The sequence below is a fragment of the Streptomyces sp. NPDC060194 genome, from assembly GCF_042728285.1.
In the GTDB taxonomy this organism is placed as follows: Bacteria; Actinomycetota; Actinomycetes; order Streptomycetales; family Streptomycetaceae; genus Streptomyces.
The window spans coordinates 1-40,451 of record NZ_JBHWZH010000023.1; the positions used below are offsets into that span (position 1 = coordinate 1).

A 40,451-nucleotide genomic window follows, 5' to 3' on the forward strand; every position below is an offset into this window, starting at 1 on the left:
ATCCCACAGCACCTCAGACACTAGGCAATGCTGACCTCAGCCCGAACACAAACGCACCCGGATTTCCTTGACCAAACCCATAGGGGCACCCCCCCCGGACGCGCGTCCGCCCGCAGGCGTGACCCACGTCACGTCCGCCTGCTGTCACGTCCCGGCTGCCGCCCCTGTCAGGTGGGTGTCAGCAGGCGGACGAGGAGGGCGGGACGATGGGCGCACACCGGGTGGTGGTTCTGGGGGCCGGGTACGCGGGGTTGGCCGCGGCGACGCAGCTCGCGGGGCGGGTGAAGGGGCGCGGCGGCGTCGAGGTGACGATGGTGGACGCGGCGGAGCGGTTCACCGAGCGGCTGCGGCTGCACATGTCGGGGACCGGGCAGGAGCTGGCCGAACTGAGCGTCCCCGCACTGCTCGACGGCACGGGCGCGCACTTCCGGCGTGGCTGGGTGACGGCGCTCGACACGGACGCCAAGGCCGTGCGGATCGAGGGCGACGACCCGATCCCGTACGACACCCTGGTGTACGCGCTGGGCAGTGTGACGGACACGGCGTCGGTGCCGGGGGCCGCGGACCACGCGCACACCCTGGACGGCGCGCGGGGTGCGGCGGAGCTGGCCGGGCGGCTGGGGCGGCTCGGGGCGGGCGCGACGGTGGTCGTCGCCGGGAGCGGTCTGACCGGGGTCGAGGCCGCGGCGGAGATCGCCGAGCGGTACCCGGCGACGGAGGTGGTCCTGCTCGGGCGCGCGGAGCCGTGCGCGGAGATGAACCGCAGGGCCGCGGCGCACGTCCGCGCCGCGCTCGACCGGCTCGGGGTGCGGGTGCGGGCCGGGGTCGAGGTGACGAAGGTGCTGCCCGGCGCGGTGGAGCTCGCGGGCGGGGAGACGGTTCCCGCGGACGCGGTGCTGTGGGCGAGCGGGACGCGGGTCGCCCCGCTGCCGGCCGCGGCCGGGCTCGACGTGGACGAGCGGGGCCGCATCGTCACCGACCCCGCGCTGCGGTCCGTCTCGCACCCCGACGTGTACGCGGTCGGCGACGCGGCGGCCGTCCGCCAAGGCGACCGCGTCCTGCACGGCACCTGCCAGAGCGGGATGCCGACCGGGGTGCACGCGGCCCTCTCCATCGACCGCGCGCTGCGCGGGCTGGAGCCCCGGCCGTTCCGCTTCGGCTACTACCACTGCCCCGTCAGCCTCGGCCGCGCCGACGCCGTCGTCCAGTTCACCCGCCCCGACGGCCGCCCCCGCCGCCTCGCCCTCACCGGCCGGCTCGCCGCCCGCTACAAGGAGACCGTCACCGCCTCCCCCTGGCCGACGTACGCCCGCATGACCCGCATGCCGGCCTCCGGCGCGTGGTGGCCGCGCGGCGGCCGCTCCACCCGGCCGCGCGGCTGAATCGGGGCGCGGCCGGGGCTACGCGGCCGCGCGCTCGTCCCACCAGGTGGCGGCCGAGTCCCTGACGTCGCGCTCCAGGCCGCCGCCCTTGGTCGCGAAGACCCGGCCGACGGGCTGCGGCCGGCCGCCGCGAAGGACCGCTGCGGGGTCCGCCAGATCGTCCGGTCGCCTCAGGCCGGGGGCGCTTCGTCGGGCGGGAGGACGACGACCCCCTCCAGCGCGTCCGCAAGGGCGAAGTGCGCGGCGGCAGCGTGCAGCGCCTGGAACTCGTCCGTCCGAATCGGGGTGTCGAAGTACCGCAGCACATGGCCCACGTCGTCGATCGCGAGCTCGGGATCGCCGTGCCGCGCCGCCTCGACGTCCGAGGCCAGCGCCCTGCGAGCGGGGTGGGACGCCGCGAGGCGGTCACGGAGGGCCGCGATCGCCAGGGCGGTCAGCTCTGCGGGATCGGCGGCCGGGAGCTCTCCGGCATCCGCGGATCGGTTCGTCGCCCGCTTCACGCCCAGAAGATCTCGAGAACGACGATCTGCGGGTCGGCGTGCCGGCGGATGAACGTGAAGACGATCCAGCCGCGCCCGCCGGCGAGGTCGGCGATGTGAGGCCCGGAGGGGCTGGTCGAGGCGAGGGGGCGCACCGTGATCCAGTGCGGCAGGGCGACGTCCGCGTCGATGCCGCGGAAGTAGGGGTCCGCGGCGGTGACCAGTTCCGCCCGGGCGGCCACAGCCAGGTCGCGGCCGTCCGCGGGCATCTCCTGGAAGGTCTCCCACGCCTGCTTGGTGAAGTCCATCTGCCAGGGCGGGCGGGGGAGCTCCTCGCTCACCGACCGGGCTCCACGGCTGCGGCCTCGTGCCGGAGCCTGCTGTACTCCTCCAGCAGACGAGCGGATTCGGCGGGGTCCTCGGCCATCGCCGCCCGGGCTTCGAGATCCCGCAGCCGCTTCTCGAGCGCCGGGTCGCGGGCGATGGCGTACTGCGTCCACCAGAGCCGCATGAACGCCGGAACCGGGGCGATGCTGAACGCGTCGGCGATCACCCGGCGCCAGTGCGCCTCGAAGTCCGGCAGGAGATGCGGGGCGTGCTCCTGGATCGCCAGCCGCAGGGCCTGCGGGGTGCGCTCCGGCATCGGGGGGACCCGCGCGGGATCGCCCCCGGAGTACGGAGCGGGCTCTGCGGTCATGACGGGCCGCTCCCGGTGATGTGCTGCGTGCCGGACGCGGGCCCACCGGCGACGGACGTCTGCTCGAACCACTCCACCGGGACCAGGTAGGCGACGGTCCTGCCCTTGCGGGTGATCGCCGCGGCCTCCCCCGCGATCCGCGTGCGGTCGAGGATCTCGCCCATGCCCCTGCGGAGATCGATGGTCGTGTACGTCCTGGTCTCCATGACATCAACGTATAACAACTCTCATAGTCGCCACCTGCGCACCGGAGAACTCGAAGCCACCGACCGCGGACGGGACCGAGCCACGGAAACGCCGTTCCTCCTGCCGCTCGGGCATGCCTTCGGGCCGACGGCACGTCCCGTCGCGGCGGCCGCCGCACTACGGCCGGCCTTCGGCGCGGTTCGACGCCTGCCTCGCGGCCCGTTCGTGGTCGCACCGACGACGGGGACGCACGCGCGTCTCGTACGGCGTCGCGGTGGCGCAAGCCCCTCCTCGCCCCTGCGCCGGCCGCGGGCGATCAGGAAGAGTCCGCTACCGAAACCGAGCACGAGCCATCCGGTCGTCGTGGGCCAGTCGTCGGCCGAGGTCGGGTCCCCCGTCCGGTGGGAGGTGTCGGGCCCGGGCGGCGCAAGATGCCCTGCGGCAACGGGGCGTGGCACCGAGGGCAGGTGGCCGTGCTCCTGTGGCCGATCCTTTTCCCGCCCCCGTTTCTGAACGCGTTCAAAACTGGCGTACGCTGCCGCCATGAGCGACCCGAACGGGCCGAGAGCCCTTCTCACGCGCATACGCGCCTGGTTGATCCTCTTCATCGTCTGCCTCGTGCTGAGCGGGGTCACCGCCTTTCCGCTCGTCACCGAACTCCGCTTGATGGACGCCTCGTTGGACGGATGGGCGTCCCCGCTCGCCGACGCCCTGCCCGGGCTCGCCGAGTGGATCGACCGCGTGCGGGGCGGGCTGGAGACGGCCGACGCGCAGGCCCCGTACCTGCTGTACGGCACGGACTGGCTGGCCTTCGCGCACCTCGTCATCGCGGTCGCGTTCTACGGCCCCCACCGCGATCCCGTCCGCAACATCTGGGTCGTCGAGTTCGGCATGATCGCCTGCGTCGGCATCATCCCCCTCGCCCTCGTCTGCGGGCCCCTGCGCGGCATCCCCTTCTGGTGGTCCGTCATCGACATGTCGTTCGGGGTCGTCGGGATCCTCCCGCTCCTCCACGTCCGCCGCCTGATCAAACGGCTCGAATCCGTGACCGACGACAGCGCCCCGACCACCGGCTCCCGGCGCCTGGCGCGCACCGCGGCGTAGCGGCGGGTTCCCGGACTCCGGGCGCGGCCACGTGCGCCTCGGCACCGCCGCGGCTGCGGCTGTCACCGTGCCGCCGCGCTCACGACCGGCCACTCGCGCCCGGGTCGAGGGCGGAAGCACGGCCGACTGCGGCGAACAGGACGAGCGGCAGCTCCTTGTCGGCCTGGCCGAGTGCCGGCGCAAGCCAACGGCCGCTGTCCCCGAGCGGCCACACCTGCATGCTCCCGACCTGTTGGCTGAGGTGATCGAGCGGCTCCGGCACCGGCTCTCCGTTGCAACCGGCACTCAGATACGGTCCCAGGTCGACGACGCGGGCAGTACCCCACCGCGTCGTCAGGTGTGCTGCCAGGTCGTCGAGGCAGGACCGCAGGCCGGCTTCCGCTTCAACCCAGGCCACCGCCCTCCCCGGAGGCGTCGGCATACGTCACCTCCGCGAACGGCCGGGCGACCAGCGCGTCGAGCATCGAAAGGTACGTCTCGGCGGTCATGGGCGCATGCCAGGGGGCCGCGCGGCAACCATCGGCGGTGGCCGTGGCACGACGCGGGGCGTCGCAGGCGAACATGCACCCACCCGGCGAGGCGGCAGCCCGACCGGCGGGATCGGGAGGTCAGTTCGAACCGGACAGCAGGTGGTCCGCCTTGCCGGCCTTGATGCCGCGGATCAGCTCGCGCAGGGCGTCGCGGGTGTCGGTGAGGGGGTGGGCCTCGTCGCCGGCGACGGCGATGTAGGCGTTGCCGGCGGGGTCGGTGCCGAGGCGGAAGCAGGCGGAGCCTTCCGCGCAGAAGGGGTCTTCCCACTGGATGTCGCTCATGGACCTCTCCTCAGAGTTGGCGCGCGATGGATTGGATGAAGTCCCGCGACGCGGCGGGTGACAGTGCGCGGTGCTCCAGCCAGTCGAGTTGGAGACGGTACTTCGACAACTGGGCCTCCTGGTACAGGAATTCCGGCCCGTGAGCGCTGTCGATCTGCACGGTGTCGAGTTGCGGGACAGGCCCCTCCAGGTACACGACGGTCTGACCCGCGCCCGGAATGGGACCGGCCTCGAAGGGCATGACGGTCAGCGTCACGTTGTCCTGCTCGGACAGTTCGACGAGATGAGCCAGTTGGGCGCGAGTGACGTCAACGCCGCCGAACCGCATGCGCAGAGCGGCCTCGTGCAGTATGCCGACGTACGCGGTGGGGTTGTCTCCGGACAGGATCCGGCCCCGCTCCAGCCGATGAGCCATGCGCAACGCGACCTCGTGCTCGGGCAGTGGGGGAAGGCCGGCGCGGAAGACGGCCTGCGCGTAGTCGCTGGTCTGGAACAGACCCGGAACGTGCAGGACGTGCATGGTGCGGATGCGCCGGGCCTCCGCCTCCAACTCGGCGATGTCGAGCAGCGCAGCGGGGAGGCTCCCCCGGTACCGCTCCCACCAACCGGGCGCGACCGGTTGGGCCATGGCGACCAGGGCATCCACATACGCGGCGTCCGAGCAGTCGCAGTTGCACGCCAGAATGCGCAGTCGCTCGGAGCTGATCGCACGAGCGCCGGACTCGATGCCGGAGATCTTGCCCCGGTCCACACCGAGGAGTCCGGCCGCGAACTCACCGGTCATGCCCGCCGCGGTGCGCATCTTCCGCACCTCCGCGCCCAGCCTGCGCTGACGCTCGGTCGAGGCGCTCCTCGCACCCATACGGCTCCTTCGCTCGGGACAGCGTCAGTCTACGGCGCGCAGCATTCACCCCGTTTGCGGGGCAACATTGGCACTCGTTGCTCTACAGTGGGTAACGCGTCCGCCACACACGGCAGTTGAAGCGCATCGCGCGTGCCCGCCCGTACGCTCTCTCCCTGGGAGGGGTCGGGCCCGCGCTCAGGGAGACAGGCCACTGCTGCCGTGACGGCGACGCGTACCCTCACCCCCCTCTCGAAAGGGAGCCCGCGATGTTCGTCGTGCACGCTCCGCCCACCGGGCGAGTCGCCGTACCGTCCCCCGACGCCCTGATGTGCAGCCTCACACTGCCGGGCGACCCGCACGTAGGGTCGATCGCCCGCGCCGCCGTGCGCTCCGCGCTGCACGCGCACGGCCTGGACGACCTCGCGCCGGCGGGTGTCCAGGCGGTAGGCGAACTCGTCGCCTGCGCATGCCTGTTGGCCCCGGGCGAGGCCCTCTACCTCTCCCTCCGCTACCGCGACGCGACCCTCCGCCTCACCACGTACGACCACGCGCCCCGCCCCGCCCACCCCCGCCTCGCCGCCGCCTGCGACACCCACCGCGACCGTGCGCTCGGCCTGCTCGCCGAGCTCGTCGCCGCGTGCGAGGGGCACTGGGGCCACTCCCCCGCCCCGCACCCCGCCACGCCCGGCACCCGCACCTGGGCGCACCTGCCGCGTGCGGGCGCGGCCCGCTGGTAGTCGCGCGGCCTTCCGCGAGCGCGAGCGCCGTGATGCGATGGGGATATGAGCGGATGGACGCGGGAGGGGTACGGCGGTACGGGGGCGGGGGCGTTCACGCCGGACGGGTGTGCGGTGGAGGTGTACACGCGGCTGCCGGTGGGCGACGAGCCGGACGTCGTCGCGGGGGCCGTGCGCGCCGGGGCACGCATCCTGGAGCTGGGCTCGGGGGTCGGCCGGGTGACGCACCCGCTGCTGGAGCGGGGCTTCACCGTCACCGCGGTGGACGCGTCGCCGCAGATGCTGGAGCGGGTCCGCGGCGCGCGCACCGTGTGCGCGCCGATCGAGTCGCTGGAGCTCGACGAGCGGTTCGACGTGGTGCTGCTGGGATCGTTCCTGGTGCACGCGGGGGACGAGGACGTGCGCCGCGGGCTGCTGCGGACCTGCCGCCGGCACGTGGCGGACGACGGGTGCGTGCTGATCCAGCGGGAGCCCGAGGACGCGCACGAGAACGTGCCGCGCGAGCGGAAGGTGCCGGCGGGCGTCGTGCGCGTGGTGTCGTCGGCACCGATCGGGCCCGGCGTGCGGTCGGTGCACGCCGAGTACGTCTTCGGTGACGGGACGTGGACCCAGACGTTCCTCTCCCGGCCCCTGACGCCGGAGCGGTTCGAAATCGCGCTCGCGGAAGCGGGGTTGGCGATCGACACCTACCTCACCGAGGACCGCACGTGGGTGCGTGCGCATCCGGTCCGCACGTAGAGGCGTACCAGCGCGTGGAAAGGCCGACGCTCGCCCGCGGTTCGGCCGGTACGTTGCGCGCCATGGACTACCTGGTGGAACTGCGGCGTGAACTGGACGCTTTCGGCGCGCTGTTGGACGGCGATCTCGCGGCCCCGGTCGAGCACTGCGGCGACTGGACCCTGGCGGATCTGGCCGTGCACATGGGCGCGGGCAACCTGTGGGTGGTCACGGCGGTGCGCGAGGGGCACGGGCGCGGCTACGACGAGGACGCCGCGCCCCGCGACCCGGCCGGCCTCGCGGACTGGTACGCGCGGAGTGCGGACGCGCTCGTCGAGGCGCTGTCGGCGGACCCCGCGACGGATGCGTGGACGTTCCACCCGCCGCACACTGTCGGGTTCTGGCGCCGGCGCCGCGCCCAGGAGACGCTGGTGCACCGCTGGGACGCGGAACGCGCGCTCGGCTCGACGACGCCGATGGACCCCGCGCTCGCCGCGGACGGGGTCGCCGAGGTCTTCGACACCATGGCGCTGCGCATGATCGCGAAGGGCGCCGCCGTGCCGCCGGCGCAGGCCGTACGTGTCACCGCGACCGACACCGGCGACAGCTGGGTGTTCGGCCCCGGCGAGCCGGTCGCCCAACTCGACGGCACGGCAAAGGACTTGTTGTTGATGCTGTGGCAGCGCGCACCAGCCGACACCGCGGCGGTGACGTGGACGGGCGACCGTACGGCGGGCTTGGCCGTCCTGGCGGGCCCGCTGGTGCCCTGACGCGCGAGCGGGCGCGGCGGCGCGCGGGCCGGACGGCGGTCACCGCTCGTGGGCGCGCGCCCGACCACCGGACCGCTCGGCGTCGTCCGTCTCCCCCAGCCCCGCGAGGAATGGCGGGTGCGCCGTCGACCAGGTCGAGGACCCGCAGCAGTTCCGGCCGCAGCCGCCCGGCCGTCGCCTTCGCCTTCGCCGAGGCGCTCGTCCGCCGCACCCAACTCTTTCCCGCGAGCCGGTCGAGGTGGCAGCGCTCGATCTCACTACGAGGTCCGCTCGCTGCAGCTCAGGGAGGGCGTGGAGCCCGCGGGGCGTACGGGGTTCGGGCTGCACGTCCGCGGATGAGGCGGCGGCCGACCCGGGACGGCGAAGCCCTGCCGCTGCGCGGCCGGCCGAGCGAGCGTCCGCCGCTGCGCGGCGGGCTCTCCCACCCGCAGCCGCCCATGACTGTCACCTGTGCAGGTGCCGCACCGGCAGAAGGCGCTTCGCCCCTTCCAGAGGCGGAGTGAGATGGCGTCGCGCCGCGCCCCCGGCCCGGCGCCGCAGGACGCTCGCGCCGGCCAGGGCCGCCACCGCGCCCAGCGCCACCAGGGCGATCGCCGGCCCGCCGTACGCGACGGCTCGCCGCGCCGCGTCCGCCGCGACGTATCCCGCCGCCGCCTCCGCGCCCGCCCACAGCACGGCGGCGGCCAGGCTGTACGGGGCGATGCGGCGGTAGGGCAGGCGGGTCGCGCCCGCAAGGTGCGGGGCGAGGGTCCGCACGACCGGCACGAACCGGCAGAGGAGGACGGCGCGGCCGCCGTGGCGGTCCATGAGGTGCTCGGCGCGCCACCAGGCCGCCGCGGGTACCCGGCGTCCGATCCGGCCGGTCCGCAGCCGGCCGCCGAGCGCCCGCCCGGTGCGATGGCCCAGCGCGTCCCCCGCGACGACCGCGCCCGCCGCGACGGCGACGACCACCGCCAGGTGCAGCCCGCCGCCGCGGGCCAGTGCGCCGGCGGCGAGCAGCAGGGTCAGGGTGGGGACGAACGCGCCGAGCAGCAGCACGGACTCGGCGAGGACCGCGTACGCGGCCGGGGCGGGGAGGCCACCCAGCAGACCGGTCAGGGAGGTCACCGTGACGCTCCGACCGGGACGGCCGGGGTCGGGCGGGGGGTGTCGAGGGGGCGGCGGAGTTGCCAGACGGTGGCCGGGGGGAGGTTGCTCCAGACCGTCCAGCGGCCGGTGGCGTAGCGCCGCTGGTAGCCGGTGAGCACGTCCTCGACGGCGCGGTGGCGGCGCGCCTCGGCGCGCGAGGAGGTGAGGGCGCGGGCGAGTCGGGTGCCGCGGTAGGCGAAGTAGGTGAGGGTGCCGCCGGGCCGGAGCAGCTCCAGGTAGCGGTCCATGACCGCCTCGACCTGCGCGGGGGCGAAGTTGGTGAACGGCAGTCCGGAGACGATGACGTCGTAGGACCGGCGGGTGTCGAGCTGCTCGACCAGGGCGTGGTGCACGCGGACGCTCTGCGCCGCGCCCGCCAGGAGCGGATGCGCGCGCACCAGGCCACGCAGCCGCGCGGCGAACCGCCCGTTGGCCTCGACGACGTCGAGCCGGCTGCCCGGCGCGAGGGCCGGGATCAGCGCGCGGGTGACCGCACCGGTGCCCGCGCCCGCCTCCAGGACGTCCAGCGTGGCCGCGCCGGACGCGCGCACGGGGTCGGTGAGCAGCCGGGCGAGCGCCCGGCCGCTGGGGGCGACGGCCCCGGTGGTGCGCAGGTCGCGGGCGGCCTCGATGAGGAACGTCCAGCCCTCGGCGTTGCGCTGCGCGAGGGCCCGGTCGGGGGATGTGGTCCAGTCGTCCATGCCTTCGACGCTAGGGACGGCTCCACACCTGCGGATCCGCCCTTGTGAGCCGACCGCCCCCTACGAAAGTAGGGGGTCGGGATGCCCGGTCGTCGGAGGTGCGGTCCTCGCGCGCCTGCCTACGCTGAGGGCGTGAGACGGGAACAGCACCCCAGGTGGAGCCGGTACGGGCGGTACGGCCTCGTCGTGCTGCTCACCCTCGCCGCCGTCCAGAACGCGGCGTCGACCGACCGCGGCCGTTACCTCGCCGTCCCCACCGCCGTCGCCCTGGCCTGCGGTCTCACGCTGCTGCCGCGCCGGGCGCCCTGGTGGCTCGCCCCGGCAGCGACGACGACGGCGGCCGGGCTCTGGGGCTGGCCGATGCTGCCGCTGCTGCTGATCGCGCTGTTCGACCTCGCCGCCCGCCGGCGCACCCGCGCGGCCGTGGTCTGCGCGCTCGCCGCCCTCACCGCCAACGCCGTCCTGCAGCCGACGGTGTCGCTGTGGCGGCCGCAGCAGTACGGGGCGGCGCTGTTCCTGCTGCTCGCCGTCGTCGGCGGGCTGTGGATGGGCAACCGGCGGCGGCTGGTGGAGGCGCTGAACGCGCGGGTGGAGCAGCTGCGGACCGAGCGGGAGCTGCGGGAGCAGGCCGCGCGGATGGCGGAGCGCTCGGCGATCGCCGCCGAGATGCACGACGTGCTCGCCCACCGGCTCAGCCTGATCGCCCTGCACACCGGGGTCCTCACCACCCGGAAGGACGCGCTGCCCGCCCCCGTCGTCGAACGGCTCGCGCTGCTGCGGACGGCGTCGACCGACGCGCTCACCGACCTGCGGGACGTCCTCGGCGCCCTGCGCGCGCCGGACGCCCCCGCCGAGCAGGGCCCGCCCGCGCCCGTCCTGCGCGACGTCGAGGAGCTGGCGGCGCAGGCGCGGGACGCCGGGCAGGACGTCGGGCTGTCGGTCGAGGGCCGCGCGGAGCAGGCGCCCGCCGCGCACCGGCTCGCCGTCTACCGGCTGGTGCGGGAGGCGCTGACCAACGCCCGCAAGCACGCGCCCGACGCGCCGGTCCGGGTCCGCGTCGACTTCCGGCCGCCCGCCACCCTGATCGAGGTGGTCAACCCGCCCGGCGGCGCCGTCCGCGACGCCCCGGCCGTGGGGTCCGGCTTCGGGCTCGTCGGGTTGCGCGAGCGGGTCGAGGCGCTCGGCGGACACCTGAGCGCGGGGCCCGGCGGCGCGGGGGCGTGGCGGCTGGCCGCGCGCATCCCCCACCCCCAGCCGGAACGCGACGCCGAGCCCGGCCCGGCCACCGGCCGCACCCCCGCACCCGCACCCGCACCCGCACCCTCACCCGAAGAGGACGGTCCCCACCCGTGATCCGCGCCATGGTCGTCGACGACGACGCCCTCGTCCGCCTCGGTCTCACCGACCTGCTCGACGGAGACGACGCCATCGAGGTCGTCGCCCAGGCCGTCGACGGCCTGCACGCCGTCGAGCAGGCCTCCGCCCACCGCGTCGACGTCGCCCTGGTCGACGTCCGCATGCCCCGCATGGACGGCATCGCCGCCACCCGGCGGCTGCGCGCCCTCCCCAACCCGCCGCGGGTGATCACCCTGACCACGTTCGACCTCGACGAGTACGTCTACGACGCGCTCGCCGCCGGTGCGGACGGGTTCCTGCTCAAGGACACCGACCCCGCCGAGATCCTGCGCGCCGTCCACCTCGTCGCCGGCGGGTCCGCGATGCTGCACCCGGCCGCCGCGCGCCGGGTCATCGACCGCTACCACCACGCCGACCGGCTGCGCTCCACCGACGCGGCGCGCCGCATCGAGCCGCTCACCCCGCGCGAGAAGGACGTCCTCGCCCGGCTCGCCGAGGGCGACACCAACGCGGACATCGCCGAGCGGCTCGCCATGCGGGAATCCACGGTGAAGTCCCACGTCAGCCGCATCCTCACCACCCTCGACGTGACCAACCGCGTCCAGGCCGCCCTCCTCGCCCGCGACGCGGGGCTCACCGGCTGACGGACGCGGCGTCGCATTCCCGCCGGTGCGGGGCGGGTGGGCCGTTGGAGTCTTGGGGTGCGTCCTCGTCCGGGGGCGCGGGACGGAAGGAGCCCGGACATGGGTGTCGGCATCGAGGCGCGGGCCATCGACCCGGTCGTGTTGCAGGAGTTGCGGGAGCGGGACGACGCGGGGGTCGCGCGGGTGCCGTTCGTCGACGAGGAGGGCGGCGCGCCGCTGCGGTGCTGCTGGCGGCGGAGCGGGGTCGGGGAGCGGATCGTGCTCGTGTCGTACGCGCCGCTGCGGAGGTGGGCGGCGGAGGTCGGCGCGGCGCCGGGGGCGTACGACGAGGTGGGTCCCGTGTTCGTGCACGCGCAGGAGTGCGCGGGGCCCTCCGGCCCGGCGTATCCGGCCGAACTGCACGGTCCGCGGCGGGTGTTGCGCGCGTACGGCGCGGACGGGCACATCCTGGGCGGCACGCTCGTCGAGCTGCCCGCCTCCCGTGCGGACGAGGTCGAGGCCCTCGCCGCGGAGGTGTTCGCCGACCCGGCGGTGGCGGTGGTCCACGTGCGGGCGGTGGAGTACGGGTGCTTCTTCCTGGAGCTGCGGAGGCCTTGAGCGGCCGGCGACGCGAGAGTGCGCGGCGCTCCGCCGCGGATAGCGGGCTCCGCCCGGTGGCCTCAGATGCCGGCCGGGCTGTTTCTTGTTGCCCCCGTACGCGGCACGCCGATCGCCAGGACCGCGCGGTCGTCCGACTCCGCGCGGCCCGACCAGGTGTCGACGCGTTCGAGGAGGGTGTGCAGGACGGTGTCGGGGTCGGTCGCGGGAAGGTCGCGCAGGCCGAGGAGGGGGTCGAAGAAGGTGCCGGCGGAGTCGCGGGCCTCGGTGATGCCGTCGGTGAGGAGGACGAGGGTGGTGCCGGGGTCCAGGAGGAAGTCGCCGGGCGGGGTGCGGCGGCCGCCGAGGCCGGTGCCGAGGGGGAGGTCGCACTCGGCGGGGTCGAGGCGGCGGACCCCCGAGGGGGAGATCGCGTACGGCGAGGGGTGCCCGCAGTTCAGGAGCCGAACGCGGCTTCCGTCGCATGGGAGTTCGGCGAGGACGGCGGTGGTGAACGCCTCCAGGGTCTCCGCCCCGCCGTCGCGGTCGGTGTTGCGGGCGAGGGCGTCCTCGAGGCGGTCGACGAGTTCGGGGAGGGTGGCCGCCTCGTGGGCGCGTTCGCGGAACGCTCCGAGCAGCAGGGAGACGGTCGAGACCGCGCCCATCCCCTTGCCGCGCACGTCGCCGAGCAGCACCCGCAGGCCGTAGGGGGTGTCGGCGACGGCGTAGAGGTCGCCGCCGATGCGGGCGTCGCGCTGCGCGGCCTTGTAGGACGCGGCGATGCCGAACCCGGCGACGGAGGACGGCGGGTTCGGCAGCAGCGCGTACTGCGCGGCCTCCGCGACGCTGGTGACGGACTTCAGGTGGACGCCGTAGCGGTCGAGGAGCCGGTTCAGGTCGAGCCCGATGAGGCCGGCGACGGCGATGTAGACGGCGTTGGTGACGCCGGTGGAGTCGACGTAGCCCTCCTCGGAGTACCGGATGAGCAGGGTCGCGACGAGCGCGAGCACGGAGATCCAGGCCGTGGTGCGCAAGGTGGTGATGACGCCGGCGGTCACGCAGGTCAGGGCGAGGAGCGGGCCGGTGTTCAGCCAGGGCGGCGTGGCGAACCCCAGGAGCACCCCGAAGAAGAGCAGCACCCAGGGGATGAACAGGGCGTAGGACGGCCAGCGCCGGCCGATGCGATCCATCCGTTGCGTCTCCAAGCCGTGGGGAGGCCGTCAGGCCCCGGGACCGCCGAGGGGCCCGGCGGACGCGGGTCCGCCTCCGGACGCGGGTCCGCCCCCGGACGCCGGAGCGTGCGGGGGCGGACCGTCCGACCGTGCGGCACCCGTGAGCGCAGCAGGGTCAGGAGCGCGAACCCACGACGGTGCCGGTGGCACCCGCGGGGGTGGCGACGGCGTTCTTCGTCAGGAAGTACGCCGTGTCGCCCCAGAAGCCGCTCTTGACCGCGGAGGTGGCGCCACCGGCGGCCGTGGCCGAGTTGGTCTTCTGCTTGTAGGCGGGACCCGAGTCCGGACCCTCACCCGCGGCGGCGACGCCGGCACCGGCGAACAGGACAGGAACCAGAACCGCGGTGGTGACGACGGCCTTGAAAGCGCTGCGCATCGAATGCGTTCCCTTCACGTGAAGACGAGTCAGGAGATGCGGACGGATCCGCCTCTCCCAGCCGGTCGGAACCGGCGCGGGGCCACTCGCTGTAAGCCCCGCATGACTCAGCGTGCATACGCGGTCACCGGTCCGCACGTCGAGAACGCCCGATCACGCGCTCCGGGCCGTCCGGGACGGCCGTCGGTCGTATCAAATGACCTTCGCGCCAACGGAGTTGACGGCCCCTCGCGTCCGATCGGGTGATGTCGCTACGGACGGCCTACCCGTCACCCGAGGGGCCGTGCGCTCACGCCTGGCCGAGGGGCAGCGCGAGGTCGGTGACGGGGGTCGAGCCGGGGAACGCGCCGCGGTCGCCCGCCCGGCCGCCGAGGAGGTCGACGGCGTACAGGCGGGGGCCCTGCGCGGTGCGCAGGACCGCGAAGCCGCTGTTGGCGCCGTTCTCGCCGGTGTAGACGTCGAAGCCGGCGTCCGGGCCCGCGGCGACGCCCAGGTTGCCGGTGGGGGCGAGCGTGCCGGCGTTGGCGGGCGACTGCAGGGAGACGCGGTCGTTCGCGGTGTCGATGTCGAACAGCGAGGTCGCCGTCGCCGGGTTCAGGTCGTTGTTCGTGTACGCCGCACCGGTGACGCCGAGCGCGGTGGTCGGGGCGGGCATCGTCGGGTTGGTGAGGACGGTGTCCGCGATCGTGCCGACGGGCGCGGCCGGGTCGTCGATGTTGTGGCGCAGGTTCTGGCCGGTGTCGCTGACGACGCGCAGCCGGTTGGCGGCGGGGTTGAAGTCGACGCCGAAGTTCGTGCCGTTGAGCGCGGCGGTCAGCTGCGAGACCTTCTTCGCGCGCGCCTTCTCGGTCAGCGTGTAGATCCCGCCGCGGTCGCCGACGCCGTACAGCGCGCCGTTCTGCACCCGGAAGTCGATGCCGACCAGCTTCCGGTCGCCGGACAGCCCCTTCAGCTTGCCGTACGACCACGGCTTGCCCGGGGTGCGGACGTTGAACCCGACCAGCCGCTGGTCGGCGGTCAGGCCGACCGCCATCAGGTCGGGGCGGGCCGAGGCGGAGTGCTGCCGGTCGGCGAACGGGCGCGCGCTGTCGCGGCCCGAAGGGCCGTCGTCCGCGACGGCGGAGACGGACGCGGTCATGCAGGCGAGCGCGGCGACGGTCGAGAGCGCGGCGGCGGCGGTGCGGGTACGCACAGGTGATCTCCCACGACGGGTTCCCGCCCCCTGGTTGGGCGCGGGTTCGTAGGAGCTTCGGCGCGAAGCCCCCCACGGACGGGTCGTCGGGCCGCACAGGCCCGCACGACCACCCGATCGGACCAGCAACGGCGGGCACGGGGCCGCGGCCTGCCCCGAAACCCGGTCCGGGCGGCGCGGGGGGGGCGAGATCACCGAGCCCGGCCGGCGCGAAGACCCGACAGCACCCAGCCCGGCCGGCGCGAACGCGCGACAGCACCCAGCCCGGCCGGCGCGAACGCGCGACAGCACCCAGCCCGGCCGGCGCAGGGGCCGAGATCACCCAGCCCGGGCGGCGCGGAGGCCCGAGAACACTAGCCCGGCCGGCGTTTGAGGCCACCGGGCGGAGCCCGGTACCCGGGGCGGAGCCCCGAAATCGCCGGGCCCGCGGCCCATCAGCCGCCGCGCGCCACACCCCCCGCACCGGTGATCCGCGCAACCGCCTCCGCGGTGAGCTCCCGCGCATGCGGCTCGGTCTCGAGCGCGCGGTGGATCGAAAGGCCCTCGATCAGCGCATCGAGCTGCCGCGCGGTCTCGGGCGTGAAGTGCCGCTCCAGGACCCTGCGGCTCCCGGCCATCCACTGCCGGGTCAGCTCGCGGTACGCGGGCCGACGCGCGGCGAGCACGTACAGCTCGTGGGTGAGGACGAGCTGCCGCTGGTCGCCGTCGGACAGCAGGTGGATGAGGTCGACGACCGCGGCCCGCGCCTCGTCCGGCGTGCGCGCCACCCCCAGCCGTTCCTCGAACACCTCGATGACCGTGCCCGCGAAGCCCGTGAACGCCTCGCGCAGCAGCTCGTCCATGCTCGTGAAGTGGTACGTCATCGACCCCAGCGGGACACCCGCCCGCGCCGCGATCTTCCGGTGCGAGACGCCCGCGACCCCGTCGTCGGCGATCAGGTCGAGGGTCGCGGCGATGATCCGCTTCCGTCGGTCGGGGTCAGCGTGACCGGTCGCCATCGTCGTCCTTCGCGTCGTCCGCGCCGCGCTCGGTGGCGACGCTGGGTGCGCCGTCGATGGTACGGATCACCCGCGCCGGGTTCCCGACGGCGACCACGCCCGCGGGGACGTCCTTCGTGACGACCGCGCCCGCGCCGATGACGCTGTCGTCGCCGATCGTCACCCCCGCGAGGACGATCGCGCCGCCGCCGAGCCACACGTTGTCGCCGATCGTGATCGGCTGCGCCGCCTCCAGGCCGTCGCGGCGGGGCTGCGGGTCGACGGGATGGGTGGGCGTCAGCAGCTGCACGTTCGGGCCGATCTGGCAGGCCTCCCCGATCCTGATCTCCGCGACGTCCAGCGCGGTCAGGTTGTAGTTCACGAACGTGCCCGCGCCGATGTGGATGCGGGTGCCGTAGTCCACCCAGATCGGCGGCCGCACGTGGGCGTGCTCCCCGAGCGTCCCCAGCAGCTCTTCCAGGAGCGGGCGCGCGGCCCCCGCGTCCTCGGCGAACGCGGCCTGGTACTCCCCCGCCAACCGCACCGCCCGCTGCTGCGCGCGCTCGATCTCCGGGTCGTCGGAGATGTACAGGTCTCCGGCCAGCATGCGCTCGTGGTTCGTACGGGGGTCTCCGGCGAAGTAGTCCATGCCACCGAGCCTACCCCGAGAGCGTACGCTCGTACACTCCTTGGCCGCGACGGCTCGGACGCAGTAGGCGACCGCCCCTGCGCTCCTGCCGAGCCGGTCGGCGTCGGCCCTGACGACGCACACCTCCCACGGCTCCCGGCCGGGGCCGGCCACCCACACCTTGCCCTGCGGGGCGTAGCAGCAGGAGGCGTCCTCCTCTTCGGATGTCGCCAGCCCGCCTCCCGCAGCCGGCGCGTCGCGGCGCGGACCTCCTCCGTCGAGGCGACCTCGACGCCGAGGTGGTCGAGCCGGGTCCTCGCCGGCCTCGCCCTCGACGAGGACGAGCTCGAGCGTCGGCTCGGTGGCGGCGAAGTCGGCGTACCCCTCGCGGCGCTCGGCCGGCCCGGTCCCGAAGAGCGTGGTGCAGAAGGCGATCGAGGCTTCGAGTTGACCGGCAGTCGCGGCGCCTGAGGCAGCGGGCAGGGGGTGTCAGAGGTGCGCGGTACAGTCCGCTCATCCGACTGGGGAGGGCTCATGGCGACCAAGTGGAGCTTGACGATCGACTGCGCGTACCCGGGGAAGCTGGCCGCGTTCTGGGCGCTGGCGTTGGGCTACGAGGAGAAGCCCGCGCCCGCGGGGTTCGGGAGCTGGGAGGAGTGGTTCTCGCACCATGAGGTTCCCGAGGACGAGTGGGACGACGGGGCGTACCTCTCGGATCCGGACGGCGTGGGCCCCACCCTCTCCCTCCTGAAGGTGCCGGAGCCGAAGGTGGCGAAGAACCGGCTGCACGTCGACGTGCAGGTCGGTGGCGGCCGTGAGATCCCGTGGGAGGTGCGCTGGCCGCGCGTGGTCGAGGCGGTGGAGCGGTTGACCGCTGCGGGCGCGACCGTGGTCCGCGAGGACGAGTTGCAGGGCAGGCCGGACCACGTGGTGATGGCAGACCCGGAGGGCAACGAGTTCTGCGTGGTCTGACGGGGTCGGTCGGACCGACCGCACGCAGCGCGCAGGCCTCGCCGACGGAGCCCGCTCGTGGCGCCGTCCGTCGCACAGAGGGGCCCGGAGGACGTCGACGCGGCGGTAGGCGACGCCAGGACGGCATGGCGAGGCGCCGTGCAGCGGCGCAAGAACACCCCGTCGGCTGCCGCCCGAGGACCCTGCGGCGCACCGGGCCCTCATCGCTGAACCCCACTCGGTTTCAGACGCTCGTCGTGGAGCCGGGGCGGACGATCATCAGGATGGTGACGATCACCCAGAGCAGGTTGAAGATGCCGGTGAGCATCCCGAGCCGCGCCGCCGCACGCCGGGCCGCGGGGGCGGAGGGGGTGGCGGCCGGGACGGGGTCGCCCTCGGGCGTCTCCCCCGCCAGGGCGAGGAGCGCGCGCTGGCGGGGGAGGATGACGAGGGCGAGCAGGAGCGCCGCGGCGAGCGTGAGGACGATCGAGACGATCAGCCACGCGTCGCCGAGGACACCGAGCTGCCTCGCCGTCGCCAGCCCGAACAGCGGCACGGCGATGCCGAGGACCGCGTAGCCAGTGCAGATCCGGTGCAGCAGCCCCGCGATCCCGACGGCGCGCGCGTCGGGCCCCGGGCCCCCGGCCTCGACCACCCGCGGCCCGGGCTCGACACCCTCGGCCCCGGCCGTCCAGCCCGCAGAACCCGCGCCCTCACCCTCGCGCCCCGCCGTCCGCGCGTCTGCGCCCGCGCCGCCCGGCGTCCCCGGCGCGGCGAAAGCCGGGGACTCGGCTCCGGGGGCCGCACCGGCGGGCAAACCGCCGGACGCCGCAGGGCCGCCCGCGTCACCGGGGCCGTGAACCGGCGCCGTACCGGTCGCGCCCGGGCCGCCGCCCTCACCCGCACCGGCCGCTTCGGCCACCCCCGCACCGCCCTCCCCGGCCCCGCGCACGGCGTCGCCGTCGCGGCCCAGCCCCAGCGCCTGCAGCGCCATCCGCGGGAACATCGACGCCGCGACCGTGATGGACCCGACCGCGATGATCGCGACGAGGACGTGCAGGGACAGCATCAACTTGGCCATGGCGGAAACCTTCGCGTCGGCGGATGTATTGGCTACCAATACATACACTGCCGACGCATGAGACCGGTAGGCTGCCTACCCATGAGGACGGACGCGGTGCGAGGGCACCTGGACGGGCTGCTGCTGGCGGTCCTTGAGGACGGTCCGCTGCACGGGTACGCGATCATCGCCGCCGTGCAGACCCGCAGCCGCGGCGCGCTGGAGCTGCGGACCGGCACGATCTACCCCGCGCTGAACCGCCTGGAGCGGCTCGGCCTGCTGAGCAGCAGCTGGCAGGCCGAGGGCGAGCGCAGGCGGCGGGCGTACGCGCTCACCGAGGACGGCCGCCGCACGCTCGCCGGCGAGCGGACCGCGTGGAACGAGTTCACCGCGGCGATCGGCTCGGTCCTGAACCCGGCCGCGCCCCCCGGGCTGCCCACATGAGCTCCCCCGTCGAGACCTACGTCGCCGAGCTGGCCGCCACCCTGCACGGCCCGGCCCGCGCGAAGGCCCGCCTCGTCGCGGAACTCCGCGACGGCCTCACCGACACGCTCGCCGCGCACACCGCCGAGGGCGTGCCGTACGAGGAGGCCGCCCGCGCGGCCGTGCGCGAGTTCGGCACCGTGGGCGAGATCGCGCCGAGCTGCCAGCGCGAGCTGACCGTCGCCCAGGCGCGTCACACCGCCCGGACCGTCATCCTGACCGCCCCGCTGCTCGTGGCCTGCTGGTTCCTGGCCGGGGTCGCGGACCCAGCCCCCCTGTGGCAACTTCCGGTATCGGCAGGCCAGTTGACGCTCCAGCTGGCCGGCGTCGCGACCGTCACCGCCCTGCTCGCCGCGCTCTGCGCCGCCGTCGCCCCGGCGGCCCTCACCGGGCCGCTCGCCCGGCGGCTGCGCGCCCCCGGCAGGTTCCCGCTCGCCGTCGCCTGGGCCGGGACCACCGCCACCGTCGCCATGGCCTCGGCGACCCTCGCCCTCGTCACCGCCGCCGTCCTCGCGGCCGACTGGCCGCTGCTCGGCTGCGCGGGCGCCCTCGCCGCGGCCGCGCACGCCTCGACGGCGGCCTCGGCGCGCGCCTGCCGCCGGTGCGCCCGTCTCCCGACGGACCTCGCACCGGCGGGGCGGACGGCCTAGAAGCCCAGCAGGCGGCCGACGAAGAAGCCCACGATCAGGACGCACCCGAACACGATCAGCCCCACCCACATACCGGGGTGCGACCACAGCGCCTTGTCCGGCTCCTCCTCGTGCGCTTCGGCGATGGACCCCTCGACGGGGGGCGTCTCCTCGGGCGGTACCAGCGGTTCGGTCATGTCACCAGCCTCCCCCCGCCCGCGCCGGGCCGCACACCGGAGGGGCCGTCCGCGCCGCCGTCACTCCCCCGCGCCGGCCGGCCGCGCCGTGTGGTCCGGGTGGTGGCGGGTGCGCCGGTCCTCCTTCATCTCCGCCTCGAACAGGTGGTCCCTGCCCTCGGCGAGGGCCTCGCGGATCTCGGCCTCGGTGCGCTGGAAGGGGCGGTAGTAGGTCTCGTTGTACTCCTCGACCAGCTGGAACGTCCATCGGCCCGGGACCACGTTGCGGCCGAGGATCTCGCGCTCGACGCGGTCCGCGTGCTCGTCGTGCCCGGCCTCCCGGAGCTGTTGCACGGCGTCGTCCAGCTGCAGGTCCGCACCCCCGGTGAGCTGGTGGAACTCGTACAGCGCGCCCCGTGCGCGCTCGGTCGTCTCCAGCGCCTTGGAGAGTGCGCCGAGCGCCTTCACGGTGGCGTCGGTGACGCCGGAGGGGCGCCGGTGGCGGTCGGCGGGGCGGTCGGTGCGGTCGGTGTGCTCGGTCATGACCGGCTGTGTTCCCCCCGACCGAAGTTCCTCACACCGGCGCGTCGTATTCACCCGTTCGAGGGTCGTCACGGCCTCACAGCAACCGCCACAGATGGTCCGCCGTCCCGTTGTCCGCGAACTGGACGACCCGCGCGCTGTCCGCCTGCGACATCCCGTCCACCCCGAGCACCTTGCCCGAGTGCCGGTTGCGGATGCGGAAGAAGCCACCGCCGTCGTGGACGAGCCGCCACTGGTGGTCCGCGGTGCCGTTGTCGGCGAACTGCACGACCCGCGCGCTGTCGGCCTGCGACATGCCGTCCACCCCGAGCACCTTGCCCGAGTGCCTGTTGCGGATGCGGTACCAGCCGTCCGCGTCGGGCAGGAACGTCCAGCGGTGGTCCGCCGTGCCCGTGTCGCCGAACTGGACGACCTGCGCGCTGTCGGCCTGCGACATGCCGTCGACGGCGAGCACCTTGCCCGAGTGCTTGTTGCTGATCCGCACCTCGCCGTCGGGGAGCCAGCGCCAGCGGTGGCCCAGGGAGCCGTTGTCGGTGAACTGCACGACGGGCACACTGTCCGCGCCGGACCCGCCGAGGACGGCGAGCACCTTGCCAGAGTTCCTGTTGCGGAGCCGGAAGTACCCCTCGCCGTCGTCGACGGGCTGCCACAGGTGGTCGGCCGTGCCGACGTCGGCGAACTGCACGACGCGGGCGTTGTCGGCCTGCGACATCACGTCGACGGCCAGCACCTTCCCGGAGTTGACGTTCCGCACCCGGTACCAACCGTCGCCGTTGTCGAGCAGCTGCCAGCGGTGGTCAGCGGTGCCGGTGTCCCCGAACTGCACCACCTGCGCGCTGTCCGCCTGCGACATCCCGTCCACCCCGAGCACCTTGCCGCTGGTCCGGTTGGCGATGCGGAACGCGGCGCCGGGCGCGGACCACGGGCGGCCGGTGGGTGAGGCGATCGGGAAGGCGGAGATCCGCAGCCGGGCGGCGCCCAGCGGGACGAGGGTGACCGTCTCGACGGCGGCGGTCGAGCGGGCCGGGCTCTGCTGGAGCGGCTGCACGACGTTCTGGCCGTCCGCCGTCCACTCCGCGATCCGCCGCGCGGGCGCGGTGATCCGGAACGGGACGGTGCCGTGCGTGAACGGGTTCGCGGGCAGCGCGCCCCCGGTCGCGGTGAAGACGAGGCCGGCCGTCGGGTTCGCGGGGTCGAGGGCCAGACCGTAGTTCCACGGGGTGGTGGCGTGCACGTCGTACTCGGGGAAGACGTCGCTGCCGCCGGTGCGGTCGTAGCGCTCGCCGATCCGCAACGCGTAGCTGAGCGGGCCGCGTTCGACGGTGACGGGGTTGCCGTTGTCCGCCCAGGTGCGGACGGTGATCCGCTGCGGGAGGCGCAGGGTGACGGTGTCGCCGTTGTTCCAGGTACGGTCGACGGTGTGGAACGCCGGGCCGGCCGGGGCGGTTACGGAGGCGCCGGCGACGGTGAGTTGGGGCGCGGCGCACCAGCCGGGAATGCGCAGGACCAGCGGGAACGCGGTCGGGCGGGGCAGCGACACCGTGAAGGTGACGGTCTCGCCGAACGGGTAGTCGGTGTCCTCGCGGACGGTCGCCTGCACCCCGTCCGCGACCTCCGCCGTCACCGAGGACGGCGCGTACATCGCCGCGCACAGGCCGTTGCCCGGGGTCGCCGCCCACAGCTCCTGGGCGAACCAGGGCCAGCCCATGCCGTAGTTGTGCGGGCAGCAGCGGTACTGGTCGACGCCCGGCCGGTAGGACTGCATCGCGAAGCCGTTCTGGAACTGCCCGAGGGACTTAGGGGTGTTGTCCAGGTCGACGCTGTTCGCGCTGGTGATGTAGTGCACCGCCTTGCCCTGCGGATCGAGCGACGGGGGGAGGGAGTTGAACGCCAGCTCCTCGCAGCGGTCGGCCCACACCGGGTCGCCGGTGAGGCGGGTCAGCAGCTCGTGGCTGGCCATGAACTCCACGACGCCGCAGGTCTCGAAGCCCTGCCGGGGGTCGGTGAACGCGTCGCGGATGTTCTCGTCGCCGGCGAACCCGCCGCCCGGGAACTGGCCGTAGCGGCGCATGACGTCGTCGTACGTCCGGTACGTGGCCTGGGTGTCGGCCGCGGCGCCGGAGCGGAGCGCGAACTGGGCGGGTTCGCGGAAGCCCTGCGCGATGTTGACGTTGTGCTTGTTCGGCAGCGGGCCGCCCCAGTTCGCCCCGTAGCGGTGGATCTTGTCGTACAGATCGAGCAGGAATGCGTCGCCGGTCCGGTTGTAGAGCCAGACGACGGAGTCGAGGCCGTCGCCCCAACGCAGGGACACCCAGGACTGGTTGAACGCGGACGGGCCTTGCGCGTTCATGTACCGCAGGAACCTGGTCAGGAACGGCACGATCCGGGTGTCGTTCGTGTGCTCCTGCCAGGAGCGCAGTGCCTGGAGCAGCGGCAGGAACGGCCAGAAGTCGGGGCCGCCGCCGAGCGAGGTGCGCAGTGCGCCGGGGCCGAACGAGCCGTCCGCGCGCTGGGTGGCGAGGATGGCGTCCATCCAGCGCCTGGACGTGGCGAGCGCGTCGGCGTCCCGCGTCGCGATCGCCAGGTCGACGTACCCGCGCAGCCAGTACGGCACCTCCTCCCACCCGCCGCGCTCGGGGTGCACCCAGCCGGTGGTGTCGAAGTCCAGGAAGTGCGACAACTCGTCGAACCGGCCGCACAGGCCCTCGAGTTGCAGCTTGAGCTGCCCCGCGAGCCACCCCCGCGGGGTGACCGCGGCGGGCGGCAGCCGCAGCAGTGCGGTCGGCTTGAACGGCGCTCGGTTCGGGTGGTAGCGCCCACCGGGCACGGGCGGCAACCGGACGGCCGCGGCGGCGGGCAAGGTGCTCGCACCGACGGCGGCCGCGGCCACCAGGGTCGCGGCGCTGAGGAACTGACGTCTCGTCAGGGACATGGGGCGGCTCCGTGGAATGGGGGGGATGGTGCCACGGCGAACGCGCTTCCAACGTTAGAAAGCACGTCCTTCGCATCACAGCACGCTCCACCTGTCGTGTCCATGCCCTGCACGCACATCCGCCGACCGGGCCCGCGCGCCGTGCCCGGTGCGGGTGCGGGTGTGCCGGTCGGTGGAGTGCGGTGTCAGTCGCGGTAGCGGGTCGCCAGTTCCGGGCTCTGGCCGCGGAAGGCCGCGAGGTCGGCGGCGAAGACGTTCTCGAGGAGCCGGTGGTCCTCGACTCCGGGGGCGCTGACGGTCTCGCCGAGCTCGATGCCGCGCAGGGCGCCGGTGACGACGTCCTCGGGGCTCATGCGCGGGACCGCGCTGAGGTCCATGCCCTGGACCGAGTGGAACTCGGTGGCGACCACGCCGGGGCACACCACGTGCACGCGGACGCCGGAGGCCTCGACCTCCGCGGCCAGGGTCTGGCTCATGGCGACCAGATGGGCGAGCGCGCCCGCGTAGACGGCGCGGCGGGGCTGGACGGAGGCGTCGGCGGGGCCGGAGAAGGCGATCATCCCGGCCACGTTGACGATGGTGCCGCTCCCCCGCCGCTGCATCCCCCCGACCGCGGCCCGCATGAGCTGGGTGGGGGCGAGGACCTTGACGTTGACCAGCTCGCGGGCCTTGTCGGCGGGCAGGTCGGCGAGCGGCATGTAGTGGGCGACGCCGGCGTTGTTGACGAGGACGTCGAGGGGTTCGTCGGCGCAGAGGGCGGCGACGGTGTCGATGCCGTCCTCGGTCGACAGGTCGGCGGCGACGGTGCGCACGGTGACCTCCGGGTGGTCGGCGGCGAACGCGTCGAGGCGGTCGCGGCGGCGGCCGACGACGATCAGGTCGTGGCCGTCGGCGGCGAGGCGCTCGGCGAAGGCCGCGCCGATTCCGGAGGTGGCGCCGGTGACGAGGGCGAGCTTGCTCATGGGGTTTCCTCACGTGGGGAGGCGTCCGAGCCGGTACGTCTGACGTTTCCCACCTTCGCCCCGGGCCCGGGGGCCTGCCAGTGCCCCGCGCCTCCAGGGGACTGGCAGGGCCCCCTCACACCCGCCGGGGACGGCCTAGCGTGGAGGCATGAGCGATCAGCGGAACCTGCTGGGGGAATTCCTGCGCGCGCGGCGTGAGCTGGTGACGCCCGAGGAGGCCGGCGTCCCCGTGACGGGGGTGCGCCGGGTGCCGGGGCTGCGGCGCGAGGAGGTCGCGATGCTGGCCGGCATCAGCGCGGACTACTACCTGCGGCTGGAGCGCGGCCGCGACCGCCGTCCCTCCCTGCAGGTGCTGGAGTCCCTCGCCGAGGTGCTCCGGCTGGACGACGACACCCGGTCGTACCTGTTCGGCCTCGTCGCCGACCGCCCCCGCCGGGCCCGGCGCCGGCGGCGGGAGGCGGTGCCGCCGAGCACCGCCCGCTTCGTCGGGCTGCTCCCCGTCCCCGCCTTCGTCGAGGGGCGGTACCTGGACGTCGTCGCCGCGAACCCGCTCGCCACCGCGCTCTCGCCCCGCCTGGCCACGGGCGGCAACCGGCTGCGCGACCTCTTCCTCGACCCCGCCGAGCAGGACCTGTTCCCCGACTGGGAGCGCGCCGCGGCGGCGCTCCTCGCCGGGTTCCGCGAGTCCGTCGGCACGGACACCGACGATCCCCGCTGCGTCGAGCTCGTCGGGGAGCTCTCCGTCGCCAGCCCGCTGTTCGCGAAGCTGTGGGCCCGCCACGACGTCCGCCCCCGCGGCGGCGCGACGGTCGCCTACCACCACCCGCAGGTCGGCGACCTCACCCTCGACCGGGAGAAGCTCCACGTCAGCGGCACCGACGGCATGATGCTCGTCGCGCTCCATCCGGCACCGGGCATCGAGAACGAGGAGAAGCTGACGCTGCTCCGGTCGCTCGCGGAACGGCGCGAGGGCGTGCGCGGCAGCGGGTAGCGCTACGCGTCGTCCGGGTGCCGCAGCACCGTCTCAAGCCTCCCGGCGATCAGGCGCCGCCCGTCGAACACCGGCTCCTCGTCGACCGTCGCGCCCACGCGCGGGTCACGCGTCGCGGCGGCGGTCCCCCGGTCCCGGGCCTCCTGCCACGGCCTCTCCGTCACCGTCACGACGACCGCCTCGACGGTGACCCTGCGGGAGTGCCGGACCGGAGCGATGCTGATGCTGGCGAACGCCATCCGTACCTCCCCGGGTCGCGTCTCGCGCTCAGCCTGGTGACCCCCCGCCCCCGCGGGCGTCCCGACAGCGCGGCACCGCACCTCCGCCCCTCTATCTCGAAAACGAGTAGTAGGCTGGCGCCACGCCTTGGAGGAGGTTGCCATGCCCGAACGCCAGCACTCGCTGTACGTGGACACTTCCGTCTGGAAACGTGCAGGTGAGAAGAGCAGGCAGGGCGACGGGCGCCCGATCGGCTGGACCGGCGGCCGCCTCGTCGCCGCTTACGGCCAGGGCATGATCACTCCCGATCCCGCGGACAACCCCTCGGCCGCCTCGCGGACCGCGAAGCTCATCCGGGTCGGCGATGAGGACTGGACGGCGGCCGAGCGTCGCGCAGTGCGGGGCGGGACGTCGATCTCCGCCGCGTTCGAGGCCCTCCTGGTGGCCTACTGCGACGGCCGGCTCACGATCGTCACCACCGTCGTACAGCAGCCGGCCACCGCCGCCTGACCACGCCGCCACCACGAAAGGGCTCACGCTCATGAGCACAGTCGCCCGCGCCAGCGGTGTCCCGCCCATGCCGGAGCGCAATCCGAAGGCGCTGCGCGCCGCCATCGCCCAGCACGCGCCGCAGCTCCTGGTCGACTTCGACCGGCACTGGCGTCGCGACATCGCCGACGCCTACGACCTCGCGCCGGTCCCCGCCTTCATGGCCCGCTGGTGGGACGAGTACGCCCTCGCCCGCGACCCGCGGACCGAGGCCACGGTCCACCGTCTGGAGGACGAGGCCGGGCAGGAGCCCGACTACGCCCGCGCCAAGGCCCTCATCGAGGAAGCCGGGCGCATCCGCCGCGCCGCGGCTCAGGTGAACCCCGGCCAGTGACGGGCGAATCCATCGGTCCGCCCTGGCAGGCCGACTGGACCAAGGCGGCCGAGGTCGCCCGCGACGCCCTCCCGGAGCAGGCCCGGTCCTTCGTCGCCGCCGCCCGCGCCGAGCTGGTCACCGCACGCGATCCGTACTTCCGGGGCATCGACGCCGACCGGGACCTGGCGGCCGGCATGAGCGTCGAACCGGTCCAGTACACCCGCCCCGGCGAACACGTCCTCTACTTCGACTACGGGCGCGGATGGCTGAGGTACCACTTCACCCCTCGTACCACGGACCCGCAGATCGTGATCGACGAGTGCTTCTGGCAGTAGTTCCGCCACCTGCCGTCCTCGCCGCTGCGGGCTGACGGAGGCCACGCGGCGCGCTCCGGCGGCACCGGCCCGCTCTGCACGTCGAGGTATTCGCCGTCGGGGCGGCACGCTCCATGCCTCCACGGTGACCTGCACCCTCCAGGTGGGCCCTCGTCAACGACCCCGACCCCGTCTTCCTACCGGGTCGGGGGCCGCGCGAGTGCTCAACGGACCGATCGGCCTCTCCGCCACCACAACCGCCGGTGCCGACACGGGATTCGTCCGCGTAGCGCCGGGCACGCTGAGCAACGTGATCCGGCCCGTCAAGGCACAGCGGTACCGCACCGACACTATGCAGGACACTCTGAACCAGGACGACGGAGGAGATGGCAATGGACTCAGCACCTGACGGGGGCGAGATGCTCGGATCCGTTCCATCTCCGAGTAAGACCTTCGCAGCAGTGGGCTTGTGGAGTGCGCTCGCTTGCTGCCTGCTGTTGGTCGTGATCGGCTTCGTCGGCCTTGCGATGGGGCTGGGGACCCCCATGATCTGGGTCGTGGTGGCGGGTTCGATCCTGGCCGTCGGTACTGGTCTCGCCATCAAGTTCAAGAATTAGTACAGGCTCCGCTGCGGTCATTCGATCTTCCGGCACTTCACGGCGGCCGAGAAGATGATGCTGCCTTTGGCGTCGCCCGCTTGTTCCATGACCTCCCGGGGCATGTCCGCGGGTATCTCGCCCGCAGCGACGCTGAACTGCCAGGGGCAGGCGGAGAAGCTGCACTCCACGTCCACGGGGCCGGGGGCGGGCTTCCCACCGCGCTGCGTCAGCCGATCGGCGATGAGGCACACGTCGGCCGGGGTGGGCGCGAAAGGTGTCCAGCTCGTGCCATGTACCCGGCAGGGGTGGAAGCCTTCGAGTTTCAGCTCCTCGGCGGGGATCACGAAGCTGTCGTGCCGGCCGGTGACGGCTTTCGCGGCGAAGCGCATGTCGTCGAGCACGCGGTCGGCCGACTTCGCCGGGGCGGGACGTTTCGCTGCGGCCCCGGCCGGCTTTCCCGCCTCGGCCGACCTGCCGGCGCGCCGGTGCTTCCGCACCCCGTCAGTAGCGCAGCCGCCGTCACGGATGCTGCCGCAAGTCTCCAACGCGCAGTTCGCTCCGCCTCCAGGCCACGGCACAGCGCCTGACCAGGCGCGCATTCTGTCATCACCGCGACCGGCGGCCACCGGGCGGGTGGCGGTGCCCCCCGCCCGGTGGGGGCGGAGCTACATCACCCTTCTCCTGCGGCCCAGCCAGGTCTGGGCGACGACCACGACCGCGAGGAACGCGCCGCTGACGACCTGCTGGTAGGAGGAGTCGAGGTTGCCGATCTGGTTGATGACGTTCTGGATGACCTTCAGGAGGAGGACGCCGACGAGGGTGCCGCTGACGAAGCCGAAGCCGCCGGTGAGGAGGGTGCCGCCGATGACGACCGCGGAGATGGCGTCCAACTCGAGCCCCACACCGAGGATGTTGACGCCGGAGGCGAGATAGGCCGCGTTGAGCGCGCCCGCGAGGCCGGCGAGGAGGCCGGAGAGGGTGTAGACGACGATCTTGGTGCGGACGACGGGCGCGCCCATCAGCGCCGCGGCGTCCTCGTTGCCGCCGACGGCGTAGACGTGCTGCCCGAAGCGGCTGCGGCGCAGGGCGACCGCGCCCGCGACGAACAGCGCGAGCGTGATCCAGACCGGGTGGGCGATGCCGAGGGTGGCGCCCTGGCCGATCTCGGCGAGGACGCTGCCCTTGGCGACGAGGTACGTCTCCGCGCCCTCGTCGGTCAGCGTGAGCAGCAGGCCGCGCGCGCCGAGCAGGGTGGCGAGGGTGACGATGAACGGCGCGAGCCGGGAGCGGGCGATGAGCACGCCGTTGAGCAGGCCGATCGCCCCGCACACCGCGAGCGGCAGCAGCAGCGCCACCAGGGTGCCGTGCCGGGAGCCCCACGCGGCGAGCACCCCGCCGAGCGCGAAGACCGAGCCGACGGACAGGTCGATGCCGCCGGTGAGGATGACGAAGGTCATCCCGAGGGCCACCACCGCGAGGAAGGAGGAGGTGACGGCCATGTTGGAGAAGTTGTCGCCGGTGGCGAAGGAGTCGAAGCTCAGCGATGCCACCAGGGTGACGATCACCAGGACGGCGAGCGCCCCGTGCTGCTGGGCGAGCGCGCTGAGCCGCTCGCTGCGGCTCGCGCCCATGTCGGTGTCCTGGTCGTGCGGGTCGGGCGCGGTCACGGGCCCGGCGTCGGTCCTGGTCGCGCTCATCGCTTCCTCCGTCCGCGCGCCGCGTACACCGCCAGCACGATCACCACTGCCTGGGCGATCTGCGTCCAGGAGGGCGGCAGATCGTGCTTGATGAGGGTGGCGGTGAGCAGCTGGATGAGCACCGCCCCCGCCACGGTCCCGGCGATCCGGATCTGGCCGCCGGTGAGCGGGGTGCCGCCGACCACCACGGCGGTGATCGCGGAGAGCTCCATCAGGTTGCCGAGCGAGCTGGGGTCGCTCGCCCCGAGCCGGGCGGTGGCGAGCACCCCGGCGACCGCGGCGAGCAGCGCGCTCGCCACGTAGACCAGGATCAGGACGCGGGTGACGGGGAGCCCGGAGAGCTGGGCGGCCCGGCGGTTGTCCCCGATGGCGAGGAGCTGCCGGCCGAAGGTGGTGCGTTTGACGGTGAAGCCGACGAGCAGGGTGAGCGCGACGGCGATCATGATCAGGTACGGGATGCCGAGCAGGTCGCCGGAGCCGAGCGTGGCCATGTCGGGGTTGCGGACGTCCTTGAGCTGCGGCAGGAACACCTGCGCGAGCCCGCGGCCTGCGACCATCAACGCCAGTGTGGCGACGATGGGTTGGACGCCCACCAGGGCGACCAGCGCCCCGTTGGCGAGCCCCACCGCGGCGGCGAAGAGGGCCACCACGAGCAGCGCGCCGAACAGTCCGTAGCCGAGGTAGAGCGCGATGACGGACGCGGAGAGCGCCATCACCGCGCCGACGGAGAGGTCGATGCCCTCGGTGCCGATGGCGAGCGCCATGCCGAGCGCGACGATGATGACGGGCGCGACCTGGACGGCCTGGGTGCGGAAGTTCTCCGCGGAGAGGAAGTTGTCGGTCACCGCGATGTTCACGACGAGCAGCACGGCGACGCCGACGTACACGCCGTAGCGCTGCAGCCAGGCGAGGACCCGGTCGCGGTCGTACGACGCGGGGCGTCCGCGGCCCGCCGCGGCCTTCTCGGGCAGGGTGTCGGTCACGTCCGCTCACCTCCGGCCGGTGTGGGGTGGCCGTCCGGGGATGCGGGGTGGCCGTCCGGCGGTGCGGGCGGCCCTTCCGCCGGCGCGGAGTGCTGGTCCGCCGGAGCGGGGTTGCCGTCCGTCGGCGCGAGCCGCCGGGCCGCCGGTGCGGGGTCGCCGTCCGCGGGTGCGGAACGCCGATCCGCGGGTTCGAGCCGACCGTCTGCCGGCTCGGGCTGCCGGGCCGCCGGTGAGGAGTGCCGGTCCGCACGCGCGAGGTGGTCATCCGCCGGTGCGGGGTCGCCGTCCGGGGGTGTGGGCCCCTGGTCCGGCGGCTCGGGCCGCCGGGTTTCCGCGGCGATGGTGTGCATGAGTCGGTCCTCCGTGACGTCGTCGCCGGTGAGTTCGCCGACGACGGCCCCGTCCTTGAGGACGACCACGCGGTCGGACCCTTCGATGAGCTCCTCCAGGTCGGAGGAGATGAGCAGGACGCCGAGGCCGTCCTCGGCGAGTTCGTCGATGAGCTTCTGCACCTCGGCCTTCGCGCCGACGTCGATGCCGCGGGTGGGCTCGTCCAGCAGCAGGACCTTGGGGTTCATGGCCAGCCAGCGGGCGAGGAGCACCTTCTGCTGGTTGCCGCCGGACAGCTCGCCGACCTTCTGGTGCGGGTCGGACGCCTTGATCCGCAGCCGCTTGACGAAGGTGTCGACGATCCGGTCGATGCGGGCCTCCGAGACGAGTCCGAAGCGCGAGAGCTGCGGGAGCGCGGCGAGCGCGATGTTCTCGCGCACGGAGAGCCCGGCGACGATGCCCTCGCTCTTGCGGTCCTCGGGCAGCAGACTGACCCCGGCGCGGATCGCGGCAGGCGTCGAACCTGTGCGCAAAGCCTGCCCGTTGACGGTCACGCGGCCCGGCCTCGTCGCCAGCGCGCCCGCGATCGCCTTCGCGGTCTCCGTGCGACCGGAGCCCAACAGGCCGCCCAGGCCCACGACTTCGCCCGGCAGGATGGCCAACGAGACTCCGTGCAGCTTGTACGGGACGTGCAGGTCCTCGGCCTGGAGGACCGGCGGCGCGTCCGCGACGTGGTGGTCACCGCTGAACTTCGTCGTGCCCTCGGCCCGGACCTCGCCCATCTCGCGGCCCAGCATCGTCGACACCAGGGCCAGCCGGTCGAGTTCGGCGAGGTCGCCGTGGTGGACGAGCTTGCCGTCGCGCAGCACGGTGACGGTGTCGCACACGGCGTACAGCTCGTCGAGCCGGTGGCTGACGTACACCACCGCGATGCCGCTGTCGCGCAGCCGGCGGATGACGCCGAACAGCGTCTCCACCTCGCGGGGTTCGAGCGAGGAGGTGGGCTCGTCCATGATGACGACGCGGGCGTCGACGGAGACCGCACGGGCGAGCGCCACCATCTGCTGCGCGCCGACGCCGAGGGTCCGCAGCGGCTGGCGGACGTCGACGCGGACGCCGTAGTCGCGCAGGATCCGGTCGGCCTCGCGGTGCATCCGGCCGAAGTCGAGCAGGCCGAAGCGGTTGCGGGGCTCGCGGCCCATGAACAGGTTGCGGGCCACGCTCATCAGCGGGATGAGGTTGACCTCCTGGTAGATGGTGGAGATCCCCGCGTCCTGGGCCTCCAGCGGCGTGGCGAAGCGGACCGGTTCGCCCTTGTACGTGATCTCGCCGGCGTCGGGGCCGTAGACGCCGGTGAGCACCTTGATCAGGGTCGACTTGCCCGCCCCGTTCTCCCCGATGAGGGCGTGGACCTCGCCGGGCCGCAGGGAGAGGGAGACGCCGTCCAGGGCGAGGACCCCGGGGAATCGCTTGGTGAGGCCGCGCACCGAGAGCACTTCGGCAGGGGAATCCACCGGTTTGCCTCCAGAGGAGAGGGTGGGAGGAGGGACGAGGGGGAGGGCGGGGTCGCAGCCGGCTTCGCGGACCGGGTGAGTCGTACGGCACCGGGCGCGGCCCCGGGGAGCGTCACGGTGGCGGTCGCGGGCCCCGGGGGGGTGGGTGCGTCGCACGGGGTGTGTGCGGCACACCGGATGTGCGTGCCCCGTCCGGTGTGCCGCCCACACCTGGCGTGGGTCTCCGCGGGTGTGTGGCACAGCGGCTGCCCGGCCCCGGTGCACCGGTCGGTCCGCGGGGCGACGCGCGGCCCGGAGGTGTCGGGACCACGCGTCGCCCGTCCGTGCGGAGGGCCCGCGGGGGGGTCCGACGGTGCCGCCGAGGGCCGGTGGCGTAGGACACCGATCGGGCCCCGCGCCTTCCGACCGGACGCAACGTCGTTTTCACATACGGAGGTTGAGGCAGGGGGTAGACGGCGGAGGGGCCGGCCCGGTCACGGCGGCCCGGCCCTCCCGGCCGGACTAGTACGCCTTGCCGAGGTCGGCCTTCGCGTTGTCCTTGGTGTACTCGCCGTCCTCGATGATGATGTCCTGGGCGACCTCCTTGCCCTGGGTGAACTCGTCCAGGGTCTGGAAGGCCAGCGGACCGAAGCGCGGGTTGGACTCGACGACCCCGTCGATCCAGCCGTCGACGACCCCCTGGACCGCGTTGCGCGTGCCGTCGATCGTGATGATCTTGACGTCGCCGGGCTTCTTGCCCGCGCCCTTCAGCGCGTTGACCGCGCCGAGGCCCATCTCGTCGTTCTCGGCGTAGATCCCGGTGATCTTCGGGTTCGACTGGATGAGCTGCTCGGTGACCTGCTGGCCCTTCTCACGGGCGAACTCACCGGTCTGCTCGAAGACGATCTTCAGGTCGGGGGCCTTCTCGGCGACCCGGTCCTTGAAGCCCTTGGTGCGCTCGGTGGTGACGTTGTTGCCCGCCGAGCCGAGGAGGATGGCGACCTCGCCCTTGCCGCCGGTGGCCTCGATCATCTGGTCGGCCGCGCGCTCGCCCTGGCTGATGAAGTCCGAGGCGATGAAGCTGACGTAGTCCTTGCAGGCCTCGGCGTTGATCTTGCGGTCGATGGTGACGATCGGGATCTTCTTCGCCGCGGCGGCCTGGAACACCGGGTCCCAGCCGTCGGAGTTGAGCGGCGCGATGACCAGGACGTCCGCGCCCTTGGTGATGAGGTCCTGCACGTCGCTGATCTGCTTGGAGAACTGCGACTGGGCGTTGGCGGTGAGGAGCTTGACGCCGCGCTTCTTCGCCTCGTCCTTGATGGACTGCGTCTCGGCGATGCGGAAGGGGTTGGCCTCCTTCTCCGACTGGGAGAAGCCGACGGTCGCGCCCTTGAGGTCGAGCTTCTCGCCGCCGAAGGCGTCGATGGTGCAGTTCTTCCCGTCCGGGGCGGGCTCGGCGACCTTCTGGTCGGTGTCCGCCGAGGACGCGTCGGAGGACTGGGCCGGTGCAGAGTCGTCCTCGGACTTGGCGCAGCCGGCGGTCGTGACGGCGACGGCGAGCGCGAGGCCGATCACGGCGGGGCGGACGGTGCGGTGCAGACGGGTGGTGGTGCGCTTCATGACGGACCCCGATCCGGGCTGACGCGATTCGCGATGGTTGACGGAGCTGCGGTGCGACGGCATCGACGAGCAGTGCGGCAGCAGGAGCAACTCCCGCTTGCAAGGCCCGGATTGCCGCTTCCGGACCCAGCCCGCAGGAGGTTTTTACATCGTTGGAAGTACGGTGTAAACCCTTCGGACGCGATGAGACCGCGCCGTGATCCGGCCGGGAAGGGGCGGCACCCGGCGCGGAACGCGCGCCCTCGCGTCGTTGCCCGCCTGGGCGCAACATCCGCACCGAGCTGCCGACTGACGAACCATCAGGCCCGGCGGGCGGACGCGGGAGCGGCTCATTCCCCGGCCCGCGGCGACTCGGCCGGGACCTCCGCGACCGCCGCGGCCTCCGACCGGCCCGTGGACCAGGCGGCCTCGGGCGAACCTGCGCCGCGGCCCCTGGTGCTCTCGCGTTCGATGAGCGCGTGGCTCACGGTGACCCGCCGGGGCACGTGGTCGCCGCCGCCGAGGCCGGCGAGCACCGAGGAGATCGCGAGCCGGGCGATGGCGGTCTTGTCCGGGGAGATCGAGGTGAGCGTGACCGTCCCGAACCGGCCCTCGATGACGTCGTCGAAGCCCACCACGGCCACGTCCTCCGGCACCCTGAGGCCCCGTTCGGACAGCACCCTCATCGCGCCGATCGCGATCAGGTCGTTGTACGCGAAGACCGCGTCGGGGCGGCGGCCGCTGTCGAGCAGGTGGGCCATCGCGCGGGCGCCGTCGGCGTGGCCCCAGCCCTCGGTGAGGGCGACGAGCCCGTCGTCGGCGTCGAGGCCGGCGGCGGTCAGCTCCTCGCGCCAGCCGCGGACGCGCTGCTGAGCGGGCTGGTTCTGGTCGCGGCGGGCGCCGAGGAAGCCGATCTGGGTGCGGCCGAGGTCGATCAGGTGCCGGACGGCGGAGCGGGCGGCGGCCACGTTGTCGATCGCGATGTGGTCGTACGGCAGGTCGTAGTGCCGCTCGCCGAGGAGGACGAGCGGGGCCTGCTCGGTGCGGGCGCGCAGGTCCTCGGTCTCCAGCTCGATCGGGCTGAGGATCAGCCCGTCGATCACCCGGGCCCGGAAGCCCTGGCTGACCAGGATCTCCTGCTCGCGCTTCCCGCCGGTGTGGTCGAGGAGCACGATGTAGTCGTGCTCGGCCGCCGCGTCGATCACGGCGGCGGCCAGTTCGGCGAAGTACGGGTTGCCGAGCTCCGGCAGGGCCAGCGCGATGATCCCCGTGCGGCCCTTGCGGAGGTGACGGGCCGTCAGGTTCGGCTTGTACCCCAGATCGTCGATGGCCTGCTGCACCTTGGCCCGCATGACGGGTGTGACGTGCTGGTAGTTGTTGACGACATTCGAGACGGTCTTGATCGAGACGCCCGCGTGCAGCGCGACGTCCTTGAGACTGACCCGCACGATGTTCCCTCCGGTCGATAGCCTGCGGCCCGGTCACCGGCACGTTCGGCGGACGGTGCCGAGCCCGATGCCCAGGGGCAGAGAACGCTCCGACGAAGGGCTTGCAACGTTATACGGTCCTCCCCCGAGGGGAGGCAAGGGCTGGGGCCGCGGCGGGGGCCGGGGGGCGAAAGCGCTCGTCGGCGGGGCGGTTCGGGGGTGCAGTGTGCGGGGGCGAGGGGGTGTGCACGGGGGCGAAAAGGGGACGGTCCTGCGTTGACCTGTGGTGCGGGCGGGAGTGCGCGCCTGCGGGGTGTCCGGGGGTTCGCGTGTGCGTACGGGTTCGGGTGCGGGGCGGGTGCGGGCGGGCGATCACGTGGTCGCACGCTACGAGGCGCGGTCGTGTGCGCGGTGCGACGTGTGCGGGCGTGCCGCCGCGTGGTCGCGCGTACGGGGTGCGGGCGCGTGCGGGGTGGCGGCGCGGGGGGCGGGGTGCGGGTGCGGGTGCGGGTGTGCGCGTGGTCGGTGCGGGTGGGCCCCAGATCGGGTGCGGGGCGGGTGCGCGGGCCGGGTCAGCACCTCGTACGGGTCCCCGCCAGCGCCCCGTCCCACGCCACGCCTGCCTCCGCCCGCAGCGTGGCAGCGGGAGGCGCGGCACGACGAGGTGCGTGCGAAGGATCGGCGCGGGACCGAGGTGAGCGGTCGATCCGCAGGACCCGGGCCGCGCCGGGACCGCCGGTCACGAGGACGGCGCGCCGCTCGCTCGGGCGGGGAACGCCGACGGCGGCCTCGGCGCGACGAGCCGTGCCGGGTCGGCGCGCACCCGCGTGCCTGCTCACTTGCGGTCGTTCCGGCGGGCCCTGCGGACGATGAGGACGGCGGGGACGATCATCGCGAGGAGGAGGAACAGGATGATCCCCACTTCAAGCGGCTTGAGGTTTCCCACGACCAACTCCATTTGATGAACCACTCTTTGTGCGGACGTCGACCGGCTACCCCGGGCTGCGGCGTCCTCAACCCCGCAGCCGCGGGGCTTCGTCGTCCGGCTCGTCGGGGCTGCCGAAGTGGAACGGCACGGCAAGGGCGGCGGCGAGGGCGCGGCCGAGGCGGGTGGCGGCCTCCGCGGAGGGGTGCGGGAGGGGGCCGGTGTCCCCGCCGAGGTACCGCTGCGCCGTGGACCGGTCCACGGCGGCGAGGCACACCTCCGCGTCCGGATCCGCAGTGAGCGCGAGCAGCAGCACGAACCAGTCGTGCGCGGTGTCCCCGTCCCAGACCGCCTCGATGGCGACGATCCGCCCCGCGCACTCCTCCGCCCGCCGCCGCAACGCCTCCGCGTCGAGCGGGCTCTGCGGCGTGCGGACGATCCGGTTCCGGAGCACCCGGTGGCGATCGTGGGCGATCAACTGCGCGGCGTGCAGGCCGACTTGACCTGTCTCGAACACCGTTCGCACCGCCGCGAACATCGCGTCCCGCAGCACACACGCGTCGATCTCCTCCCGCACCCCCGCCGGCAGTCCGTTCCACCACGCTTCCCTGGCCGCCGCGTCCATGCTCCGCCCCTTTCGCCGGACCCGATTCTGCCCGGCGGGACCGTGCCCCCGACCGTCGGGGCGGCGACGGGCGCGTCCTGCGGTGCGACGGCCGTATCGCATGCAACCTTGCGGGGGGTCCGCGTGTCATGGAGGTGTTGGTTCCCGTTCTCCCCACGCTCACCGGAGGCCCGCGCGTGCGCCGCTTTCTTTCCCTGTCCGTCGCCGTCACCGCGTTCGCGATCGGGCCGGTGCCCACCGCCGGCGCGGGCGGACCCGCCGCGGCCGCCGTGCCGGTCACGGACTTCAACCACGACGGCTACGCCGACCTCGCCGTCGGGGCGCCCGGCGGCGACGTCGGCGGCAAGGACGGTGCCGGCTACCTCACCATCCTCTACGGGTCGTCGGCCGGTGTGCGGACCGCCCGGCCCCAGGTGGTCAGCCGCGCGTCCGCGGGCGTGCCGGGGGCGGTCGCGGACTACGACGGCTTCGGCGCGACCACCGCGGCCCGCGACTTCGACGGCGACGGCTACACCGACCTGGTCGTCGCCTCCACCAACGGCCCGACGGTCGCCCTGTGGGGCTCGGCGACCGGCCTGAAGGGCGGCGTCGCGCTCGACGTCCCCGAGCACAGCGGCCCCCTCGCCGCCGGTGACGTCGACGGCGACGGCCACGACGACCTCGTGCTCGGAACCGGCCTGGTCGGCGTGGAGTTCGGCCCGATCAGCCGCGCGGGCGTCTCCGCCGGCCGCACCGTCGTCCCGTTCGAGGACGCGGAGGGCGAGGAGGACCGGCAGGCGCGCTACGACTTCGTCGTCGGCGACGTCACCGGCGACGGGGCGGACGACATCGTCACCAACCACGGCGCCGAGGACACCCTTTACAGCGGCCGCCTGTGGAAGGGCGGCAAGGACCGCTCGGTCACCCGCGTCCCCGGAGCGATCGCCCCGTCGTCGGGCGGTGTCATCGCCGACTTCGACCGCGACGGCCACGGCGACTTCGCCACCTTCACCGCCGGCACGAACAGCGGCGACGCCGACACCGAGCCCGGCACGGTCTCGATCCGCTACGGCTCGCCCTCCGGGCTCTCCGCGCGCAGGGCGGCGATCACCCAGAGCACCGCGGGGGTCCCGGGGGCCGACGAGCCCGGCGACGGGTTCGGCCGCTCGCTGGCCGCGGGTGACGTCACCGGCGACGGCTACCCCGACCTCGCGGTGGGCGTCCCCGGCGAGGCGATCGGCAAGGTCGCCGGTGCGGGCGGCGCGGTGCTGCTGAGGGGCGGGCCGAAGGGCGTGACAGGTGCCGGGGCGACGGCGTTCTCCCAGTCCACGGCGGGCGTTCCCGGCGCCTCGGAGACCGGCGACCACTTCGGCGGACGGGTCCTGCTCGCCGACGTCAACGCCAACGACCGCGCCGACCTCGTCGTCGCCGCGCCCTACGAGGACGCCCCGCAGGCCGACTCCGGTGCGGTGTGGGTCCTGCGCGGCTCGAAGAACGGGCCGATCACCGGCGGCATCGCCTCCTTCGCCCCGGCCGGTCTCGGCGCGCCGGGCACCGACGCCACGTTCGGCGTCAACCTCGCCCGCTGACACCGGGCGTGGGAGCGGGACCGGCGGGTGGTCCGCCGGTCCCGGCCTCCCGCACTCAGGCCGTGCGGAACTGGGCGCGGAGGTAGAGGTCGAAGGCGCGGGCGCCGAGCAGGCGGCGGGTGTGGACGAGCGCCTTGGCGGCCGGCGTGACGACGTACCGCGGCCTCGGCCGCGCGGTGGTCACGGCCTTCTCGATCACCTTCGCCACGGTCTCCGGCGGCGCGCTGAGCGCCTTGGACCGGTAGGACTTCGCCATCTGCTCGTCGGCGACGGCGTTGAGGCGGGCGTACGGGCCCGACGGCGCGGCGGAGCCGGTGAGCGTGTGGGCGGCGGTGTCGCCGAACGCGGTCCGGATCAGGCCGGGTTCGACCAGGCTGACCTTGATCCCGAACGGCGCGGCCTCGAAGCGCAGGGCGTCGCTGAGGGCCTCGACCGCGTACTTGCTGGCGTGGTAGTAGCCGCCGGCCGGGAAGACGAGCCGGCCGCCCATGGAGCCGACGTTGACGATGCGGCCGCCGCCGTGGGCGCGCATCGCGGGCATCACCAGCTGGGCCATCCGGCTCAGGCCGAAGACGTTCGTCTCGAACTGGCGTCGGACCGCGTCGAGATCGGTCTCCTCGACGGTGCCGTACTGACCGTAGCCGGCGTTGTTGACGAGCGCGCCGACCGTGCCGTGCTCGGCCTCGACCGCCGCCACGGCGGCGCGCATCGACTCCTCGTCGGTGACGTCGAGCGGCAGGACGCGGGCGCCGGAGCGGGTGAGGTCCGCGATGCTCTCCACCCGGCGGGCGGTCGCGTACACGGTGAGGTCGGGCCGGCGGGCCAGCCGCTCGGCGGTGATCCGGCCGATCCCGGTGGACGTGCCGGTGATCAGGACTGCGGTCATGGTGACTCCTGGTCGAGGGGTGCGGAGCCGGCGACGAGCAGCGCCACGCCGTGACGGAGCCGGTGCACCGGGACGAGCGGGTCGGAGAGGTCGGCCTCCAGGCCGCGGGTCAGGGCGAGGAGGAGGTGCGCGAGTTCCGCGGCGTCCGCCGGGTCGGCGGAGGGGCGGGCCGCGCGGAGGGTGGTGGCGAGCAGGTCGGACATCGCCGCCATGTAGCGGGCGTCGAGGTCCGCGATCAGGCGGGCCTGCTCGCCGAACAGTTCCGCGGCGTGCGGGCTGTCGTGCGCGATGCGCAGCACCAGCTCCAGCTTCGCCATCAGGATCGCGGTGAGCCGCTCGCTCAGGCCGCCGGCCCGGCCGGCGGCCTCCCGCGAGGCGGCCAGCGCCTCGTCGAAGAGCCTCTCGGCGACCCTGCGGTAGGCGTCGTCCTTGTTGCGGACGTACTGGTAGACCGCGCCGCGCGACAGGCCCGCCTCCCGCGCGATGTCCTCCATGGTGGTGCGCCGCACACCGTGCCGGGCGAAGCACTGGTACGCCGCGTCGAGGATCTGGACCGTCCGCTCCGATGACATGCTGACAATCTTTGCGCGAAACGTCAGATTGTGCAATCCCGTCATCGCGGTCGAGATCGGGGGGGGTGGGCAGGGTGGGCCGTTGGGCGGTGCCGTCGGTCAGGTGAGGCGGGGAGTGCGGGCACGCGAGTGCGCTGCCGGTGGCGGGGGGCACGCCGGTGTACTGGCGTCGCCTTCCGGCGGGCTCGGGTGGGGGCGGGGGCGCCGCCCGGTGGGCGTTCGGCGTGCTCGCCTACCTTGCGGTCCGCAGCCGTTCCCGCTGGATCCGCCGGGCCGTCGCGCGGCGGACGGCCGGTGGGCCGAGGTGTCCGCCGGCGGTCGGCGGACCGTTCAGCTCCGCGTGGTCGAGGGCGCGGGCGACGGTGTCGTACGTGCTCCGGTGGTCCTCGGGCAGCCACCCGCCGTGCCGCCTCAGGTCCTCCTCGACGAGGCGGCGCAGCTCGTCGGCGGTCCTGGGGGTGAGGCGCCTGCGCCCGCGGTCGAGGGCGTCGGCGAAGGCCGAGCAGTGGGCCGGGGCACCGAGGGTCTGCCGGCAGGCCGCCGAGACGGCGTCGGCGAGGGCCCAGAGGCGGCCGTGGAGCCACGGGACGTCGGACTGATCCAGGGAGGAGACCAACTGGTCGTCCGTGAACCGGCGTTGCGAGCGGGACGGCTGACCGGCGCGCGGCTTCAGCAGGTGCTTGGAGACGGCGGGCTGACTCATGCCGGCGAGCCGGGCGATGCGGTCCTGGGTCCAGCCGAGGTCCGCGAGGGCGTGGATGAGCTCGCCGCGCCGCCTGCGAGCGTCGTCGCCGGCGCGGATGACGTCGTTCAGGTCGGCGAACAGGCGGGTGGCTTGCGCTTCGGTGAGGTCGTCCTGTGCGTCGGCGAAGTCGTCCGGCATCGGGGCCGCCTCAGCACGGTCGGCCGCCCCCGCCTCCCCTGTCGCGCGGTCGCCGCCCTCCCCGGCCGGCACCTCGGTGAGGTCGTCGCGGAGGTCGGAGAAGCCATCCGGCATCGGGGCCGCCTCAGCACGGTCGGCCGCCCCCGCCTCCCCTGTCGCGCGGTCGCCGCCCTCCCCGGCCGGCACCTCGGTGAGGTCGTC

47 protein-coding genes and 1 pseudogene are annotated in these 40,451 nt (G+C 73.9%); 17 read left to right on the plus strand and 31 right to left on the minus strand.

The window, feature by feature from the left end; all coding sequences use genetic code 11:
* Nucleotides 1–206: 206 nt before the first annotated feature.
* Nucleotides 207–1,382, plus strand: coding sequence for an NAD(P)/FAD-dependent oxidoreductase (locus tag ACFWEG_RS07610; RefSeq protein WP_387210294.1), 1,176 nt, complete (start codon nt 207–209; stop codon nt 1,380–1,382).
* A 170-nt stretch (nt 1,383–1,552) separates the two neighbouring features.
* Here ACFWEG_RS07610 and ACFWEG_RS07615 read toward each other — a convergent pair whose 3' ends face one another.
* Genes ACFWEG_RS07615 through ACFWEG_RS07630 form a run of 4 tightly spaced genes read right to left on the minus strand, consistent with a single transcriptional unit; the run spans nt 1,553 to nt 2,764 of the window.
* Nucleotides 1,553–1,882, minus strand: coding sequence for a hypothetical protein (locus tag ACFWEG_RS07615; RefSeq protein WP_387210296.1), 330 nt, complete (start codon nt 1,880–1,882; stop codon nt 1,553–1,555).
* Nucleotides 1,879–2,202: a hypothetical protein gene (locus tag ACFWEG_RS07620; RefSeq protein WP_387210298.1), complete on the minus strand. Its 324-nt coding sequence runs from the start codon at nt 2,200–2,202 to the stop codon at nt 1,879–1,881. The genes ACFWEG_RS07615 and ACFWEG_RS07620 overlap by 4 nt, the downstream gene beginning before the upstream one ends.
* On the minus strand, nt 2,199–2,558 hold the full coding sequence (locus ACFWEG_RS07625; protein WP_387210299.1) for a hypothetical protein: 360 nt from the start codon (nt 2,556–2,558) through the stop codon (nt 2,199–2,201). The genes ACFWEG_RS07620 and ACFWEG_RS07625 overlap by 4 nt, the downstream gene beginning before the upstream one ends.
* A complete protein-coding gene (locus ACFWEG_RS07630; RefSeq protein WP_387210301.1) occupies nt 2,555–2,764 on the minus strand; it encodes a type II toxin-antitoxin system Phd/YefM family antitoxin in 210 nt (69 codons plus the stop codon). The genes ACFWEG_RS07625 and ACFWEG_RS07630 overlap by 4 nt, the downstream gene beginning before the upstream one ends.
* A 523-nt stretch (nt 2,765–3,287) precedes the next feature.
* On the opposite strand from ACFWEG_RS07630, the gene ACFWEG_RS07635 reads away from it, so the two are divergent.
* Entirely contained in the window at nt 3,288–3,848 is a 561-nt protein-coding gene (locus tag ACFWEG_RS07635) for a hypothetical protein (protein ID WP_387210303.1), read from the plus strand.
* Between the two features lie 79 nt (nt 3,849–3,927).
* Here the strand turns inward: ACFWEG_RS07635 and ACFWEG_RS07640 are convergent, their stop codons facing one another.
* From ACFWEG_RS07640 to ACFWEG_RS07650, 3 genes are all read right to left on the minus strand, one after another.
* Nucleotides 3,928–4,245, minus strand: a complete 318-nt coding sequence (locus ACFWEG_RS07640; protein ID WP_387210305.1) for a hypothetical protein — start codon at nt 4,243–4,245, stop codon at nt 3,928–3,930.
* Between the two features lie 211 nt (nt 4,246–4,456).
* The gene (locus ACFWEG_RS07645) at nt 4,457–4,660 is read right to left on the minus strand and encodes a hypothetical protein (RefSeq protein WP_387210307.1); all 204 of its coding nucleotides are present in this window, start codon (nt 4,658–4,660) and stop codon (nt 4,457–4,459) included.
* 10 nt (nt 4,661–4,670) lie between these two features.
* A complete protein-coding gene (locus tag ACFWEG_RS07650; RefSeq protein WP_387210309.1) occupies nt 4,671–5,522 on the minus strand; it encodes a helix-turn-helix domain-containing protein in 852 nt (283 codons plus the stop codon).
* Between the two features lie 248 nt (nt 5,523–5,770).
* Here ACFWEG_RS07650 and ACFWEG_RS07655 point away from each other — a divergent pair, with 248 nt between their 5' ends.
* The 3 genes from ACFWEG_RS07655 to ACFWEG_RS07665 all read left to right on the plus strand — a co-directional run bounded on the left by ACFWEG_RS07655 (nt 5,771) and on the right by ACFWEG_RS07665 (nt 7,728).
* A complete protein-coding gene (locus ACFWEG_RS07655; protein WP_387210311.1) occupies nt 5,771–6,241 on the plus strand; it encodes an ATP-binding protein in 471 nt (156 codons plus the stop codon).
* A gap of 45 nt (nt 6,242–6,286) precedes the next feature.
* Nucleotides 6,287–6,979, plus strand: a complete 693-nt coding sequence (locus ACFWEG_RS07660; RefSeq protein ID WP_387210313.1) for a class I SAM-dependent methyltransferase — start codon at nt 6,287–6,289, stop codon at nt 6,977–6,979.
* Between the two features lie 62 nt (nt 6,980–7,041).
* On the plus strand, nt 7,042–7,728 hold the full coding sequence (locus ACFWEG_RS07665) for a maleylpyruvate isomerase family mycothiol-dependent enzyme (protein WP_387210315.1): 687 nt from the start codon (nt 7,042–7,044) through the stop codon (nt 7,726–7,728).
* A 444-nt stretch (nt 7,729–8,172) separates the two neighbouring features.
* On the opposite strand, the gene ACFWEG_RS07670 is transcribed toward ACFWEG_RS07665, so the two are convergent.
* A complete protein-coding gene (locus ACFWEG_RS07670) occupies nt 8,173–8,835 on the minus strand; it encodes a DedA family protein (RefSeq protein WP_387210317.1) in 663 nt (220 codons plus the stop codon).
* A complete protein-coding gene (locus tag ACFWEG_RS07675) occupies nt 8,832–9,557 on the minus strand; it encodes a class I SAM-dependent methyltransferase (RefSeq protein ID WP_387210319.1) in 726 nt (241 codons plus the stop codon). The genes ACFWEG_RS07670 and ACFWEG_RS07675 overlap by 4 nt, the downstream gene beginning before the upstream one ends.
* A 132-nt stretch (nt 9,558–9,689) precedes the next feature.
* On the opposite strand from ACFWEG_RS07675, the gene ACFWEG_RS07680 reads away from it, so the two are divergent.
* The 3 genes from ACFWEG_RS07680 (at nt 9,690) to ACFWEG_RS07690 (ending at nt 12,154) form a co-directional block, all read left to right on the plus strand.
* The gene (locus ACFWEG_RS07680) at nt 9,690–10,910 is read left to right on the plus strand and encodes a sensor histidine kinase (protein WP_387210321.1); all 1,221 of its coding nucleotides are present in this window, start codon (nt 9,690–9,692) and stop codon (nt 10,908–10,910) included.
* Nucleotides 10,907–11,557, plus strand: coding sequence for a response regulator (locus ACFWEG_RS07685; RefSeq protein ID WP_387210323.1), 651 nt, complete (start codon nt 10,907–10,909; stop codon nt 11,555–11,557). Before ACFWEG_RS07680 ends, ACFWEG_RS07685 begins: the two co-directional genes overlap by 4 nt.
* A 99-nt stretch (nt 11,558–11,656) precedes the next feature.
* Nucleotides 11,657–12,154: a DUF1203 domain-containing protein gene (locus tag ACFWEG_RS07690; protein ID WP_387210325.1), complete on the plus strand. Its 498-nt coding sequence runs from the start codon at nt 11,657–11,659 to the stop codon at nt 12,152–12,154.
* Between the two features lie 62 nt (nt 12,155–12,216).
* Here ACFWEG_RS07690 and ACFWEG_RS07695 read toward each other — a convergent pair whose 3' ends face one another.
* The 6 genes and pseudogenes from ACFWEG_RS07695 to ACFWEG_RS07720 all read right to left on the minus strand — a co-directional run.
* Complete coding sequence (locus ACFWEG_RS07695) at nt 12,217–13,323, minus strand: PP2C family protein-serine/threonine phosphatase (RefSeq protein ID WP_387210327.1); 1,107 nt, start codon at nt 13,321–13,323, stop codon at nt 12,217–12,219.
* A 157-nt stretch (nt 13,324–13,480) separates the two neighbouring features.
* Complete coding sequence (locus ACFWEG_RS07700) at nt 13,481–13,741, minus strand: hypothetical protein (protein ID WP_387210329.1); 261 nt, start codon at nt 13,739–13,741, stop codon at nt 13,481–13,483.
* Between the two features lie 289 nt (nt 13,742–14,030).
* Nucleotides 14,031–14,933 carry a DUF4394 domain-containing protein gene (locus ACFWEG_RS07705; RefSeq protein WP_387210330.1) on the minus strand — a complete coding sequence of 301 codons (903 nt, stop codon included), beginning with the start codon at nt 14,931–14,933 and terminating at the stop codon, nt 14,031–14,033.
* Nucleotides 14,934–15,367: 434 nt separating this feature from the next.
* The gene (locus ACFWEG_RS07710; protein WP_387210333.1) at nt 15,368–15,931 is read right to left on the minus strand and encodes a TetR/AcrR family transcriptional regulator; all 564 of its coding nucleotides are present in this window, start codon (nt 15,929–15,931) and stop codon (nt 15,368–15,370) included.
* Complete coding sequence (locus tag ACFWEG_RS07715; protein WP_387210335.1) at nt 15,912–16,559, minus strand: sugar O-acetyltransferase; 648 nt, start codon at nt 16,557–16,559, stop codon at nt 15,912–15,914. Before ACFWEG_RS07715 ends, ACFWEG_RS07710 begins: the two co-directional genes overlap by 20 nt.
* Before the next feature lie 78 nt (nt 16,560–16,637).
* Nucleotides 16,638–17,021, minus strand: a pseudogene (locus ACFWEG_RS07720) (ArsI/CadI family heavy metal resistance metalloenzyme); the annotation flags it as partial.
* Nucleotides 17,022–17,072: 51 nt separating this feature from the next.
* On the opposite strand from ACFWEG_RS07720, the gene ACFWEG_RS07725 reads away from it, so the two are divergent.
* Nucleotides 17,073–17,510 (plus strand): VOC family protein, encoded by a 438-nt coding sequence (locus tag ACFWEG_RS07725; protein ID WP_387210337.1) that lies wholly within the window; start codon nt 17,073–17,075, stop codon nt 17,508–17,510.
* A 223-nt stretch (nt 17,511–17,733) separates the two neighbouring features.
* Here the strand turns inward: ACFWEG_RS07725 and ACFWEG_RS07730 are convergent, their stop codons facing one another.
* Entirely contained in the window at nt 17,734–18,306 is a 573-nt protein-coding gene (locus tag ACFWEG_RS07730; protein ID WP_387210411.1) for a hypothetical protein, read from the minus strand.
* A 345-nt stretch (nt 18,307–18,651) separates the two neighbouring features.
* Here ACFWEG_RS07730 and ACFWEG_RS07735 point away from each other — a divergent pair, with 345 nt between their 5' ends.
* Nucleotides 18,652–18,993: a PadR family transcriptional regulator gene (locus ACFWEG_RS07735; RefSeq protein WP_387210339.1), complete on the plus strand. Its 342-nt coding sequence runs from the start codon at nt 18,652–18,654 to the stop codon at nt 18,991–18,993.
* Nucleotides 18,990–19,682 carry a permease prefix domain 1-containing protein gene (locus ACFWEG_RS07740; protein WP_387210341.1) on the plus strand — a complete coding sequence of 231 codons (693 nt, stop codon included), beginning with the start codon at nt 18,990–18,992 and terminating at the stop codon, nt 19,680–19,682. Before ACFWEG_RS07735 ends, ACFWEG_RS07740 begins: the two co-directional genes overlap by 4 nt.
* On the opposite strand, the gene ACFWEG_RS07745 is transcribed toward ACFWEG_RS07740, so the two are convergent.
* The 4 genes from ACFWEG_RS07745 to ACFWEG_RS07760 form a co-directional block, all read right to left on the minus strand.
* Complete coding sequence (locus ACFWEG_RS07745; RefSeq protein WP_387210343.1) at nt 19,679–19,858, minus strand: DUF6480 family protein; 180 nt, start codon at nt 19,856–19,858, stop codon at nt 19,679–19,681. The genes ACFWEG_RS07740 and ACFWEG_RS07745 overlap by 4 nt on opposite strands.
* Before the next feature lie 60 nt (nt 19,859–19,918).
* Nucleotides 19,919–20,380, minus strand: coding sequence for a hypothetical protein (locus ACFWEG_RS07750; protein WP_387210345.1), 462 nt, complete (start codon nt 20,378–20,380; stop codon nt 19,919–19,921).
* Between the two features lie 76 nt (nt 20,381–20,456).
* Nucleotides 20,457–23,312, minus strand: a complete 2,856-nt coding sequence (locus tag ACFWEG_RS07755) for an RICIN domain-containing protein (protein WP_387210347.1) — start codon at nt 23,310–23,312, stop codon at nt 20,457–20,459.
* 185 nt (nt 23,313–23,497) lie between these two features.
* On the minus strand, nt 23,498–24,274 hold the full coding sequence (locus ACFWEG_RS07760; protein WP_387210349.1) for an SDR family NAD(P)-dependent oxidoreductase: 777 nt from the start codon (nt 24,272–24,274) through the stop codon (nt 23,498–23,500).
* Between the two features lie 148 nt (nt 24,275–24,422).
* Here ACFWEG_RS07760 and ACFWEG_RS07765 point away from each other — a divergent pair, with 148 nt between their 5' ends.
* Nucleotides 24,423–25,265 carry a helix-turn-helix domain-containing protein gene (locus ACFWEG_RS07765; RefSeq protein ID WP_387210351.1) on the plus strand — a complete coding sequence of 281 codons (843 nt, stop codon included), beginning with the start codon at nt 24,423–24,425 and terminating at the stop codon, nt 25,263–25,265.
* Nucleotides 25,266–25,267: 2 nt separating this feature from the next.
* Here ACFWEG_RS07765 and ACFWEG_RS07770 read toward each other — a convergent pair whose 3' ends face one another.
* Nucleotides 25,268–25,504, minus strand: a complete 237-nt coding sequence (locus tag ACFWEG_RS07770; protein WP_387210353.1) for a hypothetical protein — start codon at nt 25,502–25,504, stop codon at nt 25,268–25,270.
* A 142-nt stretch (nt 25,505–25,646) separates the two neighbouring features.
* Here ACFWEG_RS07770 and ACFWEG_RS07775 point away from each other — a divergent pair, with 142 nt between their 5' ends.
* From ACFWEG_RS07775 to ACFWEG_RS07790, 4 genes are all read left to right on the plus strand, one after another.
* A complete protein-coding gene (locus ACFWEG_RS07775; RefSeq protein WP_387210355.1) occupies nt 25,647–25,994 on the plus strand; it encodes a hypothetical protein in 348 nt (115 codons plus the stop codon).
* A gap of 31 nt (nt 25,995–26,025) precedes the next feature.
* Nucleotides 26,026–26,367 (plus strand): DUF6247 family protein, encoded by a 342-nt coding sequence (locus ACFWEG_RS07780; protein ID WP_387210357.1) that lies wholly within the window; start codon nt 26,026–26,028, stop codon nt 26,365–26,367.
* Nucleotides 26,364–26,684, plus strand: a complete 321-nt coding sequence (locus tag ACFWEG_RS07785) for a hypothetical protein (RefSeq protein ID WP_387210359.1) — start codon at nt 26,364–26,366, stop codon at nt 26,682–26,684. Before ACFWEG_RS07780 ends, ACFWEG_RS07785 begins: the two co-directional genes overlap by 4 nt.
* Before the next feature lie 371 nt (nt 26,685–27,055).
* Nucleotides 27,056–27,280: a hypothetical protein gene (locus tag ACFWEG_RS07790; RefSeq protein WP_387210361.1), complete on the plus strand. Its 225-nt coding sequence runs from the start codon at nt 27,056–27,058 to the stop codon at nt 27,278–27,280.
* A gap of 17 nt (nt 27,281–27,297) precedes the next feature.
* Here ACFWEG_RS07790 and ACFWEG_RS07795 read toward each other — a convergent pair whose 3' ends face one another.
* From ACFWEG_RS07795 to ACFWEG_RS07825, 7 genes are all read right to left on the minus strand, one after another.
* The gene (locus ACFWEG_RS07795) at nt 27,298–27,663 is read right to left on the minus strand and encodes a hypothetical protein (RefSeq protein WP_387210363.1); all 366 of its coding nucleotides are present in this window, start codon (nt 27,661–27,663) and stop codon (nt 27,298–27,300) included.
* A 264-nt stretch (nt 27,664–27,927) separates the two neighbouring features.
* The gene (locus tag ACFWEG_RS07800) at nt 27,928–28,959 is read right to left on the minus strand and encodes an ABC transporter permease (RefSeq protein ID WP_387210365.1); all 1,032 of its coding nucleotides are present in this window, start codon (nt 28,957–28,959) and stop codon (nt 27,928–27,930) included.
* Nucleotides 28,956–29,861, minus strand: coding sequence for an ABC transporter permease (locus ACFWEG_RS07805; protein WP_387210413.1), 906 nt, complete (start codon nt 29,859–29,861; stop codon nt 28,956–28,958). Before ACFWEG_RS07805 ends, ACFWEG_RS07800 begins: the two co-directional genes overlap by 4 nt.
* A gap of 77 nt (nt 29,862–29,938) precedes the next feature.
* Nucleotides 29,939–31,768 carry an ATP-binding cassette domain-containing protein gene (locus ACFWEG_RS07810; RefSeq protein ID WP_387210415.1) on the minus strand — a complete coding sequence of 610 codons (1,830 nt, stop codon included), beginning with the start codon at nt 31,766–31,768 and terminating at the stop codon, nt 29,939–29,941.
* A gap of 519 nt (nt 31,769–32,287) precedes the next feature.
* A complete protein-coding gene (locus tag ACFWEG_RS07815) occupies nt 32,288–33,385 on the minus strand; it encodes an ABC transporter substrate-binding protein (protein WP_387210367.1) in 1,098 nt (365 codons plus the stop codon).
* Between the two features lie 329 nt (nt 33,386–33,714).
* A complete protein-coding gene (locus ACFWEG_RS07820) occupies nt 33,715–34,812 on the minus strand; it encodes a LacI family DNA-binding transcriptional regulator (RefSeq protein WP_387210369.1) in 1,098 nt (365 codons plus the stop codon).
* A 992-nt stretch (nt 34,813–35,804) separates the two neighbouring features.
* On the minus strand, nt 35,805–36,341 hold the full coding sequence (locus ACFWEG_RS07825) for a hypothetical protein (RefSeq protein WP_387210371.1): 537 nt from the start codon (nt 36,339–36,341) through the stop codon (nt 35,805–35,807).
* Between the two features lie 176 nt (nt 36,342–36,517).
* Here ACFWEG_RS07825 and ACFWEG_RS07830 point away from each other — a divergent pair, with 176 nt between their 5' ends.
* Nucleotides 36,518–37,909 (plus strand): FG-GAP repeat protein, encoded by a 1,392-nt coding sequence (locus tag ACFWEG_RS07830; RefSeq protein WP_387210373.1) that lies wholly within the window; start codon nt 36,518–36,520, stop codon nt 37,907–37,909.
* A 55-nt stretch (nt 37,910–37,964) separates the two neighbouring features.
* Here ACFWEG_RS07830 and ACFWEG_RS07835 read toward each other — a convergent pair whose 3' ends face one another.
* The 3 genes from ACFWEG_RS07835 to ACFWEG_RS07845 all read right to left on the minus strand — a co-directional run.
* Complete coding sequence (locus tag ACFWEG_RS07835) at nt 37,965–38,795, minus strand: oxidoreductase (RefSeq protein ID WP_387210375.1); 831 nt, start codon at nt 38,793–38,795, stop codon at nt 37,965–37,967.
* Nucleotides 38,792–39,367 (minus strand): TetR/AcrR family transcriptional regulator, encoded by a 576-nt coding sequence (locus ACFWEG_RS07840; protein ID WP_387210377.1) that lies wholly within the window; start codon nt 39,365–39,367, stop codon nt 38,792–38,794. Before ACFWEG_RS07840 ends, ACFWEG_RS07835 begins: the two co-directional genes overlap by 4 nt.
* Before the next feature lie 232 nt (nt 39,368–39,599).
* Nucleotides 39,600–40,451: hypothetical protein (locus tag ACFWEG_RS07845; RefSeq protein ID WP_387210379.1), on the minus strand; the 852-nt coding region annotated here is incomplete at its 5' end.

What these genes read in the sequence shown, in the direction of transcription:
- ACFWEG_RS07825 (WP_387210371.1), bottom strand. Translation starts at nt 36,341, where the DNA reads ATGGACGCGGCGGCCAGGGAAGCGTGGTGGAACGGACTGCCGGCGGGG.
- ACFWEG_RS07675 (WP_387210319.1), bottom strand. Translation starts at nt 9,557, where the DNA reads ATGGACGACTGGACCACATCCCCCGACCGGGCCCTCGCGCAGCGCAAC.
- ACFWEG_RS07775 (WP_387210355.1), top strand. Translation starts at nt 25,647, where the DNA reads ATGCCCGAACGCCAGCACTCGCTGTACGTGGACACTTCCGTCTGGAAA.
- ACFWEG_RS07715 (WP_387210335.1), bottom strand. Translation starts at nt 16,559, where the DNA reads ATGGACTACTTCGCCGGAGACCCCCGTACGAACCACGAGCGCATGCTG.
- ACFWEG_RS07695 (WP_387210327.1), bottom strand. Translation starts at nt 13,323, where the DNA reads ATGGATCGCATCGGCCGGCGCTGGCCGTCCTACGCCCTGTTCATCCCC.
- ACFWEG_RS07650 (WP_387210309.1), bottom strand. Translation starts at nt 5,522, where the DNA reads ATGGGTGCGAGGAGCGCCTCGACCGAGCGTCAGCGCAGGCTGGGCGCG.
- ACFWEG_RS07655 (WP_387210311.1), top strand. Translation starts at nt 5,771, where the DNA reads ATGTTCGTCGTGCACGCTCCGCCCACCGGGCGAGTCGCCGTACCGTCC.
- ACFWEG_RS07630 (WP_387210301.1), bottom strand. Translation starts at nt 2,764, where the DNA reads ATGGAGACCAGGACGTACACGACCATCGATCTCCGCAGGGGCATGGGC.
- ACFWEG_RS07780 (WP_387210357.1), top strand. Translation starts at nt 26,026, where the DNA reads ATGAGCACAGTCGCCCGCGCCAGCGGTGTCCCGCCCATGCCGGAGCGC.
- ACFWEG_RS07690 (WP_387210325.1), top strand. Translation starts at nt 11,657, where the DNA reads ATGGGTGTCGGCATCGAGGCGCGGGCCATCGACCCGGTCGTGTTGCAG.
- ACFWEG_RS07635 (WP_387210303.1), top strand. Translation starts at nt 3,288, where the DNA reads ATGAGCGACCCGAACGGGCCGAGAGCCCTTCTCACGCGCATACGCGCC.
- ACFWEG_RS07725 (WP_387210337.1), top strand. Translation starts at nt 17,073, where the DNA reads ATGGCGACCAAGTGGAGCTTGACGATCGACTGCGCGTACCCGGGGAAG.
- ACFWEG_RS07625 (WP_387210299.1), bottom strand. Translation starts at nt 2,558, where the DNA reads ATGACCGCAGAGCCCGCTCCGTACTCCGGGGGCGATCCCGCGCGGGTC.
- ACFWEG_RS07735 (WP_387210339.1), top strand. Translation starts at nt 18,652, where the DNA reads ATGAGGACGGACGCGGTGCGAGGGCACCTGGACGGGCTGCTGCTGGCG.
- ACFWEG_RS07740 (WP_387210341.1), top strand. Translation starts at nt 18,990, where the DNA reads ATGAGCTCCCCCGTCGAGACCTACGTCGCCGAGCTGGCCGCCACCCTG.
- ACFWEG_RS07835 (WP_387210375.1), bottom strand. Translation starts at nt 38,795, where the DNA reads ATGACCGCAGTCCTGATCACCGGCACGTCCACCGGGATCGGCCGGATC.
- ACFWEG_RS07815 (WP_387210367.1), bottom strand. Translation starts at nt 33,385, where the DNA reads ATGAAGCGCACCACCACCCGTCTGCACCGCACCGTCCGCCCCGCCGTG.
- ACFWEG_RS07790 (WP_387210361.1), top strand. Translation starts at nt 27,056, where the DNA reads ATGGACTCAGCACCTGACGGGGGCGAGATGCTCGGATCCGTTCCATCT.
- ACFWEG_RS07840 (WP_387210377.1), bottom strand. Translation starts at nt 39,367, where the DNA reads ATGTCATCGGAGCGGACGGTCCAGATCCTCGACGCGGCGTACCAGTGC.
- ACFWEG_RS07755 (WP_387210347.1), bottom strand. Translation starts at nt 23,312, where the DNA reads ATGTCCCTGACGAGACGTCAGTTCCTCAGCGCCGCGACCCTGGTGGCC.
- ACFWEG_RS07710 (WP_387210333.1), bottom strand. Translation starts at nt 15,931, where the DNA reads ATGGCGACCGGTCACGCTGACCCCGACCGACGGAAGCGGATCATCGCC.
- ACFWEG_RS07645 (WP_387210307.1), bottom strand. Translation starts at nt 4,660, where the DNA reads ATGAGCGACATCCAGTGGGAAGACCCCTTCTGCGCGGAAGGCTCCGCC.
- ACFWEG_RS07660 (WP_387210313.1), top strand. Translation starts at nt 6,287, where the DNA reads ATGAGCGGATGGACGCGGGAGGGGTACGGCGGTACGGGGGCGGGGGCG.
- ACFWEG_RS07745 (WP_387210343.1), bottom strand. Translation starts at nt 19,858, where the DNA reads ATGACCGAACCGCTGGTACCGCCCGAGGAGACGCCCCCCGTCGAGGGG.
- ACFWEG_RS07610 (WP_387210294.1), top strand. Translation starts at nt 207, where the DNA reads ATGGGCGCACACCGGGTGGTGGTTCTGGGGGCCGGGTACGCGGGGTTG.
- ACFWEG_RS07700 (WP_387210329.1), bottom strand. Translation starts at nt 13,741, where the DNA reads ATGCGCAGCGCTTTCAAGGCCGTCGTCACCACCGCGGTTCTGGTTCCT.
- ACFWEG_RS07760 (WP_387210349.1), bottom strand. Translation starts at nt 24,274, where the DNA reads ATGAGCAAGCTCGCCCTCGTCACCGGCGCCACCTCCGGAATCGGCGCG.
- ACFWEG_RS07665 (WP_387210315.1), top strand. Translation starts at nt 7,042, where the DNA reads ATGGACTACCTGGTGGAACTGCGGCGTGAACTGGACGCTTTCGGCGCG.
- ACFWEG_RS07750 (WP_387210345.1), bottom strand. Translation starts at nt 20,380, where the DNA reads ATGACCGAGCACACCGACCGCACCGACCGCCCCGCCGACCGCCACCGG.
- ACFWEG_RS07765 (WP_387210351.1), top strand. Translation starts at nt 24,423, where the DNA reads ATGAGCGATCAGCGGAACCTGCTGGGGGAATTCCTGCGCGCGCGGCGT.
- ACFWEG_RS07770 (WP_387210353.1), bottom strand. Translation starts at nt 25,504, where the DNA reads ATGGCGTTCGCCAGCATCAGCATCGCTCCGGTCCGGCACTCCCGCAGG.
- ACFWEG_RS07800 (WP_387210365.1), bottom strand. Translation starts at nt 28,959, where the DNA reads ATGAGCGCGACCAGGACCGACGCCGGGCCCGTGACCGCGCCCGACCCG.